Origin of the sequence: Sporomusa sphaeroides DSM 2875 (assembly GCF_001941975.2) — a bacterium.
Classification (GTDB): domain Bacteria; phylum Bacillota; class Negativicutes; order Sporomusales; family Sporomusaceae; genus Sporomusa; species Sporomusa sphaeroides.
This window is the reverse complement of sequence record NZ_CP146991.1, coordinates 3,784,727-3,842,397: the sequence shown is the minus strand read 5'-3', so window position 1 is coordinate 3,842,397 and position 57,671 is coordinate 3,784,727. Positions and strand designations below refer to the sequence as shown.

The 57,671-nt window shown below is 47.1% G+C and carries 42 protein-coding genes and 1 riboswitch (2 of these 43 running past the window's edge); of the genes, 28 read left to right on the top strand and 14 right to left on the bottom strand.

Annotated elements, in window-relative coordinates:
* From SPSPH_RS17840 to SPSPH_RS17825, 4 genes are all read right to left on the bottom strand, one after another.
* Nucleotides 1–244 carry the 5' portion of a universal stress protein gene (locus tag SPSPH_RS17840; protein WP_075757794.1) on the bottom strand. Its footprint begins 200 nt before the window's first position, so the window shows 244 of its 444 coding nt (coding positions 1–244); it begins with the start codon at nucleotides 242–244; its stop codon lies beyond the left edge, outside the window.
* Nucleotides 245–303: 59 nt separating this feature from the next.
* Nucleotides 304–3,405 carry an efflux RND transporter permease subunit gene (locus tag SPSPH_RS17835; RefSeq protein ID WP_075757795.1) on the bottom strand — a complete coding sequence of 1,034 codons (3,102 nt, stop codon included), beginning with the start codon at nucleotides 3,403–3,405 and terminating at the stop codon, nucleotides 304–306.
* Nucleotides 3,402–4,529: an efflux RND transporter periplasmic adaptor subunit gene (locus SPSPH_RS17830; protein WP_075757796.1), complete on the bottom strand. Its 1,128-nt coding sequence runs from the start codon at nucleotides 4,527–4,529 to the stop codon at nucleotides 3,402–3,404. Before SPSPH_RS17830 ends, SPSPH_RS17835 begins: the two co-directional genes overlap by 4 nt.
* Before the next feature lie 316 nt (nucleotides 4,530–4,845).
* Nucleotides 4,846–5,460 (bottom strand): TetR/AcrR family transcriptional regulator, encoded by a 615-nt coding sequence (locus tag SPSPH_RS17825; RefSeq protein ID WP_075757797.1) that lies wholly within the window; start codon nucleotides 5,458–5,460, stop codon nucleotides 4,846–4,848.
* A 310-nt stretch (nucleotides 5,461–5,770) separates the two neighbouring features.
* On the opposite strand from SPSPH_RS17825, the gene SPSPH_RS17820 reads away from it, so the two are divergent.
* The 3 genes from SPSPH_RS17820 to ade all read left to right on the top strand — a co-directional run bounded on the left by SPSPH_RS17820 (nucleotide 5,771) and on the right by ade (nucleotide 9,839).
* Nucleotides 5,771–6,520 carry a GntR family transcriptional regulator gene (locus SPSPH_RS17820; RefSeq protein WP_075757798.1) on the top strand — a complete coding sequence of 250 codons (750 nt, stop codon included), beginning with the start codon at nucleotides 5,771–5,773 and terminating at the stop codon, nucleotides 6,518–6,520.
* Nucleotides 6,521–6,668: 148 nt separating this feature from the next.
* Nucleotides 6,669–8,057, top strand: a complete 1,389-nt coding sequence (locus SPSPH_RS17815) for an NCS2 family permease (RefSeq protein WP_075757799.1) — start codon at nucleotides 6,669–6,671, stop codon at nucleotides 8,055–8,057.
* Nucleotides 8,058–8,075: 18 nt separating this feature from the next.
* A complete protein-coding gene (gene ade / locus SPSPH_RS17810) occupies nucleotides 8,076–9,839 on the top strand; it encodes an adenine deaminase (RefSeq protein ID WP_075757800.1) in 1,764 nt (587 codons plus the stop codon).
* Nucleotides 9,840–10,045: 206 nt separating this feature from the next.
* Here ade and SPSPH_RS17805 read toward each other — a convergent pair whose 3' ends face one another.
* Nucleotides 10,046–11,977 (bottom strand): sigma 54-interacting transcriptional regulator, encoded by a 1,932-nt coding sequence (locus SPSPH_RS17805; RefSeq protein WP_075757801.1) that lies wholly within the window; start codon nucleotides 11,975–11,977, stop codon nucleotides 10,046–10,048.
* 202 nt (nucleotides 11,978–12,179) lie between these two features.
* Between SPSPH_RS17805 and SPSPH_RS17800 the strand changes: the two genes are divergently transcribed.
* From SPSPH_RS17800 to SPSPH_RS17780, 5 genes are all read left to right on the top strand, one after another.
* Nucleotides 12,180–13,343, top strand: a complete 1,164-nt coding sequence (locus SPSPH_RS17800) for a UxaA family hydrolase (RefSeq protein ID WP_075757802.1) — start codon at nucleotides 12,180–12,182, stop codon at nucleotides 13,341–13,343.
* 16 nt (nucleotides 13,344–13,359) lie between these two features.
* Nucleotides 13,360–13,650: a UxaA family hydrolase gene (locus SPSPH_RS17795; RefSeq protein WP_075757803.1), complete on the top strand. Its 291-nt coding sequence runs from the start codon at nucleotides 13,360–13,362 to the stop codon at nucleotides 13,648–13,650.
* Between the two features lie 76 nt (nucleotides 13,651–13,726).
* A complete protein-coding gene (locus SPSPH_RS17790; protein ID WP_075757804.1) occupies nucleotides 13,727–14,692 on the top strand; it encodes a 2-keto-3-deoxygluconate permease in 966 nt (321 codons plus the stop codon).
* 176 nt (nucleotides 14,693–14,868) lie between these two features.
* A complete protein-coding gene (locus tag SPSPH_RS17785) occupies nucleotides 14,869–15,639 on the top strand; it encodes an REP-associated tyrosine transposase (RefSeq protein ID WP_075757805.1) in 771 nt (256 codons plus the stop codon).
* A 75-nt stretch (nucleotides 15,640–15,714) separates the two neighbouring features.
* Nucleotides 15,715–16,551 carry a site-2 protease family protein gene (locus SPSPH_RS17780; protein ID WP_083945715.1) on the top strand — a complete coding sequence of 279 codons (837 nt, stop codon included), beginning with the start codon at nucleotides 15,715–15,717 and terminating at the stop codon, nucleotides 16,549–16,551.
* 58 nt (nucleotides 16,552–16,609) lie between these two features.
* Here the strand turns inward: SPSPH_RS17780 and SPSPH_RS17775 are convergent, their stop codons facing one another.
* Nucleotides 16,610–17,440, bottom strand: coding sequence for a class I SAM-dependent methyltransferase (locus SPSPH_RS17775; RefSeq protein ID WP_075757806.1), 831 nt, complete (start codon nucleotides 17,438–17,440; stop codon nucleotides 16,610–16,612).
* 423 nt (nucleotides 17,441–17,863) lie between these two features.
* Nucleotides 17,864–18,008, top strand: a riboswitch (FMN riboswitch).
* Between the two features lie 113 nt (nucleotides 18,009–18,121).
* Between SPSPH_RS17775 and ribB the strand changes: the two genes are divergently transcribed.
* The gene (ribB, locus tag SPSPH_RS17770; RefSeq protein ID WP_075757807.1) at nucleotides 18,122–18,769 is read left to right on the top strand and encodes a 3,4-dihydroxy-2-butanone-4-phosphate synthase; all 648 of its coding nucleotides are present in this window, start codon (nucleotides 18,122–18,124) and stop codon (nucleotides 18,767–18,769) included.
* Nucleotides 18,770–18,918: 149 nt separating this feature from the next.
* Here ribB and SPSPH_RS17765 read toward each other — a convergent pair whose 3' ends face one another.
* The 3 genes from SPSPH_RS17765 to SPSPH_RS17755 all read right to left on the bottom strand — a co-directional run bounded on the left by SPSPH_RS17765 (nucleotide 18,919) and on the right by SPSPH_RS17755 (nucleotide 23,511).
* On the bottom strand, nucleotides 18,919–20,661 hold the full coding sequence (locus SPSPH_RS17765) for an ABC transporter ATP-binding protein (RefSeq protein WP_075757808.1): 1,743 nt from the start codon (nucleotides 20,659–20,661) through the stop codon (nucleotides 18,919–18,921).
* Nucleotides 20,639–22,444, bottom strand: coding sequence for an ABC transporter ATP-binding protein (locus SPSPH_RS17760; RefSeq protein WP_075757809.1), 1,806 nt, complete (start codon nucleotides 22,442–22,444; stop codon nucleotides 20,639–20,641). The genes SPSPH_RS17765 and SPSPH_RS17760 overlap by 23 nt, the downstream gene beginning before the upstream one ends.
* Nucleotides 22,445–22,554: 110 nt before the next feature.
* Nucleotides 22,555–23,511: a helix-turn-helix domain-containing protein gene (locus SPSPH_RS17755; protein WP_075757810.1), complete on the bottom strand. Its 957-nt coding sequence runs from the start codon at nucleotides 23,509–23,511 to the stop codon at nucleotides 22,555–22,557.
* Nucleotides 23,512–23,737: 226 nt separating this feature from the next.
* On the opposite strand from SPSPH_RS17755, the gene SPSPH_RS17750 reads away from it, so the two are divergent.
* The 7 genes from SPSPH_RS17750 to allD all read left to right on the top strand — a co-directional run bounded on the left by SPSPH_RS17750 (nucleotide 23,738) and on the right by allD (nucleotide 32,496).
* Nucleotides 23,738–24,517: an amino acid ABC transporter substrate-binding protein gene (locus tag SPSPH_RS17750; protein ID WP_075757811.1), complete on the top strand. Its 780-nt coding sequence runs from the start codon at nucleotides 23,738–23,740 to the stop codon at nucleotides 24,515–24,517.
* 92 nt (nucleotides 24,518–24,609) lie between these two features.
* Nucleotides 24,610–26,220, top strand: coding sequence for an IS1182 family transposase (locus tag SPSPH_RS17745; RefSeq protein WP_269147940.1), 1,611 nt, complete (start codon nucleotides 24,610–24,612; stop codon nucleotides 26,218–26,220).
* Nucleotides 26,221–26,480: 260 nt separating this feature from the next.
* On the top strand, nucleotides 26,481–26,966 hold the full coding sequence (locus tag SPSPH_RS17740; RefSeq protein ID WP_075757231.1) for a DUF134 domain-containing protein: 486 nt from the start codon (nucleotides 26,481–26,483) through the stop codon (nucleotides 26,964–26,966).
* A gap of 206 nt (nucleotides 26,967–27,172) precedes the next feature.
* On the top strand, nucleotides 27,173–28,426 hold the full coding sequence (gene dcuC, locus SPSPH_RS17735) for a C4-dicarboxylate transporter DcuC (protein WP_075756934.1): 1,254 nt from the start codon (nucleotides 27,173–27,175) through the stop codon (nucleotides 28,424–28,426).
* A 54-nt stretch (nucleotides 28,427–28,480) separates the two neighbouring features.
* Entirely contained in the window at nucleotides 28,481–29,785 is a 1,305-nt protein-coding gene (locus SPSPH_RS17730; RefSeq protein WP_075756935.1) for an amidohydrolase, read from the top strand.
* A 116-nt stretch (nucleotides 29,786–29,901) separates the two neighbouring features.
* Nucleotides 29,902–31,131, top strand: coding sequence for an aminopeptidase (locus tag SPSPH_RS17725; RefSeq protein ID WP_181382937.1), 1,230 nt, complete (start codon nucleotides 29,902–29,904; stop codon nucleotides 31,129–31,131).
* Nucleotides 31,132–31,416: 285 nt separating this feature from the next.
* On the top strand, nucleotides 31,417–32,496 hold the full coding sequence (gene allD, locus SPSPH_RS17720; RefSeq protein ID WP_075756936.1) for an ureidoglycolate dehydrogenase: 1,080 nt from the start codon (nucleotides 31,417–31,419) through the stop codon (nucleotides 32,494–32,496).
* A 168-nt stretch (nucleotides 32,497–32,664) separates the two neighbouring features.
* On the opposite strand, the gene SPSPH_RS17715 is transcribed toward allD, so the two are convergent.
* Genes SPSPH_RS17715 through SPSPH_RS17705 form a run of 3 tightly spaced genes read right to left on the bottom strand, consistent with a single transcriptional unit; the run spans nucleotide 32,665 to nucleotide 36,759 of the window.
* Nucleotides 32,665–34,299, bottom strand: a complete 1,635-nt coding sequence (locus SPSPH_RS17715) for a PucR family transcriptional regulator (RefSeq protein WP_083945643.1) — start codon at nucleotides 34,297–34,299, stop codon at nucleotides 32,665–32,667.
* Complete coding sequence (locus tag SPSPH_RS17710) at nucleotides 34,278–35,138, bottom strand: alpha/beta hydrolase (protein WP_075756938.1); 861 nt, start codon at nucleotides 35,136–35,138, stop codon at nucleotides 34,278–34,280. Before SPSPH_RS17710 ends, SPSPH_RS17715 begins: the two co-directional genes overlap by 22 nt.
* The gene (locus tag SPSPH_RS17705) at nucleotides 35,131–36,759 is read right to left on the bottom strand and encodes a PucR family transcriptional regulator (protein ID WP_075756939.1); all 1,629 of its coding nucleotides are present in this window, start codon (nucleotides 36,757–36,759) and stop codon (nucleotides 35,131–35,133) included. Before SPSPH_RS17705 ends, SPSPH_RS17710 begins: the two co-directional genes overlap by 8 nt.
* A 141-nt stretch (nucleotides 36,760–36,900) precedes the next feature.
* Here SPSPH_RS17705 and fdrA point away from each other — a divergent pair, with 141 nt between their 5' ends.
* Genes fdrA through arcC form a run of 4 tightly spaced genes read left to right on the top strand, consistent with a single transcriptional unit; the run spans nucleotide 36,901 to nucleotide 42,477 of the window.
* Entirely contained in the window at nucleotides 36,901–39,900 is a 3,000-nt protein-coding gene (gene fdrA, locus SPSPH_RS17700) for a DUF1116 domain-containing protein (protein WP_075756940.1), read from the top strand.
* A gap of 7 nt (nucleotides 39,901–39,907) precedes the next feature.
* Nucleotides 39,908–40,744 carry a DUF2877 domain-containing protein gene (locus SPSPH_RS17695; protein WP_146196580.1) on the top strand — a complete coding sequence of 279 codons (837 nt, stop codon included), beginning with the start codon at nucleotides 39,908–39,910 and terminating at the stop codon, nucleotides 40,742–40,744.
* Between the two features lie 2 nt (nucleotides 40,745–40,746).
* Nucleotides 40,747–41,532 (top strand): (S)-ureidoglycine aminohydrolase, encoded by a 786-nt coding sequence (gene allE / locus SPSPH_RS17690; protein ID WP_075756942.1) that lies wholly within the window; start codon nucleotides 40,747–40,749, stop codon nucleotides 41,530–41,532.
* A gap of 9 nt (nucleotides 41,533–41,541) precedes the next feature.
* Nucleotides 41,542–42,477 carry a carbamate kinase gene (gene arcC / locus SPSPH_RS17685; RefSeq protein ID WP_075756943.1) on the top strand — a complete coding sequence of 312 codons (936 nt, stop codon included), beginning with the start codon at nucleotides 41,542–41,544 and terminating at the stop codon, nucleotides 42,475–42,477.
* Nucleotides 42,478–42,669: 192 nt separating this feature from the next.
* On the opposite strand, the gene SPSPH_RS17680 is transcribed toward arcC, so the two are convergent.
* The gene (locus SPSPH_RS17680; protein WP_075756944.1) at nucleotides 42,670–44,328 is read right to left on the bottom strand and encodes a PucR family transcriptional regulator; all 1,659 of its coding nucleotides are present in this window, start codon (nucleotides 44,326–44,328) and stop codon (nucleotides 42,670–42,672) included.
* A gap of 429 nt (nucleotides 44,329–44,757) precedes the next feature.
* On the opposite strand from SPSPH_RS17680, the gene allC reads away from it, so the two are divergent.
* The 8 genes from allC (at nucleotide 44,758) to SPSPH_RS17640 (ending at nucleotide 56,291) form a co-directional block, all read left to right on the top strand.
* Complete coding sequence (gene allC / locus SPSPH_RS17675; RefSeq protein WP_075756945.1) at nucleotides 44,758–45,993, top strand: allantoate deiminase; 1,236 nt, start codon at nucleotides 44,758–44,760, stop codon at nucleotides 45,991–45,993.
* 41 nt (nucleotides 45,994–46,034) lie between these two features.
* Complete coding sequence (allB, locus tag SPSPH_RS17670; RefSeq protein ID WP_075756946.1) at nucleotides 46,035–47,393, top strand: allantoinase AllB; 1,359 nt, start codon at nucleotides 46,035–46,037, stop codon at nucleotides 47,391–47,393.
* A 19-nt stretch (nucleotides 47,394–47,412) separates the two neighbouring features.
* Nucleotides 47,413–48,765: an allantoinase AllB gene (gene allB / locus SPSPH_RS17665; protein WP_075756947.1), complete on the top strand. Its 1,353-nt coding sequence runs from the start codon at nucleotides 47,413–47,415 to the stop codon at nucleotides 48,763–48,765.
* Nucleotides 48,766–48,788: 23 nt separating this feature from the next.
* Nucleotides 48,789–50,183, top strand: coding sequence for an NCS1 family transporter (locus SPSPH_RS17660; RefSeq protein WP_075756948.1), 1,395 nt, complete (start codon nucleotides 48,789–48,791; stop codon nucleotides 50,181–50,183).
* 222 nt (nucleotides 50,184–50,405) lie between these two features.
* Complete coding sequence (locus SPSPH_RS17655) at nucleotides 50,406–51,998, top strand: L-lactate permease (RefSeq protein WP_075757233.1); 1,593 nt, start codon at nucleotides 50,406–50,408, stop codon at nucleotides 51,996–51,998.
* A gap of 4 nt (nucleotides 51,999–52,002) precedes the next feature.
* Nucleotides 52,003–52,164 (top strand): hypothetical protein, encoded by a 162-nt coding sequence (locus SPSPH_RS17650; protein ID WP_158027100.1) that lies wholly within the window; start codon nucleotides 52,003–52,005, stop codon nucleotides 52,162–52,164.
* Between the two features lie 205 nt (nucleotides 52,165–52,369).
* Nucleotides 52,370–54,439, top strand: coding sequence for a methyl-accepting chemotaxis protein (locus tag SPSPH_RS17645; protein ID WP_075756949.1), 2,070 nt, complete (start codon nucleotides 52,370–52,372; stop codon nucleotides 54,437–54,439).
* 487 nt (nucleotides 54,440–54,926) lie between these two features.
* Nucleotides 54,927–56,291, top strand: a complete 1,365-nt coding sequence (locus SPSPH_RS17640) for a hypothetical protein (protein ID WP_075756950.1) — start codon at nucleotides 54,927–54,929, stop codon at nucleotides 56,289–56,291.
* 211 nt (nucleotides 56,292–56,502) lie between these two features.
* Here the strand turns inward: SPSPH_RS17640 and SPSPH_RS17635 are convergent, their stop codons facing one another.
* Nucleotides 56,503–57,671: the 3' portion of a DEAD/DEAH box helicase gene (locus SPSPH_RS17635; RefSeq protein ID WP_269147950.1), read on the bottom strand. 247 nt of this gene lie beyond the right edge of the window; the window shows 1,169 of its 1,416 coding nt (coding positions 248–1,416); the start codon falls outside the window, past its right edge — the gene reads right to left on this strand; the stop codon is at nucleotides 56,503–56,505.

Here is a 57,671-nt window from a genome sequence, read left to right as displayed (position 1 = left end):
CTTGTTTGCTTGCTTCTGCCAGGATTGTTTTAGCATAGTTTGCGGGATCGGTAGAAGCGTTGGGCGGGATTTTGGCTCCCTTGACCTGGTCATACAGAGGGACTTGCTGCGATAGCACCGATACATAAAGAATGCTGATTTCAGCAGCAAAGTAACGGGCCAGCGTCGCTGCATGGGACAATGCCCTGAGCGCGTGGCTGGAACCATCCACCGGAACTAAAATTTTCTTATACGGAACTTCCATAATGATCAACTCCTTATCAATATAGTTAGTAGACCAAAGGTTTCCTGACACCTGACAAATCAAACAGAATGATTGGCAGAACTGGCATTTAAGGAATTTTTCTTATCCATAGTAGGCTGGGCTTTGTACCAGGCGGCATACATGACCGGCAGTACCACTAAGGTTAAGATAGTGGCGCCCATTAGCCCTGCCGCAATGGCGACAGCCATCGGGCCCCAGAAGATGCTTGAAACCAGGGGGAGCATCCCTAAAATCGCTGCTGCCGCAGTCAGAAGGATAGGGCGTAGCCGGATGACGGTGGCATCGATAATGGCGTCCCAGAGAGGTTCGCCGGCTTCCAGCAATTGGTCAATCTGGTCCATTAATATAATGGTATTGCGCATAATAATCCCGGCCAAAGCCAAAATTCCCAGTTGTACGACAAAGCCCATCGGACTGTTGGTAAAAAACAATCCGACCGCTACGCCGATAATGCCCAGCGGTGCCGTAAGCAGCGTCAGAATCATTTTGGGAATGTTTTGCAGCTGGATCATTAGGAGAATCATGATCGCAATGATCATGGCCGGTATCGGTTCTGACATGAATTTTGCGGCCCTAATGCTGTCTTCTTTGCCGCCGTCATACTCGATGCTGTAGCCAAACGGCAAACCGGCGCGCAAATCCGCCAGCTTGCTATAAACCTGTTCCGCCACATCATCCCCGGTCACGTCGTCGGAATTCAATTCCGCCTGTATCCAGATCATCGGCTTCAAATCACGCCGGTAGATCAAACCGTCCTCCGTCTCGAAACGGATGGTGGCGATCTGATCCAGCGGGACATATTGTCCGTTGCCGACCGGAATATTGAAATCTTTTAGATAAGCCGGATCATTTCTGTCCCGGGCGGCAAACCGCAGCACCATACTGACTGTTTTGTCGGTTTCCCTGAATTGGGTGATCTCTGTCCCCGACTGCTGCATCTGGAGCGCACTGGCCAGCGCCTGCGAGGTAATTCCCAGCTTCCGGACTTTATCCTGGTCGATATCCAGATGCATAATCTTACTTTTTTCGCTCCATTTCAGGTTTACATTCCGGGTATGGGGATTGGCGGCCATCACCGTCCGTATTTGTTCGGCAATGTCCCGCACCTTGTCCAGCTCATAGCCTTTTACCCGCAGCATGACCGGATAGTCGGACGATGGGCCGTTGTTGATTACCTTGGTGTGAAATTGCACATGGGGAAATTCCTTGATTAATACTTCGCGGTATTTCGTCTGCAGTTCGTCCCGGGCTTTGGCATCGGTGGCCACAATGATAAATTCGGAAAAATTCGGTTTGTTGGCAGTCGGCTCAAAGCTTAATACAAACCGGGGAGCGCCTTCGCCTACATGGTAGGTATAATAGGAAATTTGCGGATTGTCTGCCAGTTTCTGCGCAAACTCACGGGCAACGGCATCGGAATTTTCAATGGAAGAACCCTCAGGCAGCTCCAATTGGATAATCAGTTCCGGCCGGGTGGAAGCAGGAAAGAATTGTTGTTTTACCAGCCCCAACAAACCGATGGAAGCGATAAAAGCACCTGCTGTGGCAATTAGTACAGTCTTTTTATGGGTCAGGCACCAGACTAACAACCGGCGGAATTTTTGATAAAATTTTGTATCATAGGGATCATGTTCTTTTTCCCCGTTCCCTTTCGGTTTAATTCTGATAAACAAATAGCCTAACAGCGGTGTGGCGGTCCCGGCCACCAGCCAGGAGGTAAGCAAGGCGATGGTGACAACCATAAAGATGCTGGCACAGTATTCCGAAGCGGTCCCGGCGGCAAACCCGACCGGGATGAAGCCGGCGCAGGTGACCAACTCGCCGGTTAAGCGGGGATAAGCCGTGGACGTATAGGCAAAGCAGGCGGCGTTAAAGCGGCTCCAGCCTTGCTCCAGCTTAACCACCATGGCTTCAATGGTAATAATCGCGTCATCCACCAGCAGGCCCAGCGCGATAATCAGCGCGCCCAGGGAGATCCGCTGCAAATCAATGCCGAACAGATTCATGAAGGTAAACACGATGGCGATGACCAGCGGAATACACAATGCCACGATGATGCCGGAACGCACTCCCAGACTGATAAAGCTTACGATTAAGACAATAACAATGGCTTCGCCCAGGGATTTTACGAATTCATCAATAGAGCTTTCCACTACTTTGGGCTGATTGACGGTCTGGTGTATCTCCAGGCCGGCGGGCAGTTCCTTTTTCACCTGTTCGATCGTCTTTTCAATATTTTCCCCCAGGACCAGCACGTTGCCGCCTGGCTCCATCGCCAGGGAAATGCCGATGCCGGGTTCCCCGTTATAATAAAACTTAGGGTCGGCGGGCTCACTGTAGGAGCGGGTAACGGTCGCGATATCACCCAGGCGGAAGGCGCGCCCGTTCGCCTGAATGGGAGTATTCTGAATATCCTCCAGGTTTTCAAACATGCCGGTAATCCGTAAATAAATATTGTCAGAGGCTGTTTCCAGCATGCCGGCCGCCGACATGGCATTTTGTGCCTGCAGCGTGGTGGTGATTAAATTGGGATCAATCCCCAATTGTGCCAGCTTGCTGTTTTCGATTTCAATATAAATCTTTTCGGTTTGCACGCCCAGGAGGTTCACTTTTTTTACACTGGGAACCCCGAGCAGAATCCGCCGGATTCTTTCCGCCTTGGCGCGCATGTCTTCATAGGTATAACCGTCGCCGGTCAGGGCAAACACCACACCGTACACTTCGTCAAACCGGTCGTTGAACTGCGGCGGCAGGACCCCGGAGGGGAAAGTGCCGGCGATGTCGCTCACCATATTGCGTACTTCCAGCCACTTGTTGCGTACGTCTTTTTGCAGCACCGTGTCTTTTAAATGAACATAAATTACCGTGACTCCCGGAGTGGAGTAGCTTTTTAAATAATCAAGCCCCGGCAGGTCCTGCAATTTCTTCTCAATTTTGTCGGTAACCTGCTCCTCCATCTGTTGGGCTGTGGCTCCCGGCCAGGCAGCGGTAACAATCATTTGTTTGATGGTAAAGTCCGGGTCTTCCATACGGCCCAGGTTTTTATAAGAAACAATACCGGCAATGAAAAAGAGAATGATGAAAAAATAAATGAACTGTTTGTGGTTAAGGGACCATTCGGTCAAGTTGAATCCTTTCACAGCGAATCACCGCCGATGCTTACCTGCTGCCCTTCGGTCAGTTTATGTACCCCGGCAATGACGATCCGCTCACCCTGGCGCAGGCCGTTGAGTACCTGGACGGTATTGCCCTTGCCGTAATAACCGGTCTGAATGGAGCGCAGGGTTACGGTTCCGCCCGCAACTACCCAGACAGCGGGGGTGGGATTGCCGGTCTGATAGACAGCCGCTACGGGAATGTTTATGACCGGTTGTTCTGAGTTGCCGGCTACGGCTACGGTAGCGGTCATGCCCAGCTTTATTGCCGGCGGCGGGTTGATCAGACTGATACGCACTTTAAAAGTGCGGGTGATTGGGTCGGCCATCGGAGAAATTTCTCTTATCCTGCCTTCTGCCGTTACAGCGGGCAAAGCCCAGAAGGAAACCTGTATTTTTTCCGTCTTGCGCAGTTCTTCGATCCGGTTTTCCGGTATGCTGATCTCCACTTCCCGTTCGCCATCCTGCACGACGGTAACGATAACCTGGCCGGCGCTGACTACCTGGCCGATTTCGGCGGAGATGCCGGATACAATGCCTGGTTTATCGGCTTTTAACAAGGTATAATCCAGCTGATTGGCACTTTGCTTATATTGTGCTGAGGCTTGGCGCACCCCGGCAACGGCTACATTATGGGCGTTGGCATACTGGTCATACTGGGACTGGCTGATAGCGCCGCCTTCCAGTAGTTCCCGGTAGCGGTTAAGGTTGCTTGCGGCTAATTGCAGTTGCGATTCGGCCGAATCGACCTGAGCGGAATAGTTACTTACCGTTTGCACAACGTCCTTGGCGTCAATTTGCAGAAGGACGTCACCGGCCTGTACCGTACTGCCCAGCTGCACATTTCTTGTGATAATTTTGCCGTTTACCTGAAAAGCGAGCTGACTTTCATAGCGGCCGCGCACTTCGCCGGAGTAAGTATACCTCTGGGAAACAGCGGAGTTGCCGACAACGGCGGTGCGTACCACCGGAATTTCATTGACGACTGCCGGTGGGCGAGGCTGTCCTTGCCAGAGCGTGCCGCCGAGAATACATAAGACGGCGATGGCTGCGAACACATAATATAATTTTTTTCTGGGAATATTGGTTGACCAAGATGGTAATTGCATGCTTTCACTCCTTAGTTTAAAAGGGTTATATACCGGGAAATGACTGCTTCGAAAAACGGTATCTTTTCGGCAAAAGAAGGGGAGGAGGGCGGGTCGAGTCCTGATGCCCTCGTATTTTCTGAGTTATAAGCGGAATTTTCCGACCGACAGTTCGGCGTTGATACAATTTACATGCCTCCTTCTGTAAGGGGTAAAGTAGTTTTCGACTAATTATTTAAACGTGTTTAATTAATAGGTTTGAAAAAACCGCTCAATCCAGATTTTTCTGGCAAGCGGGATTTTCGGGTAATGATTCAATTGTGGTTGACTTGCATGATTACAGCGAGATATGGATATTTCCCTCTTGTAGGCCTACTGTCTTTTCGACGAGAGATTCCGCCATTCGCAGACGCAGGGACAAGAGTTCCCGGGGTTGCTTTTCATAGAGGCCAGCAATTAAAAAGTCTATGATAAGTAGGATAAAGCTCATAGCAGTCTGCGGATGGGGGACGTTAAAGACCTGACGGCTTCGGCCTTCTTCGATAATATTCAGCCCCAGAGGCGTGAGCATGAGCGTGACGCCTTTGGTTAGTTTATTCTTGATATGCAAATTCTGCTCATGATGTATAGTATTAAGCAGTTCTTCGCCGTGCGCACGGACATCTTTAATTACGGTACTGATCATAAATCCCAATTTTTCCGCTGGAGAAGCATCAGAATGAGTCATGTTTTTAATTTCGGCAAGGAAACAAGCTACATGACGGTTAAGCAGTGCTTCCAAAATTTCCTCTTTGGACTTAAAATAGTAATAAAACATGCCCTGCGTAACACCCATTTCTTTGGCAATGTCACTGACAGTTGTTCCGAAATAACCCTTAGCTGTAAATAAATATTCTGCTGTATCTAAAATCTCGGTAATTCGAATTTGCGGATCTTGCGGAGGTCTGGCCATAATATATACCTCAATTGCTTAATTATTTAAATGCATTTAAATTATAAATCCTGTTATGAATTTTTTCAAGGATTAATTTTCCACCTGTGCATTCCAGCCTCGAAGCAGGGGGACGTTCATTTTGCTTCGCATACAACGTCCGCAGTTTGCAGCAAGTTGCTACGCCTGCGAGGTTTTGGGGTAAGACCTGGCTCCTCAAAAAATATTAGATGATTATTGCTATTTTGTAAGGGAAACGATATAATTTGTAAAGAGGTAATACCTCATATGTATAGAGGGCTATCCTATGTAAAATTATGCAGGAGGGCTTATGGAGATCAGGCGGGTAAAAAATCGTTCTCTGAATGAGGAAGTAAAAGAAGCCCTGTACCGGTACATAAAGTCTATGGATATACAGAAAAATAATAAGCTTCCCCGCGAGGAAGCGCTGGCTGAAATGTTAGGGGTAAGTAGAATTACCATCAGGCGATCCCTGACTGAGCTGTCCCACGAGGGGGTAATTTTTCGAAAACACGGAATCGGGACCTTTGTCAACGCCGACGCCCTGCAGATTAAGATCACCTTTAATCCGGCTCAGGAATTTGAAAAGCTGATTAGAAATAGCGGCTATAAGGCAGAGGTGGAACTGGTAAATATCGAAATTAAGCTTGCAGGCTATAATGGCTCGAATAAATTGCAAATTGATCCTGAAGATGAAGTGGTAATAGTAGAAAAAGTATTTTATGCTGATGGAAATCCTGCAATATATTGTATCGATAGATTTCCCCGGAAACTGATCGAGGGAGATATCTCCCCCAACGACATTAAACTGTCGATTTTTGAGTTTTTAAAAGCCAAGGCAGGCAAAATAGTAACCAGAGACATCGTAGAAATATCCACTGCAATGGTAACAGAAGATGATAAGCTGGCGGCTTACATGAATAGTGTGAAGCCCAAAGCCTTTTTAGTATTTGAGAGTGTGAATTTTGACCAGGACAATAATCCGGTTTTTTATGATACCGAGTATTATGACACAGATCTTATCCGGTTCAGCTCTTGTCGGCAAAAGGATATATATTAAAAAAATAATAGCTGAAGTTGGCAGAGTAAACAATTTCGGCTATTATTTTTTTTAATATAATATAGAGGTAATACCTCATACGTATGCTGTGACTGCTTCTGCCTTGCTTTTACATTATTATAAATTTTTTAGGAGGTAACGGTATTATATGGAACTTAGTACATGTAGCAACAAAGGCTTGCTTGAACGTATGTTTAAGCTTGCGGAAAAGGGTACCAATGTTAAAACGGAAATCCTGGCAGGAATTACTACCTTTTTAACCTGTGTGTATATTGTCGCCGTTAATCCGGCTATTCTTGCCAACGCCGGCATGGATACCAAAGCTGTGTTTTGGGCTACCGCTCTGGCGGCAGGCTTAGGTTCTATCTTCATGGGGTTATACGCTAATTTTCCCTTTGCGTTGGCGCCGGCCATGGGCTTAAACGCCTATTTTGCTTTTTATGTTGTCGGCGTACTCAACCTTTCCTGGCAAAATGCATTAGGCTGTGTATTGATCTCGGGGATTGCTTTTATCATTTTGAGTTTGTTTAACATTCAGGAAAGAATTGTTAATGAAATGCCTCACTGTATAAAAAATTCGGTAGGTGCAGGCATTGGATTTTTTATAGCGTTTATCGGCTTAGCTCAGGCTGGAATCGTGGTCTCCAATAAAGATACTTTGCTGCAAATGGGCAATTTAGGTAACCCGGGGACTTTGCTGGCATTACTGGGCATTGCTTTGACGGCTGTACTCATTATTAAACGAATCAGAGGCGCTATATTAATCGGGATATTGGCCATCACCGTTGCCGGCTTTTTTGTCAAGAACCCGGCAACAGGCATGAGTTACACGCAATTGCCGGCAGGCGGCATGCTGGCCTTTGATAATCCTGTTCAGGCCTTGGCTCCCACTTTTGGACAATTATCTTTTGCCGGTATGTTTGACAGTTCAGGCATTGTGCTGCTGGGAGTGCTGTTTGCCATCTTCAGCTTCTTATTCGTCGATTTATTTGATGGTATCGGCGTTCTTGTCGGGGTATCAGCCAAGGCCGGTTTTTTAAATGAAAAAGGGGAACTGCCCAATGCCGGTAAAGCGCTTTTTGCCACCGCCTGCTCTGCCGCCGGTGGAGCGGTATTGGGTACAAATACGGTTTGCATTTATGGAGCGGAAAGTACAACCGGGATAGCCGAGGGCGGCCGCACCGGCCTTGTTGCCGTGGTGGCCGGAATTCTGTTTATTTTATGCCTGTTCTTTTCGCCGGTATTTCTTATGATTCCGGCTATCGCGACTGCACCGGCCCTGGTCATGATCGGGGTCTTTATGATGGAGCCGCTCAAATCGGTGGATCTTCAGGACTTTGCCATAGCCTTCCCGGTATTTTTGGCAGTCATGATTATGCCCTTTACTTATAGTATTGCTCATGGAATTTTATTTTCCGTACTAGGCTACACCCTCGCGCAGGTCGCCGCCGGCAACAGGAAAAATATCAGCGCCACGGTATGGGTGTTAACGGTAATCTTTATTATTTATCTGACCTTAGAAATAATACTAAAATAGATACAAGAGGTGCAGGCAATGAGAACTTTTGAAGAAATTAAAACAACGGTTGAAGCCGGTTTGGGGAGAATTCCCTGTGATTTGAAGCTGGAAAATGTTCAATTGGTCAATGTGTATTCTGCCGAAATATATTCTACCGATATATACATAAAGGATAAAAGAATTGTTTCCATTGAGCCCAATATTGATTTGGCAGCCAAGGAGGTAATTCCTTGTCAGGGGCAGTACGCCCTGCCGGGTTTAATTGATACCCATATGCATTTTGAGTCAACCTTATTGTCGCCGGAAGCTCTTGCGGCGGTAATGGTTCCCCAGGGTACTACCACGATTTGTGTTGATCTTATGGAAATTGCCAATGTTGCCGGTGCTGCCGGCATTAAGACCATGCTGCAATCCATGTCACGGCTGCCTTACCGGATGCTGATTGAAGTATCCTCACGGGTTCCCACTGCGCCAGGCCTTGAAACTACGGGGGCAGTTTTGGGGGTAGCAGAGGTTGAAGAAATCTTAAACTGGGAAGAAAGCTGCAGCCTGGGTGAGATAGACCCTTCGAAAATATTATTTGTGCAGGATGAGTATTTGCAGAAGATAGCAGCAACGCTGGCGCGGCGAAAAGTTGTTAACGGCCATGCTATCGGACGATTGGCGCAGGAGCTTAATGTTTATGCCAGTGCCGGTATATCTGACGACCACGAATGTGTTGATTATGAAGAATTGCTGGCCAGAATACGCCTGGGCATGAAAGTCATGGTCAGGGAAGGCAGTACGGAAAGAAATCTGGAAAAACTAATGACCGGAGTAATGGCCAACAGCCTGGATTACGATAATTTAATTTTCTGTACCGATGATAAGCATGCCAGTGAAATCAGAGAAGAAGGACACATTAATTATAATATCAATAAAGCGGTGGCTCTCGGTGTGCCGTTCATGAAGGCAATGCAAATGGCGACGATTAATGCAGCCAAGCATTTTAGAGTGGAAGATGAATTAGGCAGTATAACTCCCGGCAGACTGGCAGATATCCTGTTGGTCAAGGATTTACAGGACGTAAAGCCTGTCAAGGTAATTTTTGAAGGTAAAGTAGTTGCCGAGGCGGGTAAATTATCGGTGGAATGTCCGCCGGTGCAATATCCGCAGTGGATTAAGGAAAGTGTTACCTTTAAGCAGACAATTACCGCACAATCCTTTGCGGTCAAGGCTAAAACCAATCAAGCCAAAACAACCGTTAATGTCATCGAGCTGTGTGATGAGCAAATTATTAATGAATGGGGCCGGACGGAGCTTGCCGTTGAACATGGCGTTATTGGCAATGCTGTGGCACAGGACATTCTGAAGCTTGCGGTAGTCGAAAGATATGGTAAAACCGGCGGGGTAGGCGTAGGTTTTGTTAAAGGCTTTGGTTTAAAGAAAGGCGCTTTGGCCTTTTCCACCTCACATGACCACCATAATATTGTCTGTGTGGGAACAAATGATGCTGATATGGCTGTGGGGGTTAATGCTATCCATGAGATGCAGGGCGGACTGGTTGTGGTTGATAATGGCAAGGTAATCGCCAAAATGCAGCTGCTTATCGGTGGCTTAATGAGTGAAAAATCCGCAGATGAGGTCCTGGAAGAAATTGAAGCCATGAATATGGCGGCCAGGACATTAGGCTGTCCGCTGCCTGCGCCCTTTATGACTTTAAGTTTTATTTCCCTGCCGACCGTTCCCAAGCTGGGCTTAACAGATAAAGGACTGGTAGATGTTCTGGCGCATAAGCTGATTGCTGTGGAAGCTGATTAATCGGGTTACTTAGGCACATTTTTTTAAACAAAGGAATGAAAGTTAAATAGGTTCTAAAAAGCCAGGACTGATATTCGCCTGAGAGCGGATTTCAGTCCTGGCTTTTTTTGTTTAACAGCATGTATGAGCTTTGCGCGGACAGCCGTTATACAATGCTGCGCTGCTGGCGCTTACAGATAACGGCCGCCTGCGTCTAAGCTGCCATACTACTTTAGCAGACGGTCTAAGGTATATCTGGTAACTCCCAGCTGTTTGGCGGCTTTTGATTTGTTGCCGCCGCAGGCTTTGAGTGTATCGACGGCTAATTGGTGCTTCATAGCTTTCATACTTACAGCCGCCAGGCTGTGACCGGCAATTGCCGCAGGAGCAGCCAGCGTTTTTGCTGCTGGCAGTCTGACGCTGTCGGTGTCAAGTTCTTTGAGGGAATCCAGCAATATATCCATCGTGTTTCCGGTTTCTTCATATGTCAATGCCAGACGTTCCATGGTGTTGCGCAATTCGCGGACATTGCCGGGCCAGGGATAGCGAATGAGCGCATCATGGGCTTCCGGCGGCAGTTCAATGGCGCTGCGGCCGTATTTTTCCGCAAATAAACTCAAAAAATAGTTGGCCAAAGGATAAATATCGGCAACTCGCTGCCGCAGGGGCGGAATGGCGATGGTCAGCACGTTAAGTCGGTAAAATAAATCCATTCGGAAAAGCCCTTCAAAGGCTTTCTGTTTAAGCGGGACATGGGTAGCGGCGATGACTCTGATATCTACCGGCATCCAATTGTCTGACCCCAGCCGCATGACTTGCCGCTCCCCCAGTACGCGCAGCAGCCTGGCTTGCAAACCGAGCTCCATATCGCCAATCTCATCGAGAAACAGTGTGCCGCCGTGGGCCAGCTCGACTAAACCCGGCTTGCCTTCCTTGCGGGCGCCGGTAAAGGCTCCTGCCACATAGCCAAAGAGCTCGCTTTCCAACAGCTGTGGCGGTAAAGCCGAACAGTTGACGGCGACAAACGGACCGCTGCTGCGGCTGCTTTCCTGATGGATGCTTTGGGCAAACAGTTCCTTGCCGCAGCCGCTTTCCGCCTGGATTAGCACCGTTCCGTCGGTTAAAGCATACCGCATGGCCTTATCGATGGTTCGCTTCATTTCATGGTCCCAGGCCATAATATCGCTAAAGGAATATTTGGCAAACAGGCCTTTGGCATGAAGTGTAAGGCGGATTTTTTGCTCGGTTTTTTGGATCCGGCCGGTTTCCTGAAAGGTGGCGACAGCTCCTTCTACCTTGCCGTTGACCTTAATGGGAATTTTGCTGGTAACAATCATTCCGGAAGGCGTGCTTTGCAGCTGGTCCAATTCCGCTTTGCCGCTGATGAGTATATCAGGCAGTTTGCTGTTGGCGATAAACCGGGTAATTGGTTTGCCGATTGCCTGTGCGGCATTGCTGTTGAAAATGGTTTCTGCCGCCGGATTCATGACTGTGATGTTGCCGGAGTCGTCAATGGCTACCACACCGTCATGAATAAAGTGTAATATAGTGCGGAGCTGCTCTGCCAATTTTTTTTCTTCTGTTTGGACCTGGGCAATCCGGCGAGCCTCTTCGATGGCTTCATAAATCGATTCCGCGCCTGATACGATGAGCCTGACCTCAGGCACATCCAGATTTAGTTTGCTGATAACCAGGGTATCGCCAACCAATATGTCCACCGGGGTTTGCAGCAGTTTTTTGTGCAAGCGGGCCTGGGCTGCCTGCCAATCCGGGTTTTCGGTGCTATTTAGGGTTAACAGTTCAAGCGATTTTATTTGCAACATTTGGCTGATTGCCTGGCAGCCTCTGACTACATTGTGATAGCCGATTACCCCGATGGTTTTATTTTTTCCGATAAGGTCGCTGAGCGTATGCAAAATATCATAGCCGGTTACCTTTACCTCCACAACCGGGAGGTTAAGATTTTCTTGAATCAGACTGGCGGTGCCGCCGCGGCTGATAATCACCTGGCAGCCCTCGGCCGCAACTTGTCGGGCGCAGTCCAGCCCTTCATCCAGCAGGCCTTCAAAGACTTTTACGTCCGGGTAAGTTTCGGCGCAAATTTCACGGGCCAGTGTCGCTAAATTGGTATATGGAGCAATAAAGGCAATGCGATTCACAACAGTTCCTCCTAGTTAACCAAAACATGTCTCGTTTTTATAGATATGTTCAATTTTTTATTAAAATATGTTCAAAAAATTAGCACGTACTTCTTTGTAATTCAACAAATAGGGCGAAAATCCTGTTGGCATGAAATTTGCATATAAAATATTATGTAAAGGAATTTTTGCTGTTACTACTAGATAAAGGAGTGCTAATTACATGAACTTTCAAGGATTTGTACGTCCTGACGGGACGGTAGGCATTCGCAATCATGTTCTTATTCTTCCTTCCGTTGTTTGTGCCAACCGGGTGGCACGCGGTATTTCACAGCAGGTAGCGGGAACAACCTGGGTTGAGCATCAGCACGGCTGTACTCAGCTGGGCGCCGATGCGGAACTGACAGCCCATGTGCTGGTCAGTCACGGTACCCATCCCAATGTATATGGTGTTGTGGTTGTCGGGCTTGGTTGTGAAACCATCCGGGCCCAGAACATTGCTGCCGCCATCAAGGAAAAATGTCCGTATAAGCCGGTTCACCTGGTTATCATCCAGGACGAAGGCGGATCGGTAAAGGCTACTGCTGCCGGAGTCAGCGCGGCAACAACTATGGTGGGCGCAGCGGCGCAGCTTCAGCGGGAAGCCATCGATGCATCCAAACTTATTTTGGGAACCGAATGTGGCGGTTCGGATGCCTATTCCGGCATATCTGCCAATCCGGCCCTGGGTTTTGCCAGCGATCTCCTGATTGACGCAGGCGGCAGCGTGGTTTTGGCCGAAACCACCGAAATTATTGGTGCCGAACATATTATCGCCTCCCGGGCGGTCAATGAGGAGGTTGCGAAAAAATGCTTCACCACCATCCAGGCCCGCGAAAAACTTGCTACCGATATGGGAGTGGATATGCGCGGCGGGCAGCCGACACCCGGCAATATTGAAGGGGGCCTGTCCACGATTGAAGAAAAATCGCTTGGCTGTATTTACAAAGCCGGTTCCAGACCGCTGCAGGATGTCATTGGCTATGCGGCACCTGTCACCCAGAAAGGACTTGTATGGATGGATACGCCGGGACAGGATGTGGAACAGCTTACCGGCATGGTGGCCGGGGGCTGTCATCTGACGGTTTTCACTACCGGGCGGGGAACCTGCTGCGGTTCACCGATTTCGCCAACAATCAAGGTTTCGACAACCACACAGCTATTTGAGCGCATGAATGATAATCTTGATTTGGACGCAGGCCCGATTGTTGACGGCAAGGAAACCGTTGACCAGGTTGGCCGCCGGATATTCCAGGAAATCCTTGATGTGGCTTCCGGCAAACAGACAAAAGCGGAAATTCTCGGTTTCAATGATTTTGCTATATACCGGTTCGGACCTACGATGTAAGAGAGGAGTGGATAAGATGTCTAAAATACAGGCCATTATTATGAAGCCAAAAGATAATGTGTGCACGGTGGTCGAAGCAGTTGCCGCCGGCACGGAAATTACCGCCAGCTGCGGGGAGATCAAGAGTACTACGCAAGTGCTCAATAACATTCCTGCCGGCCATAAGTTCGCCATCAAAGCCATCGGAAAAGGAGAGCCGGTGATTAAGTACGGTGAAATCATCGGTCTTGCCACCCAGGATATTGAGCCAGGTCAGCATGTTCATGTTCACAACATCGAAAGCTGCCGGGGACGAGGCGACAAATAACCCTGCTGCGGCAGGAAAGCCTGGTTAATGAATTCCATAATATAAAATTAAATTGTTGAAAGTGTAGGGGAACATTATGCAAATTAAAAAGACGATTGAACGGGTTCCGGGTGGAATGATGCTTATTCCATTATTGTTAGGGGCGATTATTAATACTTTTTTCCCTGCGGCCGGTAAAACTTTCGGATCCTTCACCAATGCCTTAATGACCGGGTCTCAGCCCATTCTGGCAGTATTTTTTGTCTGTATGGGGGCTACGCTCAACGTCAAAGCCACCCCATATATTCTGAAAAAAGGCGGCGCCTTGTTAGGTGCTAAAATCCTTACCGGGACGGCTCTGGGTTTTCTGGCTGCAGCCTTGATCCCGAACGGCTTAATGGTGGAACACGGACTATTGGCCGGTCTTTCAGTTCTGGCAATTGTAGCTTCCATGAATGATACCAACGGCGGGCTCTATATGGCTCTGATCGGGCAATTCGGCAGAAAAGAAGATGCTGCCGCTTATTCTGTTATGAGTTTGGAATCAGGCCCTTTCTTCACGATGATTGCCCTGGGGATGGCGGGAGTAGCGGCTTTTCCCCTGCCAACGCTGATCGGCACTATCCTGCCGCTGTTAATTGGTATGCTGCTTGGCAATCTTGATGAAGAAATGCGTGATTTTCTGGGCGGCGCTGCTCCTATCATGATTCCGTTTTTTGCTTTTGGCCTTGGCAATTCGCTTAATTTGGAAACCGTTTGGAAGGCCGGCCTGCTCGGATTATTAATGGGTGTGGGTGTTGTTGTCATCACCGGCACTGTCCTGATTATTGCCGACAAGCTTACCGGTGGTACCGGTGTGGCAGGCATAGCCGCGGCTACCACTGCCGGCAATGCCGCAGCGGTTCCGGCAGCCATTGCCGCAGTAGATCCGCGGTTTCTTCCCGTAGCGCCGTCAGCCACGATGCTGGTGGCCACCTGCGTAATTGTTACGGCAATCCTGGTGCCGATTGTCACAGCCTGGTATGCCAGGCGGGTAGCGGCTCAAACGGTACCACAGCCGTAATATTGCCCTGGCTTATAGAGTACGATTTATTTTAAATCTCTTGCTGAGCTTGTTCAGGTGACTCGAATTGAGCATCCTGAACAAGCTCTCTTTTTATTGCCTGGGAAGCGTGGGGACGTTCATTTTGCTTCTTGGCTAATTTATGATACAATAAATCAAAAACAGGAGAAAAGAGTATGGCAAGATGTGCGAGAGAAAAAAGTGTCAGCGGAATCTATCATATCATGATGCGCGGGATAAATCGTCAGGATATTTTTCTTGATGAGGACGACCGTTGCCGTTTTTTGGAAATTATAAAGCGAGTCCAGGAAAGCGGGAGTTGCAGTATTTACGGATATTGCTTAATGAACAATCATATCCATCTCTTGTTGCAGGAAAAAGAGGAAGAATTGTCGATTATTATGAAGCGTATTGGTACGAGTTATGCGTGGCGGTATAATAAAAAATATGATCGAGTGGGGCATGTATTTCAAAATCGTTTTCAAAGCGAGCCGGTTGACACGGAAGCATATTTGCTGGGCGTTTTAAGGTATATTCATAATAATCCTGTAAAAGCAAAACTGGTGGCAAAACCTGAGGATTACCAATGGAGTAGTTGTCAGGCCTATTATCAGGGGCAGGATTCTTCCGGTTTGGTCAATACTCCGTTTGTTCTATCTATATTAAACGGCAACGGGGAGGCGGCCATAAAGCAATTTGCCGATTTTATGCACCAGGAAAACGCTGATCAATTCATGGATTTCAAGGTAAAACAGCGAAAGAGCGATGATGATTTAGCTCAAGCAATTAAAGAACAGTTAAATGGACAGCCAATTGAACTGTTGCAAAATATGGATATAGCTATGCGTAATAAAATAATCAGGGAAATTAAAGAACTGGAAGGCGTAACACAACGGCAAATAGCCAGGGTAACCGGGATCCATCAAAGTATAATTTTTAAGGCATGAATTTTGCAGAGCGAATGGAAATAGATTAATTATATAAAAAATATGATGTTTGATTAATGAAATGAGGTTTAAGAAATGAATAGAGAACCTGACATGCTTGAAAGTACGGACGATTCCACACCACCGCCGAAACCGCCGTGGTACAGGCGAATCGGATTAGGCGGGGTAGTTACGGCCCTGTTTGCCCTCTTAAAGTGGAAGAGTATTTTAAGTTTTCTGCAAGGAATATTTTTTCTGTTAAAATTTAGTAAGTTTGGGGTTGCCACTTTATCCATGGTGGCAACGATTGGCGTATATGCCTGGTTTTATGGTATTTGGTGGGCAATCGGTTTTGTTTTGCTTATTGCGGTTCATGAATATGGTCACATGTTTGCCGCCAAGAGGCAGAATATCCCGGTAACCGCACCTGTCTTTATCCCGTTTTTAGGAGCGCTGATTGGCCTTAAGGAACAGCCGAAAGATGCAGCGACAGAGAGTATCATTGCCTATGGCGGTCCTGTTTTTGGCTTTTTAGCCACTGTGCTGGTGCATGCGGCTGCCTATGTATTTCAGTCACCGCTGTTGTTTTCTCTGGCTTTTACCGGTTACTTCCTCACACTGTTTAACCTCATCCCGGCCTCGCCGCTTGATGGCGGACGAATTGCCGGGGCCGTGTCTCCCTATATCTGGTTTTTGGGGATTCCCTTGATCGTAATTCTTATTTGGTTCAGTTTTAGCCCCATCTTATTTCTGGTTTTGCTTGCCGCAGTTCATCGTGCCTGGGAGTTCTGGAAGCACCGGAATGACGCCTATTACCACACCAATCCAGGATTTCGTTTTAAGATGGGAATAGGCTATCTGGTATTAATGCTGCTAAGCGGGATATTAACCTATGAAGCTCATCTTACGGCAGAGGCGCTGCGGCCGCGATGATCTCTGTGCTGCTTCTTGCTTCGGGGTGACATTATGAGAAAACAAATTTACAGCAAATTTATTTTTCTAACAGTATGGCAATAGTAAAATTATCTTCCTGATAAGGGTTGCCCGTAACATCACCAAATACTTTGCATACCTTAAAGCCTGCGTCATTTGCCTCCTTAATCAACGTTTCTTTTGTAAAATAACTATTCCACAAATAGTAAGTGGCTGTCTCTCTACTAGAAATAATAGAAATTTGCTCCAATGTAACATTGTTAGAATATTTATAGCACCCATTTAATACAACGTATTTATCTTCGCGCCAAAAACCGCCGTTATGGCAAATTTCCCATGTTTTCTTTTCTTGAAAATGGTTGTACTTAGCTGCTGAAAATACATCCAGCAAGAACTTCCCACCAGGTCGTAGATGATTAAATACCTTTTGCATAACAATTTGTCTGTCCGTTGTTGACAATGCGCCATAATCGCAATATATCATTATTGTAAAATCAAAAAGCTTATTCAAATCCATATCCAAATAGTTTTGATAAAGATATGTAATGTCTAAACCCTGCTCAAGTGACGAGTTTTGCGCATAGTCTATTGACCGCTTTGAAAAATCAATCCCGGTTACTTGATAGCCCACTGTTGCTAACCTTTCAGCATATATGCCAGGACCGCAGCCCATGTCAAGCAGTAACGGGAAATTTGAGGGTGGTACAATTTCTTTTATCCACGCAGTTGATTTTTCTATAAACGTTAATTTTCTGCTTGCGCCTTCAAATTCTGGGTCGAGGTGAGCTTTGAGCATTTGTTTGGAAATGTGCTCATCATTCCAAAATGCAACTTCTGATTTGGTGTAAAGAGGGGGTTTTTCTAAAACCCTGCTAATGCTGTTGAACATAATTGGTTTCTCCTTTAATTGGGCAAAATAAAAAGCCGTAGATTTTATTCTACGGCTCATCTCCTAAGGTGAAGAAAAGTTAAGAGTAAAAATAAAATCAAACATCAGGTACAAAAACTAAACTGTCAAAGCAGTTAGTTCTTAACCTATAGAATTGATTTTATCTACTCTTTTCCAGTCATACTTATGCTACTGATTTTATGACATCTGGTACGCCGGATGTTCATCACCTGCTCATTACATTTTATAAATTAACATTACAGTACATAGCGGCTTCTGTCAACTACAATCCATGAGAAGCATGGGGACGTTCATTTTGCTTCTTGTTAGTGAAACATGTCAAAAGAATAGTTAGGTACCTAATGAAAAAAGAATAAGAAAAAGTTGACAAAAATAGATGTGCAAGTATACTTGGGTATAGCGACTTATTCTCAGGGCGGGGCGTAATTCCCCACCGGCGGTGTATCAGGATACTGATGAGCCCGCGAGCGCTCTTTACATATAAAGAGGACAGCAGAACTGGTAAAAGCCAGTGCCGACGGTATAGTCCGGATGAAAGAGGATAGGCAGTCAACTAGTTTTCTCATGAATAAAATCTGCAATTTAGCATAGATGGGAGCCGTTGTCTGTCTGGTATGCCCTGATTCAGGTAAGTCCGACTAGAAATTAGGAGGAGATACTGTGAATCAAAATTTGTTAGCTCAATTTGGTGATGAATTTGAAAGGGTAGAGGCTGCGCTTGATGCCTTGCGCAGCGGGCGAGGGGTTTTAGTTACCGATGATGAAGACCGGGAAAATGAAGGGGATATCTTTTTTGCCGCCGAGTCTTTGACGAATGAGCAAATGGCCTTGCTAATCCGTGAAGGCAGCGGGATTGTGTGTTTGTGTTTACCGGAAGAAAGAGTTCAGGCCTTGAATTTGCCGATGATGGTGGAAGTGAACACAAGCAGCTTTGAAACTCCATTTACTGTCTCCATTGAAGCGGCAAACGGAGTTACTACCGGTGTTTCCGCTGCAGACCGTGTAACTACTGTAAAAGCAGCGATTACTGACCCTGTAAGACCTGAGGCGCTACGGCGTCCCGGACATATTTTCCCCTTGCGAGCCAAGCGCGGAGGTGTACTGGAAAGGGCGGGTCACACAGAGGCTAACGTAGATTTGATGAGAATGGCCGGTTTAAAACCTTACGGTGTATTATGTGAACTAACAAATGCCGATGGTACAATGGCAAGGCTGCCTGAAATCGTGGCGTTTGCCGGAAAAACCAATATGCCTGTAGTTGCGATAAGCGATATTATTGCTTATCAAAGCAAACGGCATACTGGCTGATTTCAGTAGGGAAGATTTATTTATAGATTAAGGGACATGTTGCTGACATGTCTCTTTTATTTTTTCTGAAGGCCCGCTCCGCATCCTTGTGGGCGCATATTCCGCTTCGCCTTCTTGGGGCTGTTTCCTTGCCTTGGCAGGTATATCTTTTATAATGACCAAGCCATATTTTGCTTTTGAATCATAACCATATTACGATATAAGCCGTCTTGTTTTAGCAAAGCATCGGGTTGGCCTTGCTGGGCGACATAGCCGTCAGACAGAACAACGATCTTGTCGGCATTGGCGATGGTTCTCATACGATGGGCAATGATCAAAACCGTTTTATTTTTAATGAGCTCTGCCAAAGCCGCCTGAATCTTTGTTTCATTTTCCACGTCCAACGAAGCGGTGGCTTCATCCAATAAGATGATGGGCGCATCTTTGAGAATTGCCCTGGCGATAGAAATACGCTGGCGTTCGCCGCCTGACAGTACGGAACCATTCTCGCCAATGACCGTATGATACCCCAGCGGCAGACGGGATACAAACTCATCACACATCGCCAGCCTTGCTGCTGCTGCTACTTCTTCATCCGTTGCATCACGTTTTCCCAGGCGGATGTTTTCCATGACAGTGTCATTAAATAAGGTGACATCCTGAAAGACAATCGCATAATGTTTCAGCAAAGCCTCCGGCTCGATTGTCGTTATATCCCGGCCGCCAAGCCTAACCGTACCGGAAGTTGCATCCCAGAAACGTGCCGCCAGTTTGGCAGCAGTACTCTTGCCGCCGCCGGAGGGACCTATCAGAGCTGTCACTTCGCCTTGTTTGGCAATGAAGGAAACATCCTTTAAAACCGGCTCAGCGGTGTTGTAGGCAAATGAAACATGGTCAAATTCGATGTCATAGCCATTCAATCGATAATCTTTTTCACCACATTGCACAGGTTGTGCTGCCATTTCCTGCATTCTGGCAATAGGAATTTCCGCCATAAAAATTTCAGCGACATTTGCCAATGTTTCGGACAAAGGATTGTACAATCTTGACGCCGTAATCAAAAAAATCAGGTATGTCAGCAAATCGGTTTTTCCTGTAATTAATAATTCACTTCCTACCAATATTACCGAAGCCAGGCCAAGCCTGAGCACCGCCTGTGCACCGGTCACAAAAGCGCCCAGGGTCAGTTCTGAATGAATATGCGCCTGTTCGGCGGCATCCAGTTTTTTGTCCAAGCCTTCCAGATACCGTTCTTGCATGTTGCAGGCCTTGATATCCTGGATGGTTTCAAGGCATTCCTGAATACCATCGGCACAAATTCTTTTGGCTTGATAATGCTTAAGCTCGGCCCGGTTCTGCAGATATTTTGAACCAATAATCATCATAAAGGCTGCCGGGATAACCCATAATACGGCAAGTCCCATACGCCAATCCATATACAAGAGGCCAATGGTAATGACAAGTGTGGAAAGCATAGCCCCAAACAATTGGGGAACAGCATGGGAAAAAGCATGTTCCAAGGTCGCGCAATCCCCCATAATGGTATTCGTTAAATCCGCCAAATCTCTTTTGCCAAAAAAGGACAAGGGCAACTGACGAAGTTTTTCCGCCAAATGAATCCTTCTTGCCGCGCTTTCCGTATAGGTGGAAAGAAATACGCTGGAATACTGCCAAAACTGGCACAGGTATAAAACGACGAACACCACGCCTACAAGCAGCGCATATTTCAGCAGGTTTGGTGTTGCGGTGCTTGTCCCCAGCAGCGGCTGTAACAGTTCATCCAGCAACATGATAAAAAGCCCGACAGGGAGCAGCATGCTAAGATCGGTCAAGGCACTATATAAACTGCCTTTGATTAAATCCCGGGCGCCTCTTTCGCTGAGAGCAAATTTATTTTGCAATAATGTGAGCATGTCCTGCCGCCTTTCCGACTTTCCAGGAAACGGAAGTCTGATATTCCTGCCACATGCTGGCATATACACCCTGTTGTTTTACTAAATGTTTATGAGAGCCTTGTTCCACAATCTGGCCCTGTTGCATGACTAAGATACAATCCACATTTGTAATGGAAGAAAGGCGATGGGCAATCATTAATACCGTTTTTCCTGCCGTCAGGTGCTCGAAGGCTTTTTGAATCTGATACTCATTTTCCGGATCGGCAAAAGCAGTGGCTTCATCTAAAATAATAATCGGCGCATCTTTTAAAATGGCTCTGGCTAACGCAATCCGCTGTTGTTCCCCGCCGGAAAGGTAAACACCGCCAGTTCCCACAACCGTATCAATTCCCTGCGGCATCTTAGCCAAAATATCATCGCACTGGGCCAGATGGGCGGCAGCAAGAGCTTCTCCCCGGCTTGCCTCCGGTTTGGCCGCACAAATATTTGAGAGCAGACTGGCTTTGAATAACTTGGTATTTTGGAATACAAAAGCGATTTTTTGCATTAAATCTTTTTCTTGAATCTCCCGTACATCGATTCCCCCGATGCTAACGCTGCCCTCAGTTACATCCCAAAAGCGCGGGACAAGGCTGGCCAACGTGGTTTTACCGCCGCCGGAAGCACCTACTAACGCATAGGTTTTTCCCTGCGGCACTGTAAAACTTACCTGATCAACCGCCGGCTGCAGATTGCCAGGATACGTAAAGGTCACATTTTCAAAACAAATACCGGTATCTTTCATTGATCCCTTCAGACTGCCTGCTGCAAGCGTTTTAGCCTGGATAATTTCATATACACGGCTAACCGCCTCTTGTGCCACCATGATACTTTCGCCCATACGCATGATTTTACTCATCATGGAAATGCACAAAGGGACAAACAGCATGTAGAAGATAAGATCCAAAAGGAATCCTTGATAATCTGCCGCTGTCAGGCTAAATAATATACCGATAGGAATCAAAAGCAGGGCTGGCAGGTTAATCGTGACGATAAAGCCAACAAAAGGTATACGGCATGATAAAGCAAAATCTGAGGCGAACTGCCAATATTTAAAAATTGATTTGTGGAAACTTTTAAAAGAATAAACGGTTTGCTGAAAGACCTTGACAACCGGAATTCCCCTGACATATTCAACAGCCGCCGTATTCATTTCCTCAAGGGCATTCAGGTAATGGTTCATACGGTCAGCTCTTGTGCCGCCCATCATACTTTTTAAAAAAAACAGGCTAAGCAGCGGTGGCAGTAAACAAACCAGACCCAGCCGCCAATCAAACATAAAGAAAACTGCCAAAATTGCTACAGGCATAACGATAGCGCCAGACATATCAGGCAATTGGTGAGCTAAAAAGGCATGTGTCAAACCGGCATTATCATCAATGATTTTTCTCAGTTTGCCGCTGGTATTTGTATTAAAATACCCTAGCGGTAAATTTACAATTTTATGCATAGCCTCTTTACGCATATTTTTTTCAACGCGAAAAGCAGCTAAATGAGAACATAGCAATGCTGCAAAATATAAAGCAATACTGGCAATGGCAAAGCCTACCGCCAGCCAGCCAAACGCAGCTGTTTGCCCAGCCTGGGAAAAATCCGGCAGCACTCTTAATAGATCACGAATCACGAACCATATGCAGATAAAGGGAACTATCGACAGTACGGAACTAAGCCCTGATAAAATCCAAGACAATATAAGCAGTATTCGGTAACTGCCGGCAAATTCAAACAATCTCGCAACCAATGGATTTTTTTGAGCAGTCACAGGTATCCCTCCCTAAAAAAGAAGTCCGCTGCAGCTTTGCAACTGATTTCTATTTTAAAGAAGATGCAGGGGAACTAATACTCCATATAAATCGGTTTAGCTCCATTTAGTCAATACGATTTCCGGTAAGCTGAAGGGGAGACATGCATAACAGCCTTAAAGGCGCTGGCAAACTTACTGGAATTTTCATAGCCGACGTTACCGGCAATTACCGTGATGCTGTCTTGCGTCTGTAGCAGCATAGCGGCTGCTGCCTGCATGCGATACATCCGTATATATGTATAAACAGGCATGCCGTAAACTGCTTTAAAACAAGCATTCATGGCAGTTAGGGATATATCGAATCGTCTTGATAATTCCTCTAAGGTAAAATGATATTCAATATGCTGTGTTAACAATTGTTTGATTTGTTTAATCTTGTTTACCTGGCTTTTTTGAAAATACGGACGATCTTCCGCTTGTGCCGAAGCATCAATGACACTGAGAAAAAGCAGCAATTCGAGCACCTTTAATTTGAAATAGCCGTATTTTATTTCATCGGGAATGGTATAGAGTTCTGAAAAGATATGGTGTATGGAATCTTTGGCCCGGATGATAAAACAGCGGTCGCCGGCACATAGTTTATCGCGCAGGGCATATAAATCAATTGAAATGTCCTTTAATACGGTGGAAATCATGGCAGCGGCCTGTTGGAGATCAATAAGGATTGATACGCCGTGATAATGTTCCAGCGGGAAGGTGGCATGCATGACCCGGTTACTCACTAAAGGATTGACAGCAAGATCGCCTGCACTCAAATACGTGTACAGGCCGTTGATAAATTCACATTCAAACCTTCCTTCGCGGCAATGGTTGATCTCCAAGGTATCCCTGTCTTCAAAAATGTGCTGAGGGCATTTACCTGTATGAAAATCGTTGTACGCCAGCCTGACACCGGGAAAAACCTGATAACTGGTGATACTTCCGGTTCCTTCGGCATTCTCCAGTTCGTAAACGGTACAGCCGTCTGACTGCCTGCTGATTTTTATATCGGCATAATATAAAGCGTTATCCCGTATTTGTTTCATAGCAGCACCTGCTTATTGATAATAATAATCAATTACATAATACGCAACAAAATGCTTTTTGTAAAGCTATGCTTGGCATTGCAAGATAGCGAGAATAAAGGAGATAGTTTGTCAAAAAAGCAGTAAAACTTTTATTTCTGTATCAATTTAACCCTTTCGCATTTTATTAAATTAAAGTAAAATAGGATTATGAATTTGAATAGATTAATATAGGCGGAGGGTTTATATGAAAAAAGCAATTATATTGGTAGTAATGCTGATGTTAGCAGGGATGATGTTGGCGGGGTGCGGCAGTACTGAAACGAAAGCGCCGGTCAAAAAGATTGTCATTGGTTTGGATGACAGTTTTCCGCCAATGGGCTTTAGGGATGATAAGAATAACATAGTTGGCTTTGATATCGATATGGCCAAAGAAGTTTCGAAAAGACTAAAAATGGATGTAGAGTTTAAAGCGATTGACTGGAGCACGAAAGAGTCGGAATTAAACGGCAAGCGGATTGATGCTTTGTGGAATGGGATGAATATTACGGAAGAGCGCAAAAAGAATGTATTGTTCAGCGACCCGTATATGGAAAGCAAGCAGCTCATCTTCGTACTTACCGGTTCGCCAATTAAAAGTTCTGCCGACCTGGCCGGCAAAGTGGTGGGGGTGCAGCAGTCGAGCATTGGCGACGAAGTTGTGACCAAGGATGATCAACTGAAAGCTTCTTTAAAAGACTTCAAAAAATATCCGGACTGTATTTCCGCATTTATGGACCTTAAATCAGGGCGGCTTGACGCTGTGGTAACAGATGAAATCCTTGGCAGATACTATATGTCTAAAGAAATGGGGCAATATGTGGTGCTCGAAAAGCCGATGGGCGAGGTAGGCAACTATGGCGTTGGCTTTAGAAAAGAAGATAAAGAGCTGCGCGACAAAGTGCAGACAGTGCTGAATGAAATGAAAAAAGACGGTACTTCCGCCCAAATCTCGCAAAAGTGGTTTGGTGCAGATATTGTGAAATAGGCTCATGGGGCTGTCGCATTAGGAAAGCCTCACAACAAAAAAATGGCAACCGACAGTAGTCGGGAGCCATTTTTTTGTTGTAAAATCAGTTTGTGCTAACTGAAAAATTACAAGCAAATTATACAACAGATGGAAACATATATCAACTAGTCTTACCCATGGACATCGGAGATATAATCCCGGCAGATGATTCGGTGCGACTACTCAGCGCGGTATTGGAAAGGATGGATTACAGCAAATTAGAGGCCGCGTACTCCCGTCTGGGCAGAATCGAGAGATCACCGAAACGTCTATTCAAAATCCTGGTCTATGGCTACATGAACGGCATCTATTCCAGCCGTAAGCTCGAACAGGCCTGTCGGCGGGATGTGAACTTCATCTATTTGTTGGGACGGGAAAAAGCCCCCGATCACGCGACTATTGCCCGGTTTCGCAGTGAACGACTGACTGAGGTGATAGACGACCTGTTCGCCCAGCTTGTCGGACAGTTGGCCGATGCAGGTGAATTGTCACTGTCGAGCGTATTTATCGACGGCACCAAGCTGGAGGCCAATGCCAACCGCTACAGCTTTGTCTGGAAGAAATCAACACAAAGCAATGAACAAAAGATGCAGGCCAAAATGAAAGTACAATTGCCGGTCCTTGCAGCAAAGCTGGGACTGCGCTTTCACGTCGGCCAGAAGATCAAAGCCAAAGACCTGAAAAAGCTGCGCAAACAGCTCAAAGTGCTGCAGGCGCGACAAGGCATCGTCTTTGTTAACGGTAAGGGGCAGCGTAAAAGTGTGCTGCAGCGGGCGGTGGAAACGGTGGAACAATACCTTCTCCGACAGAAAAAATATGACGACTACAACCACAGCTTCGGGGAACGCAACAGCTTTTCCAAAACCGACCGCGACGCCACGTTCCTGCGGATGAAAGAAGACCACATGAAAAACGGGCAGTTAAAGCCCGGCTACAATGCCACCTTGGCAGTGGATGCCGAATATATCGTAGGTGCCACTATCACTCAGGAGCGAAGCGACAGCCAGACCTTAATTCCAATGCTCAAGAAGCTTCAGGGATTGGGCTATACCAAGCCGGTAGCAGACGCAGGCTTTGAGAGCGAGGAAAACTACACCTGGTGCGAAGAAAACAAACTAACCGCGTTCATTAAACCGGCCAATTATGAAAAGGCCAAAACCCGCAAGTACAAGAGCGATATCGGCAGGCGGGAAAATATGCCCTACGCTGAGAGCAGTGACAGCTATCGCTGCCACAAGGGCCACCCAATCCGGGCGGCATATGAGAAAAAGACCCGGTCTAAGGCGGGCTATGCCATTGTGACAACAGTCTACACCTGCACCGAGTGTGCCGGCTGTGAGCATAAGGCCCAATGCATCAAAGGGAAAAGCAAGACACCGCTTGAAGAGAGGAGCAAGAACCTGTATGTATCCAAAACCTTTCTCCGACAAAGGCGGCAAATGCAGGAGCGTATCCAAAGCAAAGCAGGCATCCTGCTGCGCCTAAACCGTTCCATTCAGGTAGAGGGAGCCTTTGGGGTACTCAAACAGGACATGGGCTTCCGGCGATTTCTGCTGAGGAGCAGCATCAAAGTGCAGACGGAATTTCTCTTACTGTGTATGGGGTACAACCTAAACAAACTCCACAACAAGATCCAAAAGGACCGGTGTGGAACCTATTTACATATTCCTAAAACAGCCTGACAAGCATATACATATTTTTTCTTAGGGGGAAAGCTTTCCTCTGTTTTGTCATGCCCATAAGCCCGCCAGTGGGTTTATTTTTCTGCGTTTGTCTGCCTGTTTCTTGCCTGTTTACTCAAAAAAAGGGCGTCGCTTTGCGTTTTTTTGAAAAAACGTTTTGCGACAGCCCCAGTTTTTTTATTGTACTCCTATTGAAATCCCCCAAGCTCTGGTATATAATGTAATTGGGCATATGCTCAATTAAGGAGGCCTGATGATTGGTGCCAAGACAGCGTTGTTGCGGTTTGGTTGACGAAGAGCCCTTATGCCGGAAATTTACTCCCGACAGGGAGAACGGCCAGAAGCCGGTTGTTGTTCAGATAGAAGAGCTGGAAGCCATTCGCCTAAAAGATGTCAGGGGTTTTGAGCAGGCTGTTTGTGCATCAGTCATGGGACTATCCAGACCTACATTTCAGAGAATTTTACAGTCTGCCAGGATCAAAGTGGCGATGGCACTAGTAGAAGGGCGGGCCATTATTATTGAAGGAGGGAATTATATTATGAAAAACCGGGTGTTTGAATGTGCAGAGTGTAAGCATGTGTGGGAAGAGGCTCCCTGTACGGAAGGCGGTAAACACGGCTATGAGATTGCCTGTCCGCAATGTGGCAGCATGAAGAAAATGAAGCTGGAAAATGGAGTAAAACATGCCTGTGGTGGCGGTCAGCATCAGCATGGTCATGGCGGTGGCTGCTGCGGCGGACACTGATTTCGGGCTAACGTATGGGAAATAACCCAAGCAACCTGCCGGTTTAAAGGCAGGCTGCTTGGGTTATTTTGCATACCTGAGGGTATTGATTTTTTTCCCAACCTGTTTAAGTTTGCAGGATAAGAGTGTCTGGGTGAAGAACATTTACAGCTATATTATCCTTTTCCAGGTGTAATAATGAATAAGTGGAAATGGGGGAATTTGCGATGATTTGGTTAGGCGCTATCATTGTTTTATTAACGTTTGCGGCAATCATTAAGCGGTATGAGACGAGAATGGTTTTATTTGTTTCCGGTCTTCTCATGGCGCTGCTTTCAGGCAAGCCGCTTGAGGCTATTGATGCCTTTGGCAAAGCCATGGTTAATCCCACATTGGTTACGGTTATTTGTACCGTTATGGGGTTTGCGTATGTCATGAAATTAACAAAATGCGATGCTCATTTGGTTCACTTATTGGCAGGCGGGTTAACAAAGTTCCGGGCTGTTTTGATTCCAGGCACAGTTATTATAACCTTTGCTATTAATATTGCTTTACCCAGTGCCGCCGGCTGCGCTGCTGCCGTTGGCGCGATCATGATTCCGGCTCTGATTGGGGCCGGGGTTCACCCGGCTATCGCCGGCAGTGCCGTACTGGCCGGAACCTGGGGCAGTACGTTAAGTCCCGGCGCTACTCATAATCCCTTTGTTGCCAAACTGGCCAATACCGATGTTATGACAGTAATTGCCGTATTAACTCCGGCCGATTTAGCGGCTTTGGCAGTTGTTGTGATTACTTTGACTGCAGTTGCTTATATCCGCAAAGAACATCATGTTGAGGGACAGTCGGTTATTGACGGTAATGATTTAGGAGAATTCAAAGTCAACATCATTAAAGCCATGGTGCCGATTGTGCCATTGGTGCTGCTGGTATTAGGCAGCAAGCAGGTACAGGTTATTCCCGAGGTCACCGTGCCGCAAGCCATGCTGTTTGGCGTAATTCTTGGTTTTGTTGTTACCTGGGTCAATGCCCAGGAAATTTCCAAGCAGTTTTTTGCCGGTATGGGGGATGCTTTTGGCAGTGTTGTGGGTATTATAGTGGCAGCTGCCGTCTTTAACGAAGGCATGAAGCTTATTGGGCTTACCGGTGCTTTGATTGAAGCCATGAAACATTCGGAAAGCATTGCCAAACTGGCTGCCACCTTCGGTCCGTTTATTATTGCTGTCCTTTCCGGTTCAGGTGACGCCGCCACATTGGCGTTCAACGGCGCCATTACGCCGCATGCGGCGCAGTTCGGTTTCGGCATTATTGAGATGGGCCAGCAGGCTCAGGTGGTTGGTGCGCTGGGACGTTCCATGTCGCCGGTTGCCGGAGCGGCTATTGTATGCGCCGGTTTAGCCAAAGTCAATCCGATTGAACTGACCAAACGCAATGCGCCGGCCATGGTGCTGGCCGCGATAACAACCATGCTGGTGCTGTTGTAGTGGATACTGCCACGGCCTGCATTAAGGCATTATAGAAATCTTTAGGAGGAGTTTATGGGAATAAATTTTGTCGCGCTAGCTGAAAAACTAACCGAAAAAACCATTGCCAGGCGCCGGGACTTTCATAAATATCCTGAGTCTGCCTGGACGGAATTCCGTACAGCAGCCATAGTGGCCGATACGCTGTCGGCGCTGGGGTATCAGGTATTGGCCGGTGATGAAGTTATTGATGCCCAGGCGATGATGGGCGTGCCGGCAGCAGCGGAACTGGAGCGGCATGCCAAACGGGCGTTGGCGCAAGGGGCAAAGCCGCAGTGGGTTGATAAGCTGCAGGGCGGTAAAACCGGGGTTATCGGTGTACTGACCTGTGCTAAGCCCGGGCCTACGGTTGGTCTGCGGTTTGATATGGATGCCAATGATGTGGTGGAGGCAGAGGATGTGAGTCACCGGCCGTTCAAAGAAGGCTTTGCCTCGGTTAACCGTGGGGCTGCGCATGCCTGCGGCCATGACGGTCACACGGCTGTCGGTTTAGCTGTTGCCGAGATATTGGCTTCGGTTAAAGAGCAGCTTAGCGGTACGATTAAACTTATTTTCCAGCCGGCTGAGGAAGGTGTACGGGGTGCCCGGGCGATGTCGGTCAAAGGGGTAGTCGATGATGTGGATTACTTTCTGGGTCTGCATCTTGGCTTCAATACCAAGCAAACCGGCCAACTGGCTTGCCGCATTGAGGGCTTCCTGGCTACCACTAAGCTTGACGCCATATTTACCGGTGTTCCCGCCCATGCCGGCGCCGCGCCGGAAGCAGGCCGCAACGCCCTGTTGGCAGCGGCTGCGGCGGCGCTTAACCTGCATGCCATTGCCAGACACAGTCAGGGACCGACCCGGATTAATGTTGGCCAGCTTGAGGCCGGAACCGGCCGCAATGTGCTGCCGGCCAATGCGATTATCAAATTAGAGACGCGCGGCACAACCAGCGCTCTCAATGAGTACATGTTTACCGAGTCGCAGCGGATTATCAAGGCGGCTGCCGACATGTACGGCGTACAGGTGGAAACCCGGGAAATGGGCGGCGCGGCAGGAGCTGAGAATGACCTTTGCTTGGTGGAGCGGGTGGAAAAGGTTGCCGCAGGACTGGGTATTTTTAAAGAGATTATGCCCAGCTGTTACTTTGGCGCCAGTGAGGATTGCACTTACTTTATGGAGCGGGTGCAGCAGCGCGGCGGCAAAGCAGCCTATATTATGATTGGGGCGGCACTGGTTGCCGGACACCATGATTCACGGTTCGACTTTGATGAAGCGGCATTAACCGAGGCAGTGGCATTGGTGAGTGCGACGGCGGCAGATTTGCTGCAAGCGTAAGCGGTAATAGGATTCAAAGACCTGAACTTTGTCATAGGTTCAGGTCTTTTATTCATAAGATCATAATAAAGTGAGTACTATATTGTTATCTCTGTTTGCAAGAGAAAGGAGCCATAATGGATAATAAAATTTTAGAGAAATATGCGCAATTAGTAGTCAAAACCGGCGTCAACATTCAACCCAAGCAGACGCTGGTCATTACCTCGCCGCTGGAATGCGCTCCGTTTGCCCGGGCTATTGCCACGGCAGCTTATCAGTCAGGTGCGCGGGAAGTAGTTATGAACTGGAAAGACGAATTGTCGGCCAAAATTAAATTTTTACATGCACCTGACGAGATTTTTGATGAATTCCCTGACTGGCAAAAGGATTTTTACCTGTCCTATGTAAGAAAGGGGGCCGCCTTTGTCAGCATTGCCGCTTCAGATCCCGAACTGCTGAAGGAGGTAAATTCCGAGCGGGTGGTCAGGGCACAAAAGGCCAGCAATACAGCGCTTAAGGAATACCGTGAACATACTATGAGCAATAAGAATGCCTGGAGCGTTGTATCGGTTCCCACCCTTGCCTGGGCCAAGCGGGTATTCCCCGAAGCGGCGGACGAGGAGGCTGTTGCGAAACTGTGGGCAGCTATCGTGAAGGCGGTGCGGGTGGATGCCGCTGATCCGGTCGCCGCCTGGCAGGAGCACAGCCGGGCATTGAAACAAAGTATGAATAAATTAAATGCCCACAAATTTACTTTGCTGCATTATAAAAATTCATTGGGAACCGATATCAAGGTCGAATTGCCTGACGGGCATATCTGGCTTGGCGGGCCGGAACACACCACCGCCGGCATTGAATTTGTCGCCAACATGCCGACAGAAGAAGTATTCACCATGCCGAAAAAGACAGGGGTAAACGGCATTGTTTTCAGCGCCAAGCCTTTAAATTATAATGGTACACTTATCGATAACTTCTCGCTTACCTTCAAAGAAGGACGTATTATTGACTGTACGGCCGGCCAGGGCCTGGAAGTGCTGCAGAAGCTGATTGAAACCGATGAAGGCTCGCATTATCTGGGGGAAGTGGCGCTGGTACCGCACAATTCACCGATTTCCAATTCCAATATTTTGTTTTATAACACTCTGTTTGATGAAAATGCCTCCTGCCACTTTGCCATCGGCAAGGCATATCCCATTTGTATCGAAAATGGTGTGTCCATGGACCCGCAGCAATTGGAACAAGCCGGCGTAAATGATTCTATGGTGCATGTTGACTTTATGATCGGTACCCCCGATCTTGAGATTACAGGCATTACGGCAACCGGTGAGACCATACCTGTGTTTAAAAACGGTAATTTTGCCGGTTAAGTAAAAGGCGGGCTTGCCCCACGCGCTCACAATGGCAGGGAACTCTGCGTCATTGCGAACAGGAAGCGGGGTAAGCCTGTCTTTTTGCGTCTACCGGAAGGTATGAGTTTTGCGCGCAACACAAGGTCCGGCACGTGCGGCCGGGAGGCCTTTTGTTTAAAACGGACAAATCAAGCCGGACAAATTGGCCTGTGTGGATGATGCAAAAAAGCCGCAAGAAAAGTACAATTAAGGAAAAGCTATTAAGGTCAAGTGATTAAGAAACAGAAGGGGTGTTATTTTATTATGAGTCAACAGGAAATGGTCTTAGTAACCAAAGCAGAATTGCATCAGTTGATTAAAAATAAGGTAATGAAGGCTGGTTTGCCTGAGGATCATGCGCAGGAGGTTGCTAATCATTTAGCCTATGCCGACAGCAGAGGTGTACATTCCCATGGGGCTGTGCGCGTGGAATATTATTCAGAACGGATAAACAAAGGCGGCAGCAATGCAAAGCCGAATTTTTCCTTTAGAAAAACCGGTCCGAGCACCGGCATTTACGAAGGGGACAATGCGGTAGGGATGGTTGTTGCCACAAACGGTATGATTGAAGCCATCAAGATGGCTAAAGAAACCGGAATTGGTTTTGTCGGCATGCGCAATCTGGGACACTGCGGCACGCTCTCCTATTTCCTCAGAATGGCTACCGACGAAAATATGATTGGTATGTCCATGTGCCAGTCTGACCCGATGGTTGTACCTTATGGTTCTGCCGACCCGTATTTCGGCACAAATCCTATCGGTTTTGCCGCTCCCTGTGCCGGCGGTCCGCCCATTGTATTTGATATGGCGACTACCGTAGGGGCCTGGGGCAAAATTATCGATGCCAGATCTAAAAACAAGGCAATTCCCGACACCTGGGCGGTAGATAAAACCGGACATCCTACCACCGACCCCTTTGCCGTTGCCGGCCTTGTGGCTATTGCCGGTTCCAAGGGATATGGCCTGATGATGATGGTTGATATCTTGTGCGGCTCCCTGCTGGGCATTCCGTTTGGCGGTCATGTAAGTTCGATGTATGCCGACCTTTCTGCCGGTCGTGAACTGGGACAAATCCATCTGGTAATCAATCCGGAGCATTTTATCGGTCTTGATAATTTCAAAAATAATATACGCAAAATGGTGGATGAGATTCATGCACTTCGCCCGGCTGCCGGTTTTGACAGGGTGCTGGTTCCTGGTGAATCTTCCGAAAAGAAAGCTCAGGATTATGAAAAGAACGGCATTCCCATTGTAAAAGAAATTTATGATTATCTTGTCAGTGATGACATTCATTTCAATCGTTATGAGGGAAAAAGCGCTTTTGCTTCCGATACATTAGACTAAACGCATAACGAGCAGGTAAAAAGCCCGGGGGCTATGAAGGTTTTCTTCATAAGCTCCCGGGCTTTATTTGTCCTGAGGCGCGGGCGGCCGTCATGCAAGGCTGCGACGCTGGCGCTTAACCTCTGCTTATGCACAACGGCCGCCCGCGCCTCAGGACTGTTGACGGTCTCACGATTCGGACAACAGCAGGGCCAGCCGGAGTTGCAGGGAAAAATCCGGGTTGGAGAGCGGCGTGTCTAATATTTCATTTAATCTGGCGATCCGGTATTTTACTGTGTTGCGGTGGATATAGAGGGCCCGGGCCGTTTCGGCGATATCGCCCTGACAATCCAGGTAGGTTTGCAGCGTTTGCCGGAGAATAACCTGCGTTTCCTGCTGGGGGTAGGCCAGTGATTTTAACACACAGGTACAGAAGTGGCGGGCATGGTCCTGCGGGACAAAACGCAAAAGCTCTGCAACATCCTGGGAGAAATAAGTGCGGAAAAATGCTTTCTTGCCCTCCCGCCTGCATTGGTGATACACTTCTTCGGCCTCAATGCGCGAGAAGGCCACAGACTGAAGTGAATTAACCGGATTCCCGGCGGCACAGGAGATGGAAACAGCGAGATAGGTGGTCATTTGCTCGCTAATGAAGGCAATAGCATTTTCCAAATTTTCGACAGGACTTTGCAAGAGCACTAATATTTTTTCACTTTTATGGGAAGAAAAGAAAAGAGCGGTTTTACCCAGAATTTCAGTATGGCGTTCCAGCCAGTCGTACACAAGGGAATACAGGTCAAACCGTGCAGAATGCTGTTCCTCCATCAGGTCGTCAATTCCTAAAACCAGGAATTGATAGTAATCGGAAGCAATCAAACCAAGATCGCTGCCCTGCCCCAGAAAAACGGCGGTGTCAATATTGCTGGCATTATGGGTTAGCCGCCGCAAAACATCCTCGCGTATTCGCCGGTGCAGTTCTTTAAGCTTTTGGTTTTTATACAGGGAAAAAGCGATGGCGGCGGCAGTCTGCTCAATGACCAGATAGGAGAAAGGATAAGGGATTTTTTCTTTTTCCAGCACAATCAGCAGGTGGGGGTGGGCGGAAGCGGCCCAAACGGGAAAGAACCATGCGGTAAACGGATGGGGGGCCTGAATATAGAGCGAAGAGGGTATGGCGGCGGCCGGTGAGTCTTTCAGCTTGTCAGAGCTTTTTATGGCAGCCAGCGTCTCTTCCATTTCACCGGTTTTTGTGCCTCGGGGCAGGGAAGTGTCAATGATTTCAAAAAAGGGATCTGTTAAAAATACTGTCTGCCGGATTGTGCGGCTGAGATGGGTGAGAATTGTGGAAATCGGGGTGTCCTTGACAAGCATCTGGGAATATTCATGCTGGATTTTCAAAGCACTTAGCAACTGCTGGTTTTCCACATTCCAGAGATAGGAAAGGAGATGATGGCAGGTTACACCCAGTGTCCAGGAGTTCGGAATCTGGATCAGGGGGAAACCAAGCTTATCGGCGGTTGCGAGAATAGAGGGCTCGAGGCTGTCGATAAAACGGCCCAGCTTTACGCAGATTCCGGCAATAGGGACCCGGTTCAGATCCTCGATCATTTGACAGAAGCCGGCCGGATCATCCTTAAAGGCCATGCCGGTTGTTATCAGGAGCGAATGGGGTTTGATAAAATGGGTAATGTCCGGCGTCTCCGAAATATCGGCGCTGTCCACTTTGCGTGACAAATCGGCAGACTGGTTCAACACCAGCATTTGCGAGAAAGGTGCATTTGTTAAAAGCTCGGCAATAGAAGTCATACTCTCTTTTCCAGCCATTCTATTATTTCGTCATAGGCTAATCTGCCTGCTTCATCGTTAAGATCCCTGTCAAAGTCGTGGACTTCTTTATAGATGGTTATCAGGGTTGAATCCGGAATCAGCTTAAGCAGTGATTTGCTCATCCGGTATGGCACATCGGGGTCTAAGGTGGCGGCTGCCAGAATTGTCGGCGGCAACGCCCGGAGTGCTTCATCTGTTAATGAGTATTTTGCCGGATCTTCCGGCCCGCAGAGGTAGGTTAACCAGGTGCCTTCCTGTCTGGCTTTTATATACAGCGAAAATCTCTCAGCCATTGGGCCAGAGGTCACCGGGCCGTCTGCAATAATGTTAGCAATGTATTCATCCGGTACCTTGGCTAACTGGTTATAATGCTTGCTGGGGGTGGTGAACTGGCTATCGGTAAGCCTGGCATAGCCGTAAAAGCTTATAATAGCAGCCGGCAGCCGGGCTTTATTTTTAATCAGCCTGTCACACAGCATAAAAGCAAGATAGGCTCCTGCCGATCTTCCCATTAGCACATAGTTGTTATTGTTTAACTTAAACACACTGTCGGTATTGTTCAAATAGTAGGAAAGCATAGCGAAAGCTGAGGTAAAAATCTGGTCTAAACTGGATTCCGGCGCCAAAGGATAATCTAACGCCAAAAAGTCATAGCCGGCCTGCAAGAATTTGTTGATATACAGTTCCGGCAGGTCGTCTCTTACCCCATAGAGCAGTCCGCCGCCGTGCAAATAAATAATTGTCGTGTTCTTGCTTTTGTTTTTTGCCCGCTGCAGGCTGGCATGCAGTTTTATATTTTCTGCAGTTATCAAGCTGAAAATTTCTGTTTCATTCATGCTTTTTTCTCCCGTCAATTAGTTTAAACAGTCTGGCCGCTATTTGAATCTGCAGCAGTTCCTCCGGGTTCGCAAAATCGACGTTTAGGATATTTTTTATTTTGGCGACCCGGTATCTTACTGTCTTGGAGTGCAGAAACAGCTTTTCCGAGGTAAGAAAGTAGTTTTGATTGGTGTCCAGAAAGGTTTGCAGCGTATCAAACAGCAGCGGATAGTGGTGCCGGAAATTAGCTATTCGGGGAGATATGAACTTCTCAAGATCGTCCAGGTTATTTGAGTCCAGGAACAGTTTATAAATTCCCAGCTCTTCGTAGGGCAATATGTTATTGGAACCATGGAACAGCCGTAATATCTTTTCCGTATCCAAAACCTCTCTGTGGGCTTTTAGCAGGCTTAGTTTTTCTACTTTCGAGCTGAGGCTTACATTGTAATAAAAATTGTCAAACACATTGCCGGCAACCAGTGAATTCATTGTTTTTTCAATGGCGGGCGGCGTAAGGCCGGCTTTCTCATCGCTGAAATTGAATACAAATACCACGGTATCCAACTTTTCCAGAAACACTATGTCCTTGAAAATAGTTTTGAAGGTAAGCCAGATTTGTCTCAGCGTCTGGGGCATGAGATCTTTATCCACATTTTTCTTTTCGTCCCGGGGATAAAGCTTGATAAGCACTACCTGATAGTACTTATGTTTTTTTATATTAAGGGATTCCAGCACCTCGTCAATATCCTTTTCCTCATACAGCCGGTCATTCAGCAAGTCGTTGATAATGTTATTTTTTTGTTGAAATAGATTTTGGGAGATTACATACTTTTTTAATAATTCCATTTGCAGAAACTTGACGCCATTTTCTATTACCATAAAATCTTCTGAACTAATTTGTTCCGGCAACTCGTGGATAACAAGTTCATAGTCGTCATGGCCGAGATGGGGTATATGAACCCTGATCTGTTTGCCGGCTATGGGGGGATTGGTGCCATTATACAGCACATCTCTACGTTCATATTTAAAATGCATGTATTTTTCCGTTAACACTTCACGGGTATCCACAACTGTTATGTCGGCAAGTCCGGGGTTGGTGCTGATTTCAATCCCTTTTGTCGAGTTAATGAGACTCACATCACGCAGGATCATTTTTTTAAACTCCCGCAATATCACGTCCATTGACGGCATTTTCAGCGCCAGCTTGGTCAGCTCGCTATGTACCTCGTAGTACTTGTTCAGCAGGTTCATATTTTTATTGACTATGGGTCCTAATATTTCCAGGATGATAGCTTCATATTTTACATCTTTGTTAATTTGGATTAAAGGAATGGCATGTTTATCACAAAGCTCAATAATTTTATCCGGTATGTGAGTAACCAGTCTGTCGATTTTAATTATGAACGCGCTGATGCCTACATTATGGAGTTTCTCGAAAAATACTTCCAGCTCGCTCTCGCTCAAATGCTGCAGGGCAAAAAAACTGGTAAGGATTACTTCGCCATAACGCCCCCAGTTTGCAATATCAGTGGCCTCAAGTACATTGACGCCGGTTATTTCGTTTAAAACTCCGCTATTGCCGGCGATTAATTTTGCTCCATAAAGCATTTGCATATTTAATATTTCTTTAATGTTCATTTTGTTGCTCCTTTTTTGTCCTTTGAGGATAAAAAAAACGCTATTTTTATAATTTTTATGCCAATGATAATGCAAAAAAAAAATGTTATAATGACAGTGATTTAGTTAACAAAATATTAACACAATAAAGGGGAAATGGAAATGCTCTTTACGGTAATTAAGAAAAATAGTTACCAGGATTCTATTAATCTTATGTTACTCACAAATTCCATTAATACTATTGCCGGTATAACAAAATGTTCTATCATGATGGGAACTGCCGCCAATAAGGACATCCTTAAAAATGGCGGACTGCTTACTGCTGAAGGGGAAGCTGCGGCTCCCAGCGATATGATTATTGTAGTTGAGACTGCCGATGAAAAAATTGTTGAAACCGTTCTTAGCGAAGCAGACAAGTTCTTGAATGACCTGGCTGTTAAGAAAAAGAGCACAGGCGCCCTTAGTGTAACCAGCATAGACGCGGCATTGGAGGAAATGCCTGATGCCAATGTAGCACTGTTTTCCATCCCCGGCGAGTACGCTGTTGAGGAGATTGAACAAGCTCTTGATAAAGGCTTGCATGTATTTTCCTTCACCGATAATATCGCGCTGGCAGATGAAGTGAGACTTAAGCAAAAGGCCCATGAAAAAGGACTGATGCTGATGGGGCCTGACTGCGGCACCGGCATTATTTCCAGCATTCCCATAGCATTTACCAATGTTGTCAGACCCGGCAACATCGGCATCGTCGGTGCCTCCGGCACCGGCATACAAGAGGTTACTACCATCATCGACAGACTTGGCGGCGGCGTTGTGCATGCCATCGGCACAGGCGGCCGTGACTTAAGCGAAGAGGTCAACGCCATTACCGCCCGGGATGCCATCCTGGGACTGGAGCATCATGATCCTACCGACGTAATTGTTGTTATTTCCAAACCGCCGGCCAAGAAAGTCCGGGATGAAATTGTAGAACTGCTGCATAGTCTTAGCAAACCGGTAGTCGCCATATTCCTCGGCGAGAAGCCGGACCACCATGAAGGCAATGTATATCTGGCGCATACGCTTGAAGAAACTGCCATGATTGCCGTAGACCTGGCTAAGAACAAACCGGTTAAGCCCAACTATATGGAAGCCATCACCTACGAAGTAAAGACCCCGCTGGCACCGGAAAAAACCGTAAAAGGACTGTATTCAGGCGGTACGCTGGCTGCCGAGGCGGGAATGCTCATCGCCGAAGCCCTGGAGCTTGGGAAATTGACCAAACAAGAGGGTTATATCCTTAATGCCAACGGCTACCAGGTCATGGATCTGGGAGATGACATCTATACCCAGGGCAAACCCCATCCCATGATTGATCCGGAAATCAGGATTAACAAGATCAGAGAATATGCCCAGGACGCCAACACCGGCGTAATTCTCCTGGACTGCGTACTGGGCTACGGCTCGCATCCCGATATGGCCAAAGCTTTGTCACCAGCTATCAAGGAAGCTATACAAACATCCAGGGAAAATGGGCGGAAACTCTATTTTGTCGCCACTGTTTGCGGCACAGAGTATGATCCGCAAAGCTACCAGGCAGCAATCAAAACCCTGAAAGAATGCGGTGTATTGGTTGAGGAAAGCAATGCCAAGGCAGTAAGGCTTGCCCTCAAATTAAAGGGGATAGACTACAAAGAGCAGGATAAGCACGTAGTCGCAAAACAGGGGGGAAAGAAAGTACTGCCTGAAATCAGTGACAGTGTAAATGACCTCTTAAACTCCAAACCCCGCATTGTCAACATTGGTCTTACCAGCTTTACCGATTCTATCTTTGCCTATGGCGGCAAAGCCGTGCAATATGACTGGAGACCGGCGGCAGGCGGCGATAAGCGGCTTATCAAGATCTTAAACGCACTGAAGAAAATTGAAGAAATTGAAACAGCCAACAATGAAGTTATCGACAGGATGAAAAGCTCACAGCCCTTCCTGGTTGATGTAGTGCCTGCCAAATCCGTAATCGGCATCTTAAATGATAAAGTGCTTTTGCACGCCGGACCTCCTATCGAATATAAGGACATGACCGGCCCGGGGCAAGGTGCTTGCATTGGCGCAGTATTATTCGAAGGCTGGGCCAAGGATGAAAAAAGCGCCAGACAACTGCTGGAAAGCGGCGGCGTAACATTCTCACCCTGCCATCATGTAAATGCAGTAGGCCCGATGGGCGGCATCACCTCAGGCAACATGCCGGTGCTGGTAGTAGTCAATAAGCTGGATGACTCCATCGGTTACTGTATCATGAACGAAGGCATCGGCAAAGTGCTGAGATTCGGTGCTTATTCGGAAGAAGTCATCAACAGATTAAACTGGATGAGAGATACGTTAGGACCGGTATTGTCCAAAGCGCTGCAGCGCAAAGAGGGCGGCCTGAACCTGAACGTACTCATTGCCAAAGCCATTACCATGGGTGATGAATTCCACCAGAGAAATATAGCTGCCACCCTGGTATTCCTGAAAGAAATTACTCCGTTAATTACCGAGCTTGACATTGACCAAAAAGAAAAATACGAGGTCATAAAATTCCTGGCCGATACTGATCAGTTCTTCCTGAACATCATGATGGCGGCCAGCAAATCCATTGTCGACTGCGCCAGAAAAGTTACCAGCGGTACTGTGGTTACCACCATGGCCAGAAATGGACGCAATTTTGGCGTAAGAATCAGCGGTATGGGTGACGAATGGTTCACCGCACCGGTTAACACCCCCAACGGACTGTACTTCACCGGCTATTCGGAAAGCGATGCAAACCCGGATATTGGCGACAGTGCCATCACCGAAACGGTGGGCGTCGGCGGTATGGCCATGGTTGCGGCTCCGGGGGTTACCCGCTTCGTCGGTGCGGGCGGTTTCCAGGATGCGCTGAAAGTATCCAACGAAATGGATACCATCTGTATTGCCAATAATTCCAACTGGAGTATTCCCACCTGGGATTTCAAAGGAGCCTGCCTGGGTATTGACGCCAGAAAAGTAGTTGCAACCGGTACTACGCCGCTCATCAATACAGGCATAGCGCATAAAAACGAGGGAGTAGGCCAGATCGGGGCCGGCACCGTGCGTGCGCCGCTGGCTTGCTTTGAAAAAGCAGTCATTGCCTATGCGAAAAAACTAGGGATAGACGTTGAATAGGGATGAAGTGAAATATCACAGAGAGGCAAAGAGCAATCTCTTGCCTCTCTATCTAAAAAATGTCAGCATGGGTAAGGTACATAGCAAATTCAACAGCGGGCTCAATCTGCAAATGGAGGATCATTTGCTGTATATTGGCTGCTGCGGCAGCCCGTTATCCGCCTTTGGGCTGAATATTGACGAAGCGAAACTGCGGCAGCTGCTTGCCGCTGTCAGAATCGGGGATTTGGTCCGGTACAAAGAGGATGTGCTGATTTTTTATAGCATCCAGGGGACCATAACCCTTGCTTGCCAAGAACTGGCAGAAGTAGATTTAAGGCTTCCCGCCATAGCCTGCACCAGGCAAAAAATCGCTGACAGCCGGCTGTATAACTATTTGGCGGCAATGGAGTTTGAGCCATTCATCGGCATCAATTTAGACGAACAAGCCGGCCGGCATGTGGAGTTATTACAGAGCGCTGACAAAACAGACGGCAACGCCAATTCCCGGGTTATCCGCTTTTTTGCCGGCAGAGGCAAAGGCTTGACGCCCAGCGGTGATGACCTGCTCATCGGATTTACCCTGGCACTGCTGCTGTTTGGCCCGTTTCAGGCCTGGAAGCAAGCGCTGGCCGGGGAGGTTACCGGTGAGAGAACCACCTTGATCAGTGTGGCCTATTGCCGTGCTTTACTGGCAGGGTATGCCAGTGAGCCTTTTATCCGGCTGGTAAAGCTGCTGGATACTGAAGATATGGCTGCAATAGAAAAAACCATCAAGGAAGTACAGGCCTTTGGCCATACTTCCGGCAATGACACCTTGTTCGGTTTTTTCTTAGGATTAAAATTTATAATTCACGGAGGTTAATAATGAGCTATCTTAATAATGTTGTCGGTTACAGAAAAGATCTGTTAACAAACCGGTCAGTGGTTAAGAAAGATAATTATGTATTGCTTGATCCTGATGGTTTGGTTAAGAATGTCATTCCCGGTTTTGAGAATTGTGATGTCACCGTTCTTGCTTCACCCAAGATCGGCGCAAGCTTTGTCGATTATCTTGTTACCATTCACGCCGATGGCAAGAATGAACGCGGTTTTGGTGAAGAAGGCATTGAAACCCTGCTTTATTTGATTGAAGGCAGTCTGGAGGTTAAAGCAGGGGAGCAGTCTTACTCCTTAACCCAGGGCGGCTTTGTTTATTGCCCTCCCGGTACCAAACTCTATTTCCAGAACAAAAGCGGCAAAGTAACCAAGGCATTTCTGTACAAACGCCGCTACGACCGTCTGGAAGGCTATGAACCTTATGTCGTTACCGGCAATGCCAATGAAATGGAATGGATAAAATATGAAGGCATGGAAGATGTGCTGATTAAGGATTTCCTGCCCAAGGAACTGGCCTTTGACTGCAACTTCCATATCCTGAGCTTTAAACCGGGTGCTTCGCATGGCTATATTGAGACCCATCTGCCGGAACATGGCGCTTACTTCCTGAGTGGACAGGGTATGTATAATCTGGACAATGACTGGGTGCCTGTGCAAAAAGGCGATTATATCTTTATGAGTGCCTATTCGCTGCAGGCCTGCTACGCTGTAGGGCGTGACGAGGAATTTTCCTATGTGTATTCCAAAGACTGCAACCGTGATGTAAGTATTTAGGAGGTTTATATGAAGAAACAATTAGTTATCGCTTTAGGCGGCAATGCATTGGGTAATACTCCTGACGAGCAGAAGGAAGCCGTCCTGGCTGCCGCCGGGCATATTGCCAGTCTTGTTAAAGATGGCTATAAAATCGTTATTGTGCATGGCAACGGACCGCAGGTCGGAATGATTAATCTGGCCTTTGAACTGGCATACCAGCAAAATTCAGAGGTATCGGTTATGCCTTTTGCCGAGTGCTGCGGCATGAGCCAGGGGTATATCGGGTTTCATTTGCAAAATGCCCTGCAGAACACCTTTGTTGAACAAGGCATTACCACCCATGTTTCCACAGCCATTACCCAGGTTATTGTTGACCGGCATGATCCGGCTTTTCAGAACCCGACCAAACCGGTTGGTCTGTTTTACTCAGAAGCAACGGCTGAGAAGATTGCCGAGGCGAGAGGCTACACCTTTGTCGAGGATTCCGGCCGGGGCTTCCGGCGGGTTGTTCCGTCGCCTGAGCCGGTGGATATCAAGGAAAAAGGGACGATCCGCTGCCTCATGGAAAACGGCGACGTTGTTGTTGCCTGCGGCGGCGGCGGAATTCCCGTATATCGCGAAAACGGCAGATTAACCAGTGTCGACGCAGTTATTGATAAAGATAAAGCAGCCGCCAAGCTGGCTGAAGTAATCAATGCCGATACCCTCATTATCCTGACAGCGGTTCCCCGTGTTGCCATCAACTTTGGCAAACCGGAGCAAAAATGGCTGGAGCGCATCACTGTTGCCGAAGCCAGGCAATACATTAAAGAGGGGCACTTTGCTCCAGGGTCGATGCTGCCCAAAGTCGAGGCGGCTATCAAGTTCGTTGAATCCAAACCCGGCCGGGAAGCCATTATAACCTCCCTGGAAAATGCTTACCAAGCGGTCACGGAAGATAATGGCACGGTAATCTGCTCCTGATTCTGCCCAAATAAAATAGGACACCCCATAACCGGGGTGTCCCACTGCCTTAACGTACTTTGGCTTAGCAGCACAGCAGCTGACAATAGCATACAGCAAGTCATCCAGCGAGAGATTAGGGGGCTCATACCTATTCCCCGGCCTCTCGCTTATTTTGTCCATTTTTTTGCCGGACGCTTACCATTACGCCCATTAGCGGAGTTTTTGCCGGCGGAGTTTGCGCTGGCGGAGTGCCAGCCGCAGGCCAAAGAGAAACTCTCTGTTGCTGAAATCCAAATCGGTTATGTCATGGATTCTTTCCAGCCGGTTGGTAAGCGTATTGCGGTGAATATATAATTCCTTGGCCGAATCGGTTAAGTTTTTATCATATTCCAGGTATTTTTCCAAGGTTTTTACAAGCTCGGTACCATGGAGTGTGTCACTATTTTCTAGTTTAGCCAGGGTTGCTTCATAGACATGGGTAAGCAGGGAAGCGGTATCCGGATTTTCCAATAAGGCATAGCTGGCAATTTCATAAGGATAGGTAATATGCCCGCCGGCTTTCGTGATACGGCCTAAGTTCAGGCAGGTCAGAGCATCCTGGTAGCTTTGGCGGACAGAGCGGATATCGGTAACGGCTGTTCCCACACCGATGGAGATGGTTGCGGTATAGTGCTCTTTGAAGGCTTCCAGCAACTGGGTGTATATTTCCGGGTCAGGCCTGGTCAGTGTACCGGTGAAAGCAATTAATACGATAATTTTGCCTGTTCGTTCGGAAATTAAGGATAAAGGATGTTGGGCACTGACTAGCTGCTGGGTTGTTTTGTACAGGCGGGTAGCCATAACCGGCAGGTTTACGTCTCCTTCGCTTTCATTTATTTCAATGACTGAGCACTCCAGCAATTTGGCTTTGGACAGCTTGGAGGTGGCTAAGGTTTCGGTAGTGGTTTGATTGGTCAGGTCGCCGAACAAAATATGTTCGAGAATATCCCGGGAATAAAGGCGGTGGCTCTCCGATACGGCTTTCTTTTTCAGGAAGTCGAGAGCAGCCACGGTGCAGGTGTGTTCCAGCGCCATGCAGTTTATGTCCAGAAAGGCATCGGTGGGCTGCAGGAGGGAGATATGGCCGAAAAATTCATTGTCTGACATGATGGCCAGCGAGGTTAGTAACAGCTCATAGCCTTCTACCGTCACCTGCTGGGTATAAGGGGTTTTGGCCTGGGACAGCTTGGCCTGCAGATACTCATTTTGAGTAACCTGGTTTAACAGCAGCTTGTCCAGCTGCTTAAAAATCCTTTTATCCACTCCGGGAATACTTTCCGGCAGCCAGTGGCTGAGGACCGAACCATGGATATCATAGCAGCCGACAGGACATTGGGTAAGCTTGCCCAGGCAGGCGATAATGGCATTCAGTCCGCCGCCCTTAATGGCTACATTGGTAAGGGTTTTGTGTATCTCATTGGAGCGGCCCAGTAAGTAAGATTGGCGTGCGGCAATGCTGCTGATAATTGGATTCAGGATTTCAGACAGAGACAGCGTTAACGGCAGTTCGATGATCGGCAGGCTCAGCTCGTCGGCCAGAGCTTTTATGATCAGCGGCACTTCGGGCAAAAAGCGCTTGGTCTTAATGGCCAGGCCGGCAATGCCGACTGCCGCAAGTTCGCGAATGAGCTGCTCTTGCAGTACCGGGTCGTCTTTAAAGGTATAGCCGGTGGTTAATATTAAATCACCGGGTTTGGCCCAGTTGGCTATATCGGGTGCGTCCATTATGTTTGTTGACAAAATAATATTATTCAGGCCGTTGGCACCGGCAACCAAGTTGACCGACTGCTCCTGGAAAAGCTGCAAAACATCTTTGATGGTGAGATGCATGATCATCCCTCAGTTCTGTTTAATGTTGCTATTTTAGTCAAGTAATAAGTCTGTTCGACAAAAAAATGTAAAACTCCTTGCCGGATATGGTATAAATTACCTTTATTGGAACCAAAATTTGCTGTAACACCAGTGGCGGTGTGCTATCAATATCCTACCCGCCTGCCGTATTCTTTCATGCAGATTATCAGCAAAAACGCTGTCGGAGAGAACTATGCAATATGCACAATTGTCGCTGCTTTATTTGCTAACTATGCACTGGTGGAAAAGTGAAAAAATTCGGTATAATTCTATTAGCTAAAGGGAGAGAGTTTACAGAAAAGTGTCAGCAGGGGGGATGTAACAGCAAAAAAAATGAAAGATTATAGGTAAGAGAATTAACTACTAGGTAATTCTACTGCCCACAATTAGCTATGACGGAGGAGAAGCATGAGCACGTTTGATTTTGGACAAGAGACCGAGAAGCTTTTAAAGTGGCTAGGAGAATTTGGCAAAGATCCCGAAGGGGGAGTCTCACGTTTCCTGTATAAGCCTGAATGGACGGAAGCGCAAAGAAACTTAGAAAAATATATGCGGCAGGCAGGGTTTGCCGTGCATTATGATGATGTCGGCAATTTGTTTGGCCGGCTGGAAGGGTCAACATATCCGGAGGAAACCATTCTGACAGGTTCTCATGTCGACACCGTCAAAAACGGCGGGTTATATGACGGTCAATTTGGGATTATTGCCGGAATTGTTGCGTTGGAGTATTTAAAAAGAGAGTACGGACAACCGCTGCGCAACATTGAAGTGGTGTCCATAGCCGAAGAGGAAGGCAGCCGTTTTCCGTATGTTTACTGGGGCGTCAAGAATATCTTAGGTATTGCCAAACGGGAAGACGTGGAAAACATGGTGGATTTTGACGGCATACCGTTTACGGAAGCTATGCGCAAAGCCGGTTTTGCTTTCCGGCCGACAGAACGTGCTGTACGCAAAGACCTGAAGGCCTTTTTGGAGGTTCATGTAGAGCAGGGCGGCGTGCTGGAAATTGAAAAAAAATCGGTAGGTATTGTCGGGCATATTGTCGGACAGCGGCGTTTCACGATCGAGATTACCGGCCAGGCTAATCATGCCGGCACAACACCTATGGGCTACCGCAAGGATGCGCTTCATGCGGCCAGCAGCATTATCTGCGCAATTATGGATATAACGAAAGGCTATGGCGATCCGCTGGTTGCCACCGTAGGCAAAGTGGAAATCGAGCCTAATATTGTCAATGTTGTACCAGGCAAGGCTTTGTTTACGTTAGATGCGCGGCATACTCATAAAGATGTTTTGGTCAGGTTTACTGAGGAAGTGACTGCGGCAATGCAGGAAATTGCCTCCCAGGCAGGTGTGGGAATCCACATTGATATGTGGATGGATGTTGATCCGGTACCGATGGATACCGGCATCGTAGAAATTATGAAACAACAATGCGAAAAAGACGGCTTGAGTTACAAAATGATGCATAGCGGGGCAGGGCATGATTCCCAGATTATGGCGCCGGTAATACCGACCGGAATGCTGTTTGTGCCAAGTCACAAAGGCCTCAGTCATTCACCGTTAGAATATACCGATCCCCGCGACTTGGCGCAAGGGGTAAAGGCTTTGGTCGGGGTTTTATACGAGTTAGCTTATAAATAAAAGTTTTATAAGGGAAGCTATTTTTTAAAGGGGGGTTTGACATGTTTGATCTGGTTATTAAAAATGGCAAGGTAGTAACAGCAGACAGAGTTTTTGCGGCAAGTGTATGTGTCAAGGCAGGCAAGATCGCAGCCATCGTTGAACCGGGTACTGATGTTCAAGCAGACAAAACGATTGATGCTCAGGGCAACTATGTTTTCCCGGGAGCTATTGACAGTCACGCCCATTTGAATGATCCCGGCTACAACTGGCGGGAAGATTATTCTCACGGTACAGCCGCGGCCGGCGTGGGAGGCTTTACCACCATCGTTGATATGCCGCTGCAAAATGAGCCGGCGCTTACCGACGGACAAATTTTTGACAATAAGCTGGCGCATGTTTCTCCTAACGCGTATGTGGACTATTGCTTTTGGGGCGGACTTGTAGATTACAATCTGGGTACACTGCACGAACTGGATGATAAGGGTTGTGTTGCTTTCAAATCCTTCATCGGTCCGGTTTCACCGGATTATGTGTCCTTGTCCATCGGACAGGCCAAGGAAGCACTGGAAATTTTGAAAAGCGCCGGTGCGCGTGCCGGTTTCCACTGCGAGGATTATTCCATAATCAAATGGGAAGAAGCACGGGCCAAGCGGAAGGAAAAGAATGACTGGCGGGATTTTCTTGATTCCAGACCGGTTATTGCCGAACTGATTGCCACCCAGAATATTATCAGTCTTGCCAAAGAGCTTGACGCCAAGGTTCATATTTGCCATGTAAGCCATCCGCAGGTGGCGCAAGTGATCAGAGAGGCTCAGCTTGACGGTGTTGATGTTACGGCGGAAACATGCGGACATTATCTTGCTTTTTCTGATGAAGATGTAATTAAAAACGGCAGTCTGTTCAAATGTGCGCCCCCGCTGCGCGAAGCTGCCGCAATTGAAGGAATGTGGGAATATGTAAATAACGGCACCTTAAGCTGCATCGGTTCCGACCATTCCCCGTGCGAACTCAGCGAAAAAAGCGAGGAAGCCCATGGTATCTTCGGCGCCTGGGGCGGAATCAGCGGCATCCAGAATACCATGCAGGTGGTTTTCAGCGAAGGTGTGGCCAAGCGGGGCTACTGCCCCACCATACTTGCCAGGTCCTTAAGTGAAGGCCCGGCAAAGGCTTTCGGCATATATGGGAAAAAGGGTGCCATTGAAGTAGGCTTTGATGCCGATATTGTTATCCTGGATCCTAAGCGGGAATGGGAGATTACTCCGGAATCGCTGTATTATGTGAATCAGATTTCGGCGTTTGTCGGCTTAAAGGGCGTGGGTCTGCCTGTCTGCACGTTGGTCAGAGGCCAGGTTGTGGCAGAAGACGGCAAGCTGGTTGGCCGCAAAGGGTTTGGTGAGTTCGTTAAAAAAATCAAATAATGAATAAGGGGTGAACTGTGTGAGTAAACGGTATGATGTAATTATCAGGAACGGGGTTCTTGTCTGCCCGGAAGGTGTAAAAACAGCCGATGTTGCTGTTTGTGATGAAAAAATTGTGGAAATAGCCGCAGAAATAGCCGGGGATGCGAAAGAGGTTATTGATGCAACCGGAAAATATGTATTTCCCGGAGCGACCGACGGCCATGTGCATTTTAATGATCCGGGCAGAACCGAGTGGGAAACCATCACCACCGGCAGCAGCGCTTTAGCAGCAGGCGGCGGTGTCCTCTACTTTGATATGCCGCTGAACTCAAGTCCCTGCACGCTGGACGCCAAAAATTTTAATGCCAAGCTGGCGGTGGCACAGCAGGACTCGCTGGTTGACTACGGCTTCTGGGGCGGATTTACTCCTAAGAATCTGGACAAGCTGGAAGAACTTGCCGAGTGCGGGGTAATTGGCTTTAAAGCATTCTCGTGCTTTAGCGGTATTGATGAATTTGAAAGAGCAGACGATTATACCACGCTTGTCGGCATGGAAAAGTTAGCCAGGCTCGGGCTGCCGCTGATGGTGCATTGTGAAAATGCCGAAATTACCAGAGACTTGACGGCGCTGGCTCTAGCAAATAATAAGACCACGGTGCGTGATTATTTTGCCGCCCGTCCGCCCATTACAGAAATAGAAAATGTTTCCCGCATGATTTCTTTTGCCGAGGAAACCGGCTGCAAATTAATCATTGCCCATATCAGCACCGCCAAAGCCGTTGAGCTTGTTACCCAGGCAAGAATGAGAGGCGTTGATGTCTGCTGCGAAACCATTGGACATTATTTGATTCTTACCGATGACGATGTTGAGCAGCTGGGTACTGTGGCCAAATGCTCGCCGCCGATTCGGAATACTGCCAACCAGACCAAGCTGTGGGCGAAACTGTTGAATGATGAAATTGCCTTCGTATCTTCCGACCATTCGCCCTGCGATCCCAAGCTGAAGGATGGGGAGTTTCTGAAAGTCTGGGGCGGCATCTCAGCCTGCCAGACCACGCTTTCATCCCTGCTCACCCATGCTTACCATGCCAGAAAGGTTCCGCTTGCCGATATTGCAAAATTGACTTCGCAAAATGTGAACGAGATCTTTGGGATTCAAGGCAAAGGGAAAATTGCTGTCGGCTACGACGGGGACTTTGCTCTGGTAGCATTGGATAAAGAATTTACCCTGAAGGCCGAGGACCTGTTCTATAAGCACCAAGTAAGCCCATATGTCGGCGACACCTTCCGGGGGACTGTGACGCAAACCATTCTCCGCGGAACTACCGTTTTCAAAGACGGAAAAATTGTGTCAAAGCCTATCGGCAAACATGTAAGACCTAATAAATAAAAAAGGAAGGTGTGGTTTTTACGATGAGTGCAAATACAGAATATAATCAGCCCCAGGCGGGCCAACAGGATATGGGGGTGGATGAGTCACTAAGTCCGAAGGCCGAATCAGCCAGAACGGTAGGCCCGGTAGACTATATGTTTATGTGGCTGGGAGACGGTGTTAACTTAGGCAATATGACGCTTGGCGCCAGCCTGGTTGTGGCCGGTATCGCAACCCTGAATATTTTTCAGACCTTTGCGGCAGCCATCATTGCTATTGGTATTATCTCCGCGGTTTTCACCCTGAATGACAGGGTCGGTTACCGGACAGGAATCCCCTATGTTGTGCAGCTCAGAATGTCTTTCGGCATAAAGGGCTCGATTGTTTCCTCCCTGCTGCGCGGTATTCCGGCCATCGTTTGGTATGGCTTCCAAAGCTGGATCGGCGGCACGGCCTTAAATGAAATTGCCAAGATTGTTACCGGTGGCAGCTTTGATAACATTTTTGCCTGCTTTGTGGTGCTGCAACTGGTGCAAATTGTGCTTTCTCTCTATGGGTTCCATGCCATTAAGTGGGTGGAATCGGTTATATCCACCGTCATTATGGTGGCGCTGGTCTATGTATTCTACGTTCTTCTGAGCTCCCACAGTGCTGTTATTGTGGAAAAATGGGTTCACGCTAAAGGTACCTGGGGTTTACCGTTCTTCGCTTTCATCATGATGTTTATGGGCAATTATGCGGCTATCTTTTTAAGCGCAGCCGACTATTCACGGGAATTAAAAACAGGTATCAGTGATGCCAAACGCGGGTTCTTATACTTCTTCCCCATAGTAGTAGCTTACGGCTTCGTACTTTGCATAGGCGCCATGCTGGCTGCCGCAACCGGTATCTCCAATCCGGTGAAAGCGTTTGCCATCGTAATCAACAACTCGTATATCACCTTCTTTGTCTCCGCCTTTATTGTTATGGGTGCGATTGCTGTAAATATGGTTGCCAATATTATTCCGCCGACCTATGTTATTACGCTGATTACCAAATTAAATTACAAAGTGGCTGTTACCATATCCGGCCTGCTCGCATTGGGCGCATGCCCGTGGGTGCTTGTACAGGATTCCTCGGCAGAGGGTCTGGGGATGTTCATCCTCATATACTCCGCGTTTTTAGGACCGATCGTTTCTATCATCTTAATTGAGTATTATATATTGAGGAAGCAACAGGTAAATGTAGCCGACCTGTATAAGGAAGACGGTCCGTTTGCCGGCTATAACCCCAGCGCCATTTGGGCCATGCTTATCGGTGCCGGTGCTGCCTTTACAATGGTTGAACTGGCTTGGATTATCGGTTTTGTTGTGGCAGGTATTGCTTATCTTCTGTTAACGAAATATGCCTTTAAAGATTCAAGCTTTAGAAAAGGAACCATATTCGAAAATAGCTAACAGGATTTGGTTTTATTCACAGCCTGGGGCTGGGGGAAACTTAGCGATAAGTTTTCCGCAGTCCCTTTGTATATACAATCAATGGTTGGGCAGGGACCAGTGCCGGAAAATATGTGGCCCGGTGTGCATTGTGCCTATTAACTATTTGTTTATTCACTGGCAGGCTTGATGTACGGTGGTTTTGCCGCAGGTATAACCGGTGATGAGAAAGGTTGGTGTATTATGTCAATTAATATAATGCAATGGTTTGCCGCCTTGCTGCCCATTCTGGTGCTTTTAGTGCTGCTGCTCCGGTGTAGATGGGGTGGTGATGAGGCGGCATCCGCAGGGCTGTTGTGCTCCATACTGACTGCCTATCTGGTTTTTGGCGGCGGGGCGGATATGATTGCTTTGGCTGTTGCCAAGGGAATGTGGTATTCCCTATCCATTATTTTAGTGGTCTTTCCCGCTTTAATTATTTATGAAGTATCACGGGAATCAGGCGCTTTTGCAGTAATCCGGGCCGGGATGCAGCAGTTTACGCCAGATAAGGTACTGCAGGTACTGGCTGTCGGCTGGATTTTTGTCGGCTTTTTGCAAGGGATTACCGGTTTCGGCGTACCGGTAGTTGTGGGAGCGCCGCTCCTGATCAGCATGGGTGTCAGGCCGTTAACCGCGGTGCTGATCACTCTCTTAGGTCAGGCGTGGGGCAATACCTTCGGAACGCTTGGCATCGCCTGGGATGGCCTGGTCAGTCAGGCGGATATGAGTGATCCGGCGGTGTTCAAGCAGGCCATTTTATGGTCCACCGGTATGCTGGGTGTTGTTAACCTGATTGCCGGGCTTTTAATTGCCGCTTTGGCCGGTGGTTACAGCGGTATGAAACGCAATGCCGTTACCGTAATCCTGCTGGCTGTGCTGCAGGGGGCAGGACAGATGGGCCTGGCTTTGCTCAATCCGATGTTATGCAACTTCGTGGTTGTATCTTTATCATTAGGCCTAATCTTTGCTATCGGCAGACTGGACTATTACCGTCAGCCGGCAGAACTGCATGACCCGGCCGAGGAAAAGCAGGAAGAGCTTGTTACCGGCAATAAAATGAATATCCAGCAGGCCTTTCTTCCTTATTTCTTTTTGATTGTTATTGCGGTGGTCGTCCTCTTAAATGACAGTATCAAGAATTATCTCGGGCAGTGGACACTGGCATTATCTTTTGCCGGCAAAACAACCTCGCTGGGCTTTGAGACCCATAGTTATTCGGCCTATGCCCCCCTGGCGCCGCTTATTCACTCCGGAGCATTTTTGCTATTGGCGGCCATCATTGGTTATCTGTGCTATCTGCAGTGGGGGTATATCCAGACAGGCGGCATGCAGCGCATTATCCAAAATTCGCTGAAGAAAACCATACCTTCCGCCATTGCCGTTATTGGTTTGATTGCCATGTCAAAGGTAATGGATGAGACAGGCCAGACTACGGTGCTGGCTCAGGGGGTTGCCTCGGTAACCGGTGGAATTTATCCGATACTTTCTCCCTTTATCGGGCTTTTGGGCACCTTTATGACCAGCAGTAATTTGTCTTCCAACATATTATTTGGCGGTTTTCAACAGCAGGTGGCGCTGATGCTGCAGATCGACAAGGCACCGCTGTTGGCGGCCCAGACGGTGGGCGGCTCTATTGGCAGCATTATTGCTCCCAGCAAGATTCTGCTGGGGACAACCGCAGCCGGGATTCTGGGCCGGGAAGGCGAAGTTATCAGTAAGGTTTTAGTGGGAGCCCTGCTGCTTTGTGCGGTATTTGGCCTGGTTGTCTTCGCATCATATCAATTTGGGTGGTGAGTATATGCAACAGTTGGCGTCATTCCTGCCGATATTAATTCTTGTTGCCTTTCCGTTATTGTATTTTGGCGGTCATCAGGCGAGCAGCCTGGTTTCTCTGGCAGGAATATTGGTTTTGTTCCTGGGGATGTCGGGGCCGCTCCTTAAACGCATGAAAAAATCATGAGGGTGAGAAAATGCAGCAATGCTATTAGCATGCTGTCACTCACAGGCAAATATTTTTAATGATAAATGGCTGCATGCCTGTGAAATATTCTCAGGCATGTGGCCGTTTATTTATAAGGCATAATAGTCCGGGCAGCTGTGCAAGATGTACAGGAAGTTTTGCTAGTTAAGTCTACTTTAATTGCATTGGATTGGAGAGTGACAGGATGAAGTCTGGTAGTAAAGTTACGGGAACGTGGAAACAGGAAATGCTGGGGACAATTGCCAAGAAATCGGCCCTAATATTATTCTTAGTCATGACTGGTTTTCTTTTATTTGCCGGCATGCTGGTTAAGTCACACACGGAACAAGCTTTCAGTAAGACTATTGAAGATAACATGGTTTCCCAAAGCTTAGCGGTTGCTAATCTGGTTAATGGGTTTTTCAGTGAGAAAGGTTTGCTTGTTAAAGGAATTACTACCAACCAAGCTATTGTCAATTATCTTAAAACTGCCAATTCACGGGAGGAGGCAGTAAGCAATCCGTATTACAGTGATGTGCTGAAATCCCTGGAAGCCATAAAACAGACCGATAAAGATGTCGCAATGGTCTGGGTAGCCAGCGAAAAGGGAAATTTTTTAGTTGGCACAGGCAATGTTTTATCAAAACCGGATTTTAATTTGCATGAGAGGCCCTGGTACAAACCGGCTGTTGCCGCAGGCGGAATTTATTATACCGACCCATATATGGACCAGATATTTGGCAAGGTAATTCTGAGTGTAATGATCCCGGTAAAGGATGGTCCTAATGTTTCCGGTATTGTGGCAATTGACTTATTCCTGGATGCTTTGCCGGGAATCATGCAATCCTATAAGATCGGGGAATCCGGGTATGCCATTTTGGCAGCCCCTGATGGGACGATTATTTATCATCCGAATGAAAAATATGTGATTAAGGAAAACCTTGCCGCGATGGAAGGTGCCTTGGGTGTAATCGGTAAAAAAATGATTGCCGGTGAAAAAGGATTGCAGTCGGCAGTTATTGATAATGAAGAGCAATGTATTGGCTATGCTCCTGTGCCGGTTGCCAAATGGTCGATAGCTACAGTAACAGCCAAAAAAGAAATATATCAGCAGTTTAATGCATTTTTTACGCAAATGACTTTCTACTTCGGCATTACCATTATTATCTTAGTAAGCTTGATGTATTTTGTATTGCGGTACATGTTGAGAGAGATTCCCTATTTATCAGAAGTAGTTAAGATCATTGGTACCGGCGACTTTACTTCCCGGTTGCGTGTCCGGTCTGCCGACGAACTGGGGGCAATCGCTCAGGAAATGAATAAAATGCTGGATTCCATTTGTCACATGATTGAAAGTATGCATGAGGTGGCCGGCAAATTGGCGGCTTCCAGTGAAGACCTTTCTACCAGTGTAAGTCAGTCTGCCCAAGCCGCTAATCAGGTGGCAGTATCTATAACCGAGGTAGCAGGTGCTGCGGAAAACCAGGTTAAGGCTGTCGATAGTACCGCTATGGTGGTGGAGCAGCTGTCGCTTGAAATCCGCAACATAGCCAGCAGCACCGACCAGGTAGCGGCAACCTCCGCCCAGGCTGCCGGCAAAGCCAAAGCCGGAGCCGATTCGATTGAGCAGGCTGTCAGTCAAATGATCCTGCTGGAACAGACGGTTAACAACTCTGCCGGCGTAGTTACTAAACTTGGTGAGCGTTCAAAGGAAATCGGGCAGATCGTTGATACCATATCAGGGATAGCCGGTCAGACAAATTTACTGGCGCTAAATGCCGCCATTGAGGCTGCCAGAGCCGGCGAGCAAGGCCGCGGCTTTGCCGTAGTTGCCGAAGAAGTTCGCAAACTGGCGGAACAGTCACAGGATGCGGCGAAAAAGATAGCTGAACTAATCAGTGAAATTCAAGGAGATACCAATCAAGCTGTTGTTGCCATGGTTGAAGGTACTCAGGAGGCCAAGATTGGAACCGCGGTTGTACAGACTGCCGGGAGTACCTTTGGGGATATTGCCGCTTTAGTAACCCAGGTATCCGCCCAGGTAAAGGAAATATCGGCTGCAATTCAGCTGATGGTCAATGACAGCAGGCACATTGTATCGTCTGTGCAGGAGATAGACAGTCTTAGTAAAGCGGCTGCCGGGGAAGCACAGACAATTTCCGCGGCAATTGAGGAGCAATCGGCATCTATGGCGGAAATGTCCATGGCAAGTCAGAGTCTGGCTGCCATTGCCCAAAGCCTTAAGGCAACTGTCAGTAAGTTTAAGGTTTCATAGTAAACTTAGAATTCAAATGTATCGCAAAACGGTAATTTTATGGGCAAAAAAAGGCGGGATTGCAACGTTAGGGTTGCAATCCCGCCTTTGGGTTAGGGCAGTAATGTAAGCTATTATCTTTAAGAAGATTACGCATCTTTCATTTTAGTAAGAAAATTTCAAGGCTTACAGGTATTAGTTTTGCTATTGTCTGCCAGGCATAAAGCACAAGAGAACCGTTCCCTTGTGCGTCTTAAACTGATCGGAATTTTAAACAAACCGGCAATAAACAGAAATATTTGGAATTAAAGACAAAAAATGAATTTTCAGGAAGGAAATTATAACAGAATACCAAAATATTAACCAATAATCTGATATGGCAAAAACCGCCATTATACAATTAGTCAAATAAATATTGAATTAGACGGAATCGGTGAATATCCTAATTCGCGCAGAATTGTTAAAGGAAAGATTCTTTTAATGATTTAGTTAGGAGCACAAGTTTAAAATGAAAAGATTTATTATGTTTATTTTTCTTAATAAGAGTTTTTATTTAATGATACTATGCATTCTTATTCTACAATCAATATTCGCATCTTCAACCTTATGGATAGCCAAATTGAGTCAGGCAGTCATATTAAAACAAGATATTTCATTATGGCTAGTCCTATTTATATTATCGCTGTGTTTAATCTATATTCCAGGTCCCGGAACGGTCTACTTTCAGAGCAAAGCTATTTTTAGTTCTTTTAAAAAGTATGTTGATATTTTTACAGTTTCTTTTAGGGGAAGAGCCGGATTAAGAACTAATATCGAGTTCAAACAGGAACGACAACCATATTTAAATAATGAGGCATGGTTGGTAATCAATGAATTTGTTGGGTTTATTATAAATGTATTCACTACGTTTTTTAATATTGTATTTAACATAGGAATTCTTGGTTTTATTATTGATAAAAGGTTGATACTTGCCTATGCCGTAACCATTCCTTTAATTACTATTTCTGTTAAAATTCTAAAACCGTTGGTAACTTCATCTGCCAGACATGCTCAAGCAGACCGAACAGCTATGATGCAATCATTATTACCAGCCTGGGACTCAATTTTAATTGGCAATCAATTAAATATCCATTTATGGAAAAATTATTTCAGTGATAAACATAGAAACGCGAATCATTCAGCTTTGAAATCTGTGTTTTTTAGTGAACTGACAACCATAATTTCAATGTTTCTGGTCTTATTTCCGGTAATTGGTACCTGGGTGTGGTTAATATATCAGAATATAGGTAATGAAGTATTTCTAGGTATGCTTATTGCTACATTTCCACGACAAATTATAACAATTTTTCATGTGACTGCAATTGTAGCTTATGCATCGCGTTGGAATACTTTAAAAACGCGTCTTGAGGGATTGCAATCAGCCTTGATTATCACAGAACCTATAAATGCCGGCACTATTTCATGGAATCGTATTAAGGCTGAAAAAGACAATACGGTTATTCATATTGATTCTATTAATTCCATACAAGATATCACTCAAGACTATAGTCCGGGAAGAATTACGTTACGAGGAGACAATGGTACAGGAAAATCGTCGCTTCTTGCCCTAATTAAGGAACAGTTAGGCGAAAAAGCTTTCCTTTTACCACCTCATTCTGATATGTTTTTTGAGTTCAGTTCCAATAAAAGCTTATCCACTGGTGAAAAGATCATAGCCTCATTAGAGGAGATAAAAAAAAGGGAAAAGCTTCAACTACTGTTATTAGATGAGTGGGATGCAAATTTAGATAAAAATCATATTGTCAATATATCCGAAAAATTAAATGAACTTGCAAAAGAAATATGTATTATAGAAGTACGTCATCGAAGTTAGGCACAGGCGGAAAAGCAGGGATGTTCAGTTTGCTTGGAACACAAGGGGATGGTTCTTGAATCGTCCCCTTGTGCGCATGTTTACTGAATAAAGAACGGTAGTTAATAATGGAAGAAGAATGCCTCGCATCCATTGGCGATAATAATATAGCCAAAAGATACGAGGCATTGTACTTAAACTATGGAACCGTCACATACTGAACGGTACTTGCCTATTTTTTAAAGCCGCCCGATTTATAGCGGGGCTTGCCGCTAGGCGCGCCTTTTCTATTTTCCGGCGGTTTTCTTCTGCCGCCAAAAGAACGGGAGCGCAGGGGCGCTTCTTCCGTAATTTTGATAGGCGTGGTGTCAGGTTCTTTGGTGAGCAATTTGAGTGCTGCCGATATCAGGGACACCGAATCTGTTTCGGCCAGCAGGTCTTCAGCCCGGCCGCGGTACGACTCGAGGTTTCCTTCTTCAATTTGATTAAGCAGTTTTTCCACAGCCAGCCGCTGCTGACCCTCAATGGCTTCACTCAGGGTAGGTACAGGCATCCGTACAATCTTGCGCTTGGTGAGCCGTTCAATAGAACGCAGGTGCTCAAGCTCCCGGGGGATGACAAAAGTCATGGCTGAGCCGGTTTGACCTGCCCGGCCTGTACGGCCTACCCGGTGGACATAGCTTTCCGGGTCTTGCGGGATATCGAAATTATATACATGGGTAACACCGCTGACATCAAGGCCCCTGGCAGCTACGTCGGTAGCTACCAGGATATCAATCGTGCCTTCGCGGAACTGTCTGATGACGGCATCCCGCTTAGGCTGAGTCAGATCACCATGAATGCCTTCGGCAGAATAGCCGCGTTTCTTTAAAGCTTCAAACAGTTCGTCCACCCGGCGTTTGGTGCGGCCGAAAACAATGGCAAGTTCAGGGGACTGGATATCCAGGAGCCGGCAAAGCACATCAAACTTCTGCCTGTCCTGCAACTCCATATAATACTGCTCGATGAGCGGCACAGTGACTTCTTTGGCTTTAACGCTGATGAGAGCAGGCTCTTTCAGGAATTTTTGCGCCAGATTTTGTATTTGTCTGGGCATAGTTGCGGAAAAGAGCAGAGTCTGACGGGAATCCGGGGTGGCGCTTAAGATTTTCTCAATGTCCTCAATAAAGCCCATGTTGAGCATTTCATCGGCTTCGTCCAGCACCACCATTCTCACATCGGTCAGCTTAATGGTGCGGCGCTCCATGTGGTCCATCAACCGGCCGGGGGTTGCTACAATAATTTGCGGCTTGCGCTGCAGGGCTTTAATTTGGCGTTGAATATCCTGGCCGCCATAGATGGGCAGGGTGTTAATGTTGGAGAACTGGCCCAGCTTGTTCATTTCTTCAGCTACCTGAATGG

What these genes read in the sequence shown, in the direction of transcription:
- SPSPH_RS17790 (WP_075757804.1), top strand. Translation starts at nt 13,727, where the DNA reads ATGCAAATTAAAAAGACGATTGAACGGGTTCCGGGTGGAATGATGCTT.
- SPSPH_RS17765 (WP_075757808.1), bottom strand. Translation starts at nt 20,661, where the DNA reads ATGCTCACATTATTGCAAAATAAATTTGCTCTCAGCGAAAGAGGCGCC.
- SPSPH_RS17650 (WP_158027100.1), top strand. Translation starts at nt 52,003, where the DNA reads ATGCAACAGTTGGCGTCATTCCTGCCGATATTAATTCTTGTTGCCTTT.
- SPSPH_RS17705 (WP_075756939.1), bottom strand. Translation starts at nt 36,759, where the DNA reads ATGAACATTAAAGAAATATTAAATATGCAAATGCTTTATGGAGCAAAA.
- SPSPH_RS17660 (WP_075756948.1), top strand. Translation starts at nt 48,789, where the DNA reads ATGAGTGCAAATACAGAATATAATCAGCCCCAGGCGGGCCAACAGGAT.
- SPSPH_RS17780 (WP_083945715.1), top strand. Translation starts at nt 15,715, where the DNA reads ATGAATAGAGAACCTGACATGCTTGAAAGTACGGACGATTCCACACCA.
- SPSPH_RS17815 (WP_075757799.1), top strand. Translation starts at nt 6,669, where the DNA reads ATGGAACTTAGTACATGTAGCAACAAAGGCTTGCTTGAACGTATGTTT.
- SPSPH_RS17645 (WP_075756949.1), top strand. Translation starts at nt 52,370, where the DNA reads ATGAAGTCTGGTAGTAAAGTTACGGGAACGTGGAAACAGGAAATGCTG.
- dcuC (WP_075756934.1), top strand. Translation starts at nt 27,173, where the DNA reads ATGATTTGGTTAGGCGCTATCATTGTTTTATTAACGTTTGCGGCAATC.
- SPSPH_RS17775 (WP_075757806.1), bottom strand. Translation starts at nt 17,440, where the DNA reads ATGTTCAACAGCATTAGCAGGGTTTTAGAAAAACCCCCTCTTTACACC.
- SPSPH_RS17825 (WP_075757797.1), bottom strand. Translation starts at nt 5,460, where the DNA reads ATGGCCAGACCTCCGCAAGATCCGCAAATTCGAATTACCGAGATTTTA.
- SPSPH_RS17655 (WP_075757233.1), top strand. Translation starts at nt 50,406, where the DNA reads ATGTCAATTAATATAATGCAATGGTTTGCCGCCTTGCTGCCCATTCTG.
- fdrA (WP_075756940.1), top strand. Translation starts at nt 36,901, where the DNA reads ATGCTCTTTACGGTAATTAAGAAAAATAGTTACCAGGATTCTATTAAT.
- SPSPH_RS17750 (WP_075757811.1), top strand. Translation starts at nt 23,738, where the DNA reads ATGAAAAAAGCAATTATATTGGTAGTAATGCTGATGTTAGCAGGGATG.
- SPSPH_RS17640 (WP_075756950.1), top strand. Translation starts at nt 54,927, where the DNA reads ATGAAAAGATTTATTATGTTTATTTTTCTTAATAAGAGTTTTTATTTA.
- ade (WP_075757800.1), top strand. Translation starts at nt 8,076, where the DNA reads ATGAGAACTTTTGAAGAAATTAAAACAACGGTTGAAGCCGGTTTGGGG.
- SPSPH_RS17730 (WP_075756935.1), top strand. Translation starts at nt 28,481, where the DNA reads ATGGGAATAAATTTTGTCGCGCTAGCTGAAAAACTAACCGAAAAAACC.
- SPSPH_RS17725 (WP_181382937.1), top strand. Translation starts at nt 29,902, where the DNA reads ATGGATAATAAAATTTTAGAGAAATATGCGCAATTAGTAGTCAAAACC.
- allC (WP_075756945.1), top strand. Translation starts at nt 44,758, where the DNA reads ATGAGCACGTTTGATTTTGGACAAGAGACCGAGAAGCTTTTAAAGTGG.
- allB (WP_075756946.1), top strand. Translation starts at nt 46,035, where the DNA reads ATGTTTGATCTGGTTATTAAAAATGGCAAGGTAGTAACAGCAGACAGA.
- arcC (WP_075756943.1), top strand. Translation starts at nt 41,542, where the DNA reads ATGAAGAAACAATTAGTTATCGCTTTAGGCGGCAATGCATTGGGTAAT.
- SPSPH_RS17785 (WP_075757805.1), top strand. Translation starts at nt 14,869, where the DNA reads ATGGCAAGATGTGCGAGAGAAAAAAGTGTCAGCGGAATCTATCATATC.
- allD (WP_075756936.1), top strand. Translation starts at nt 31,417, where the DNA reads ATGAGTCAACAGGAAATGGTCTTAGTAACCAAAGCAGAATTGCATCAG.
- SPSPH_RS17680 (WP_075756944.1), bottom strand. Translation starts at nt 44,328, where the DNA reads ATGCATCTCACCATCAAAGATGTTTTGCAGCTTTTCCAGGAGCAGTCG.
- SPSPH_RS17820 (WP_075757798.1), top strand. Translation starts at nt 5,771, where the DNA reads ATGGAGATCAGGCGGGTAAAAAATCGTTCTCTGAATGAGGAAGTAAAA.
- allE (WP_075756942.1), top strand. Translation starts at nt 40,747, where the DNA reads ATGAGCTATCTTAATAATGTTGTCGGTTACAGAAAAGATCTGTTAACA.
- SPSPH_RS17715 (WP_083945643.1), bottom strand. Translation starts at nt 34,299, where the DNA reads ATGGCTGGAAAAGAGAGTATGACTTCTATTGCCGAGCTTTTAACAAAT.
- SPSPH_RS17710 (WP_075756938.1), bottom strand. Translation starts at nt 35,138, where the DNA reads ATGAATGAAACAGAAATTTTCAGCTTGATAACTGCAGAAAATATAAAA.
- SPSPH_RS17830 (WP_075757796.1), bottom strand. Translation starts at nt 4,529, where the DNA reads ATGCAATTACCATCTTGGTCAACCAATATTCCCAGAAAAAAATTATAT.
- SPSPH_RS17795 (WP_075757803.1), top strand. Translation starts at nt 13,360, where the DNA reads ATGTCTAAAATACAGGCCATTATTATGAAGCCAAAAGATAATGTGTGC.
- SPSPH_RS17755 (WP_075757810.1), bottom strand. Translation starts at nt 23,511, where the DNA reads ATGAAACAAATACGGGATAACGCTTTATATTATGCCGATATAAAAATC.
- SPSPH_RS17800 (WP_075757802.1), top strand. Translation starts at nt 12,180, where the DNA reads ATGAACTTTCAAGGATTTGTACGTCCTGACGGGACGGTAGGCATTCGC.